Annotated in this window: 53 protein-coding genes and 1 tRNA gene; 22 read left to right on the top strand and 32 right to left on the bottom strand. The window is 72.0% G+C overall.

Annotated elements, in window-relative coordinates; genetic code table 11:
* Together ACFW22_RS28990 and ACFW22_RS28985 are read right to left on the bottom strand one after the other, a co-directional pair.
* A partial coding sequence (locus ACFW22_RS28990; RefSeq protein ID WP_386409993.1) for a hypothetical protein occupies positions 1 to 467 on the bottom strand: 467 nt, incomplete at its 3' end.
* Between the two features lie 99 nt (positions 468 to 566).
* The gene (locus tag ACFW22_RS28985; RefSeq protein WP_386409991.1) at positions 567 to 1049 is read right to left on the bottom strand and encodes an Appr-1-p processing protein; all 483 of its coding nucleotides are present in this window, start codon (positions 1047 to 1049) and stop codon (positions 567 to 569) included.
* 123 nt (positions 1050 to 1172) lie between these two features.
* Here ACFW22_RS28985 and ACFW22_RS28980 point away from each other — a divergent pair, with 123 nt between their 5' ends.
* On the top strand, positions 1173 to 1910 hold the full coding sequence (locus ACFW22_RS28980) for a MerR family transcriptional regulator (RefSeq protein WP_386409989.1): 738 nt from the start codon (positions 1173 to 1175) through the stop codon (positions 1908 to 1910).
* A 3-nt stretch (positions 1911 to 1913) separates the two neighbouring features.
* Here the strand turns inward: ACFW22_RS28980 and ACFW22_RS28975 are convergent, their stop codons facing one another.
* The 4 genes from ACFW22_RS28975 to ACFW22_RS28960 are packed head-to-tail and all read right to left on the bottom strand — an operon-like array spanning position 1914 to position 7665.
* Positions 1914 to 4085 carry a 3-hydroxyacyl-CoA dehydrogenase NAD-binding domain-containing protein gene (locus tag ACFW22_RS28975; RefSeq protein WP_386409987.1) on the bottom strand — a complete coding sequence of 724 codons (2172 nt, stop codon included), beginning with the start codon at positions 4083 to 4085 and terminating at the stop codon, positions 1914 to 1916.
* A 34-nt stretch (positions 4086 to 4119) separates the two neighbouring features.
* On the bottom strand, positions 4120 to 5334 hold the full coding sequence (locus ACFW22_RS28970; RefSeq protein ID WP_386409985.1) for an acetyl-CoA C-acetyltransferase: 1215 nt from the start codon (positions 5332 to 5334) through the stop codon (positions 4120 to 4122).
* A 46-nt stretch (positions 5335 to 5380) separates the two neighbouring features.
* Positions 5381 to 6523: an acyl-CoA dehydrogenase family protein gene (locus ACFW22_RS28965; RefSeq protein WP_386409983.1), complete on the bottom strand. Its 1143-nt coding sequence runs from the start codon at positions 6521 to 6523 to the stop codon at positions 5381 to 5383.
* Positions 6520 to 7665 carry a CaiB/BaiF CoA transferase family protein gene (locus ACFW22_RS28960; RefSeq protein WP_386409981.1) on the bottom strand — a complete coding sequence of 382 codons (1146 nt, stop codon included), beginning with the start codon at positions 7663 to 7665 and terminating at the stop codon, positions 6520 to 6522. Before ACFW22_RS28960 ends, ACFW22_RS28965 begins: the two co-directional genes overlap by 4 nt.
* Positions 7666 to 7846: 181 nt before the next feature.
* On the opposite strand from ACFW22_RS28960, the gene ACFW22_RS28955 reads away from it, so the two are divergent.
* Positions 7847 to 9052: a saccharopine dehydrogenase family protein gene (locus ACFW22_RS28955; RefSeq protein ID WP_386409979.1), complete on the top strand. Its 1206-nt coding sequence runs from the start codon at positions 7847 to 7849 to the stop codon at positions 9050 to 9052.
* Positions 9053 to 9103: 51 nt separating this feature from the next.
* Here the strand turns inward: ACFW22_RS28955 and ACFW22_RS28950 are convergent, their stop codons facing one another.
* The 3 genes from ACFW22_RS28950 to ACFW22_RS28940 form a co-directional block, all read right to left on the bottom strand.
* The gene (locus tag ACFW22_RS28950) at positions 9104 to 9469 is read right to left on the bottom strand and encodes a VOC family protein (protein WP_386409977.1); all 366 of its coding nucleotides are present in this window, start codon (positions 9467 to 9469) and stop codon (positions 9104 to 9106) included.
* On the bottom strand, positions 9466 to 9594 hold the full coding sequence (locus tag ACFW22_RS28945; RefSeq protein ID WP_386409975.1) for a hypothetical protein: 129 nt from the start codon (positions 9592 to 9594) through the stop codon (positions 9466 to 9468). The genes ACFW22_RS28950 and ACFW22_RS28945 overlap by 4 nt, the downstream gene beginning before the upstream one ends.
* A 202-nt stretch (positions 9595 to 9796) precedes the next feature.
* A complete protein-coding gene (locus ACFW22_RS28940; protein WP_386409973.1) occupies positions 9797 to 10492 on the bottom strand; it encodes an endonuclease V in 696 nt (231 codons plus the stop codon).
* A 90-nt stretch (positions 10493 to 10582) separates the two neighbouring features.
* Here ACFW22_RS28940 and ACFW22_RS28935 point away from each other — a divergent pair, with 90 nt between their 5' ends.
* Positions 10583 to 10882 (top strand): YciI family protein, encoded by a 300-nt coding sequence (locus ACFW22_RS28935; RefSeq protein WP_386409971.1) that lies wholly within the window; start codon positions 10583 to 10585, stop codon positions 10880 to 10882.
* A gap of 41 nt (positions 10883 to 10923) precedes the next feature.
* On the opposite strand, the gene ACFW22_RS28930 is transcribed toward ACFW22_RS28935, so the two are convergent.
* Complete coding sequence (locus ACFW22_RS28930) at positions 10924 to 12015, bottom strand: WD40/YVTN/BNR-like repeat-containing protein (RefSeq protein WP_386410002.1); 1092 nt, start codon at positions 12013 to 12015, stop codon at positions 10924 to 10926.
* Between the two features lie 84 nt (positions 12016 to 12099).
* Between ACFW22_RS28930 and ACFW22_RS28925 the strand changes: the two genes are divergently transcribed.
* The 4 genes from ACFW22_RS28925 to ACFW22_RS28910 all read left to right on the top strand — a co-directional run bounded on the left by ACFW22_RS28925 (position 12100) and on the right by ACFW22_RS28910 (position 16678).
* Positions 12100 to 12609 (top strand): (4Fe-4S)-binding protein, encoded by a 510-nt coding sequence (locus tag ACFW22_RS28925; RefSeq protein ID WP_386409969.1) that lies wholly within the window; start codon positions 12100 to 12102, stop codon positions 12607 to 12609.
* A gap of 264 nt (positions 12610 to 12873) precedes the next feature.
* Positions 12874 to 13290, top strand: coding sequence for an SsgA family sporulation/cell division regulator (locus tag ACFW22_RS28920; protein WP_386409967.1), 417 nt, complete (start codon positions 12874 to 12876; stop codon positions 13288 to 13290).
* Between the two features lie 249 nt (positions 13291 to 13539).
* Positions 13540 to 15213 (top strand): ABC-F family ATP-binding cassette domain-containing protein, encoded by a 1674-nt coding sequence (locus ACFW22_RS28915; protein ID WP_386409965.1) that lies wholly within the window; start codon positions 13540 to 13542, stop codon positions 15211 to 15213.
* A 490-nt stretch (positions 15214 to 15703) separates the two neighbouring features.
* A complete protein-coding gene (locus tag ACFW22_RS28910; protein ID WP_386409963.1) occupies positions 15704 to 16678 on the top strand; it encodes an acyl-ACP desaturase in 975 nt (324 codons plus the stop codon).
* A 75-nt stretch (positions 16679 to 16753) separates the two neighbouring features.
* Here ACFW22_RS28910 and ACFW22_RS28905 read toward each other — a convergent pair whose 3' ends face one another.
* Positions 16754 to 17005, bottom strand: coding sequence for a WhiB family transcriptional regulator (locus tag ACFW22_RS28905; protein ID WP_386409961.1), 252 nt, complete (start codon positions 17003 to 17005; stop codon positions 16754 to 16756).
* A gap of 140 nt (positions 17006 to 17145) precedes the next feature.
* Between ACFW22_RS28905 and ACFW22_RS28900 the strand changes: the two genes are divergently transcribed.
* On the top strand, positions 17146 to 17808 hold the full coding sequence (locus ACFW22_RS28900; RefSeq protein WP_386409959.1) for a TetR/AcrR family transcriptional regulator: 663 nt from the start codon (positions 17146 to 17148) through the stop codon (positions 17806 to 17808).
* A gap of 233 nt (positions 17809 to 18041) precedes the next feature.
* Here ACFW22_RS28900 and ACFW22_RS28895 read toward each other — a convergent pair whose 3' ends face one another.
* From ACFW22_RS28895 to ACFW22_RS28880, 4 genes are all read right to left on the bottom strand, one after another.
* Entirely contained in the window at positions 18042 to 18953 is a 912-nt protein-coding gene (locus tag ACFW22_RS28895; protein ID WP_386409957.1) for an alpha/beta hydrolase, read from the bottom strand.
* Positions 18954 to 19076: 123 nt separating this feature from the next.
* Positions 19077 to 20099 carry a non-homologous end-joining DNA ligase gene (gene ligD / locus ACFW22_RS28890; protein ID WP_386409955.1) on the bottom strand — a complete coding sequence of 341 codons (1023 nt, stop codon included), beginning with the start codon at positions 20097 to 20099 and terminating at the stop codon, positions 19077 to 19079.
* Positions 20100 to 20120: 21 nt separating this feature from the next.
* Positions 20121 to 21254: an IS630 family transposase gene (locus ACFW22_RS28885; protein ID WP_386409953.1), complete on the bottom strand. Its 1134-nt coding sequence runs from the start codon at positions 21252 to 21254 to the stop codon at positions 20121 to 20123.
* A 71-nt stretch (positions 21255 to 21325) separates the two neighbouring features.
* Complete coding sequence (locus ACFW22_RS28880; RefSeq protein ID WP_386409951.1) at positions 21326 to 21838, bottom strand: PadR family transcriptional regulator; 513 nt, start codon at positions 21836 to 21838, stop codon at positions 21326 to 21328.
* Positions 21839 to 21893: 55 nt separating this feature from the next.
* Between ACFW22_RS28880 and ACFW22_RS28875 the strand changes: the two genes are divergently transcribed.
* The 3 genes from ACFW22_RS28875 (at position 21894) to ACFW22_RS28865 (ending at position 25651) form a co-directional block, all read left to right on the top strand.
* Entirely contained in the window at positions 21894 to 22583 is a 690-nt protein-coding gene (locus ACFW22_RS28875) for a cysteine hydrolase family protein (protein WP_386409949.1), read from the top strand.
* Between the two features lie 692 nt (positions 22584 to 23275).
* On the top strand, positions 23276 to 23470 hold the full coding sequence (locus ACFW22_RS28870) for a hypothetical protein (protein ID WP_221518607.1): 195 nt from the start codon (positions 23276 to 23278) through the stop codon (positions 23468 to 23470).
* Positions 23471 to 23653: 183 nt separating this feature from the next.
* Positions 23654 to 25651: an MDR family MFS transporter gene (locus tag ACFW22_RS28865; protein ID WP_386409999.1), complete on the top strand. Its 1998-nt coding sequence runs from the start codon at positions 23654 to 23656 to the stop codon at positions 25649 to 25651.
* A gap of 25 nt (positions 25652 to 25676) precedes the next feature.
* Here the strand turns inward: ACFW22_RS28865 and ACFW22_RS28860 are convergent, their stop codons facing one another.
* Entirely contained in the window at positions 25677 to 26123 is a 447-nt protein-coding gene (locus tag ACFW22_RS28860; protein WP_386409947.1) for a YchJ family protein, read from the bottom strand.
* 146 nt (positions 26124 to 26269) lie between these two features.
* On the opposite strand from ACFW22_RS28860, the gene ACFW22_RS28855 reads away from it, so the two are divergent.
* Positions 26270 to 27613, top strand: a complete 1344-nt coding sequence (locus ACFW22_RS28855) for a 6-phospho-beta-glucosidase (RefSeq protein WP_386409945.1) — start codon at positions 26270 to 26272, stop codon at positions 27611 to 27613.
* A gap of 73 nt (positions 27614 to 27686) precedes the next feature.
* On the top strand, positions 27687 to 29594 hold the full coding sequence (locus tag ACFW22_RS28850; RefSeq protein ID WP_386409943.1) for a M64 family metallopeptidase: 1908 nt from the start codon (positions 27687 to 27689) through the stop codon (positions 29592 to 29594).
* Between the two features lie 60 nt (positions 29595 to 29654).
* Here the strand turns inward: ACFW22_RS28850 and ACFW22_RS28845 are convergent, their stop codons facing one another.
* From ACFW22_RS28845 to ACFW22_RS28835, 3 genes are read right to left on the bottom strand one after another with little or no spacing between them, the layout of a single operon-like run.
* Complete coding sequence (locus ACFW22_RS28845; protein ID WP_386409941.1) at positions 29655 to 30461, bottom strand: SAM-dependent methyltransferase; 807 nt, start codon at positions 30459 to 30461, stop codon at positions 29655 to 29657.
* Between the two features lie 46 nt (positions 30462 to 30507).
* Entirely contained in the window at positions 30508 to 30774 is a 267-nt protein-coding gene (locus ACFW22_RS28840) for a DUF397 domain-containing protein (protein WP_386409939.1), read from the bottom strand.
* Positions 30775 to 31650 (bottom strand): helix-turn-helix transcriptional regulator, encoded by an 876-nt coding sequence (locus ACFW22_RS28835; RefSeq protein WP_386409937.1) that lies wholly within the window; start codon positions 31648 to 31650, stop codon positions 30775 to 30777.
* A 262-nt stretch (positions 31651 to 31912) separates the two neighbouring features.
* On the opposite strand from ACFW22_RS28835, the gene ACFW22_RS28830 reads away from it, so the two are divergent.
* Genes ACFW22_RS28830 through ACFW22_RS28820 form a run of 3 tightly spaced genes read left to right on the top strand, consistent with a single transcriptional unit; the run spans position 31913 to position 33580 of the window.
* The gene (locus tag ACFW22_RS28830) at positions 31913 to 32344 is read left to right on the top strand and encodes an ATP-binding protein (protein ID WP_384880978.1); all 432 of its coding nucleotides are present in this window, start codon (positions 31913 to 31915) and stop codon (positions 32342 to 32344) included.
* Between the two features lie 11 nt (positions 32345 to 32355).
* On the top strand, positions 32356 to 32835 hold the full coding sequence (locus ACFW22_RS28825) for a hypothetical protein (RefSeq protein ID WP_386409997.1): 480 nt from the start codon (positions 32356 to 32358) through the stop codon (positions 32833 to 32835).
* A 34-nt stretch (positions 32836 to 32869) separates the two neighbouring features.
* Entirely contained in the window at positions 32870 to 33580 is a 711-nt protein-coding gene (locus ACFW22_RS28820; RefSeq protein WP_386409935.1) for a class I SAM-dependent methyltransferase, read from the top strand.
* Positions 33581 to 33797: 217 nt separating this feature from the next.
* On the opposite strand, the gene ACFW22_RS28815 is transcribed toward ACFW22_RS28820, so the two are convergent.
* The 5 genes from ACFW22_RS28815 to ACFW22_RS28795 all read right to left on the bottom strand — a co-directional run bounded on the left by ACFW22_RS28815 (position 33798) and on the right by ACFW22_RS28795 (position 36997).
* Positions 33798 to 34154 carry a zinc ribbon domain-containing protein YjdM gene (locus ACFW22_RS28815; protein WP_386409933.1) on the bottom strand — a complete coding sequence of 119 codons (357 nt, stop codon included), beginning with the start codon at positions 34152 to 34154 and terminating at the stop codon, positions 33798 to 33800.
* A gap of 103 nt (positions 34155 to 34257) precedes the next feature.
* Positions 34258 to 34345 (bottom strand) — tRNA-Leu (locus ACFW22_RS28810).
* 180 nt (positions 34346 to 34525) lie between these two features.
* Complete coding sequence (locus ACFW22_RS28805; protein ID WP_386409931.1) at positions 34526 to 35194, bottom strand: class F sortase; 669 nt, start codon at positions 35192 to 35194, stop codon at positions 34526 to 34528.
* 155 nt (positions 35195 to 35349) lie between these two features.
* Positions 35350 to 35895, bottom strand: a complete 546-nt coding sequence (locus tag ACFW22_RS28800; protein WP_386409929.1) for a hypothetical protein — start codon at positions 35893 to 35895, stop codon at positions 35350 to 35352.
* A gap of 157 nt (positions 35896 to 36052) precedes the next feature.
* Positions 36053 to 36997 (bottom strand): beta-ketoacyl-ACP synthase III, encoded by a 945-nt coding sequence (locus ACFW22_RS28795; protein WP_386409927.1) that lies wholly within the window; start codon positions 36995 to 36997, stop codon positions 36053 to 36055.
* A gap of 228 nt (positions 36998 to 37225) precedes the next feature.
* On the opposite strand from ACFW22_RS28795, the gene fdhD reads away from it, so the two are divergent.
* Complete coding sequence (gene fdhD / locus ACFW22_RS28790; protein WP_386409925.1) at positions 37226 to 38053, top strand: formate dehydrogenase accessory sulfurtransferase FdhD; 828 nt, start codon at positions 37226 to 37228, stop codon at positions 38051 to 38053.
* Positions 38054 to 38070: 17 nt separating this feature from the next.
* On the opposite strand, the gene ACFW22_RS28785 is transcribed toward fdhD, so the two are convergent.
* The 3 genes from ACFW22_RS28785 to ACFW22_RS28775 all read right to left on the bottom strand — a co-directional run bounded on the left by ACFW22_RS28785 (position 38071) and on the right by ACFW22_RS28775 (position 39753).
* On the bottom strand, positions 38071 to 38454 hold the full coding sequence (locus tag ACFW22_RS28785; protein WP_386409923.1) for a (2Fe-2S) ferredoxin domain-containing protein: 384 nt from the start codon (positions 38452 to 38454) through the stop codon (positions 38071 to 38073).
* Positions 38451 to 38609: a hypothetical protein gene (locus ACFW22_RS28780; protein WP_386409921.1), complete on the bottom strand. Its 159-nt coding sequence runs from the start codon at positions 38607 to 38609 to the stop codon at positions 38451 to 38453. The genes ACFW22_RS28785 and ACFW22_RS28780 overlap by 4 nt, the downstream gene beginning before the upstream one ends.
* Positions 38610 to 38685: 76 nt before the next feature.
* Complete coding sequence (locus ACFW22_RS28775; protein ID WP_386409919.1) at positions 38686 to 39753, bottom strand: bile acid:sodium symporter family protein; 1068 nt, start codon at positions 39751 to 39753, stop codon at positions 38686 to 38688.
* A gap of 125 nt (positions 39754 to 39878) precedes the next feature.
* Between ACFW22_RS28775 and ACFW22_RS28770 the strand changes: the two genes are divergently transcribed.
* From ACFW22_RS28770 to ACFW22_RS28760, 3 genes are all read left to right on the top strand, one after another.
* The gene (locus ACFW22_RS28770) at positions 39879 to 40793 is read left to right on the top strand and encodes a LysR substrate-binding domain-containing protein (protein ID WP_386409917.1); all 915 of its coding nucleotides are present in this window, start codon (positions 39879 to 39881) and stop codon (positions 40791 to 40793) included.
* Between the two features lie 389 nt (positions 40794 to 41182).
* Positions 41183 to 43006, top strand: coding sequence for an AMP-dependent synthetase/ligase (locus ACFW22_RS28765; protein WP_386409915.1), 1824 nt, complete (start codon positions 41183 to 41185; stop codon positions 43004 to 43006).
* Between the two features lie 175 nt (positions 43007 to 43181).
* Entirely contained in the window at positions 43182 to 43976 is a 795-nt protein-coding gene (locus ACFW22_RS28760) for an aldo/keto reductase (protein ID WP_386409995.1), read from the top strand.
* Positions 43977 to 44021: 45 nt separating this feature from the next.
* Here the strand turns inward: ACFW22_RS28760 and ACFW22_RS28755 are convergent, their stop codons facing one another.
* The 3 genes from ACFW22_RS28755 to ACFW22_RS28745 all read right to left on the bottom strand — a co-directional run bounded on the left by ACFW22_RS28755 (position 44022) and on the right by ACFW22_RS28745 (position 46277).
* Complete coding sequence (locus ACFW22_RS28755) at positions 44022 to 44948, bottom strand: class I SAM-dependent methyltransferase (RefSeq protein ID WP_386409913.1); 927 nt, start codon at positions 44946 to 44948, stop codon at positions 44022 to 44024.
* Between the two features lie 256 nt (positions 44949 to 45204).
* Positions 45205 to 45975: a methyltransferase domain-containing protein gene (locus tag ACFW22_RS28750; RefSeq protein ID WP_386409911.1), complete on the bottom strand. Its 771-nt coding sequence runs from the start codon at positions 45973 to 45975 to the stop codon at positions 45205 to 45207.
* Positions 45972 to 46277, bottom strand: a complete 306-nt coding sequence (locus tag ACFW22_RS28745; protein WP_386409909.1) for a 4a-hydroxytetrahydrobiopterin dehydratase — start codon at positions 46275 to 46277, stop codon at positions 45972 to 45974. Before ACFW22_RS28745 ends, ACFW22_RS28750 begins: the two co-directional genes overlap by 4 nt.
* Before the next feature lie 98 nt (positions 46278 to 46375).
* On the opposite strand from ACFW22_RS28745, the gene ACFW22_RS28740 reads away from it, so the two are divergent.
* Positions 46376 to 47179 carry a helix-turn-helix domain-containing protein gene (locus ACFW22_RS28740; protein WP_386409907.1) on the top strand — a complete coding sequence of 268 codons (804 nt, stop codon included), beginning with the start codon at positions 46376 to 46378 and terminating at the stop codon, positions 47177 to 47179.
* A gap of 575 nt (positions 47180 to 47754) precedes the next feature.
* Entirely contained in the window at positions 47755 to 49779 is a 2025-nt protein-coding gene (locus ACFW22_RS28735; protein ID WP_386409905.1) for a TerD family protein, read from the top strand.
* A 152-nt stretch (positions 49780 to 49931) separates the two neighbouring features.
* Here ACFW22_RS28735 and ACFW22_RS28730 read toward each other — a convergent pair whose 3' ends face one another.
* Both ACFW22_RS28730 and ACFW22_RS28725 read right to left on the bottom strand, forming a co-directional pair.
* The gene (locus ACFW22_RS28730; protein WP_386409903.1) at positions 49932 to 50102 is read right to left on the bottom strand and encodes a hypothetical protein; all 171 of its coding nucleotides are present in this window, start codon (positions 50100 to 50102) and stop codon (positions 49932 to 49934) included.
* Positions 50103 to 50157: 55 nt separating this feature from the next.
* Complete coding sequence (locus ACFW22_RS28725; RefSeq protein ID WP_386409901.1) at positions 50158 to 50538, bottom strand: hypothetical protein; 381 nt, start codon at positions 50536 to 50538, stop codon at positions 50158 to 50160.
* Between the last annotated feature and the right edge of the window lie 146 nt (positions 50539 to 50684).

The raw sequence follows: 50684 nt of genomic DNA, 5'->3' as shown, positions 1-50684 counted from the left end.
CTCTGCGTTTGTTCTCTGCGACTGCCCACACCGCCCCCGGCCCGCGGCGGCCGCCCTCCCGGCCGGCGGCGCGGGGCCGGGGGGCCGGGGGCCGCGGGGGCCGGCCCCTCCCGTCTCGCCGGCTTCTCCCGCCCTCGGTCCCTTCCGGCGCGCGACGGACCGGGCACGGGCTCGGCCGCCGCGGCGACTTCGGCGAGCAGGCGCCGGCAGACCGCGGCGAGCTCCGGCGTCCCCGCGGTCAGGTCGACGACCGTCTCCGTACGGGCCGGGGCGGTCGTCCCCCCGTCGAGGATGCGTCCGGCCCGCAGCAGCGCCCGGTCCTTCCCCCCGGTCGGCGCCAGGCTGATCCAGCGGCGCACGTGCTCACCCCTGATCACCACACCGCCGCCCCGCTCCCGGTACACCGTGTGCTCCCGCCACAGCACCCTGGCCAACTCGTCCGCCGTCTCCCTGAGCTGCACGTACATCGTCTTCCCCCACGCTCGTCATCGTTCCCCCGGTCCGGCCAGCCGCCGACTCTAGTGCGCGCCGTCGCCCCCGCACGCGACACCCCACGCGCACGCCCCTTACCCGCCGAAGTCGTACACCGTGACCGCTATCTCCCGCTCCGCGAGCCGGCGCAGGACCAGGGGTTCGACCTTGCTCCAGGAGCCGCCGGCGAGCCCACAACCGATCCGCGGCATGTGCACGGACGCCCCGAGCCCGAGCGCCTTCTCCGCAAGCAGCGCGAGGGCCGCGTCGATCGCCTCGTACCGCACGGGAACGCCACGGCTCCGAACCGTCCGCATCCCCCGCTGGCCCACCAGATTGGCCACCCAGACGGACGGCTCTACCCGGACGAACTGGGCCGCGCCGAGCCCGAAGTCGTTCCCCGCCCGCTCGCGGTGCCACCGGCGATAGGCCGCTTCCGGCTCCGGCCAGCGGCGGGACACCGTCCGGACGAAGCCCTTGCCCCAACCGCCCAGGTCATTGCAGACGTGCGCGAGGATCCTGATGCCCTCGCCGTGCGGCGCGGTCGCGTCCCCCCGGACATACGTGATCTCCTTCATGACGATCACGCTACGGCTCGCCACTGACAGCGACGCGGGTCTTTTACACGAGTGGTGCGACAGCAATACTGTTCAAGCGATCCGGACTGGCGGGTCGGTGGTGCGGGAAGCGAGGCGGCTCGGATGGGCGTCGGGAGTGGCGGGGAGGGCGGGCCGAGCTACACCGTGGACGAACTGGCCGCGCGGGCCGGGGTGACGGTGCGGACGGTTCGCTTCTACGGAACCCGGGGATTGCTGCCGCCGCCCGTCATCGGCGCGCGTCGGGTCGGGCACTACGGACAGGACCACCTGTCGCGGCTCGCGCTCATCGAGGAGCTGCAGCGACAGGGCATGACGCTGGCGGCGATCGAGCGCTACCTGGAGCAACTGCCGTCCGACCTCAGTGCGCAGGACCTGGCGATCCACCGGGCCCTGGTGGCGTCGTGGGCGCCCGAGTCCGCGGAGACGATCACCCGGCGCGAGTTGGACCGGCGGGCCGGGCGGGCGCTGACCGAACGCGACGTGGACCGGCTGGCCGCCATGGGCGTCCTCGACCGCACCGAGGACGACGACGCCTACCGGCTCGACGGGGCGCTGCTCCGGCTCGGGGTGGAGCTCCTGGAGGTGCCGATCGAACACGAGACGATCCTCGCTTCCCGGACCGTGCTGCTGGAGCACGCGCGGGCGGCGGCCCAGGAGCTTTCCCGGCTCTTCCGGGACGAGGTGTGGAGCCCGTACCGGGAGAGCGGGGAGGACCCGGACCACCTGAGCGCGATGAAGTCGCTCTCGGCCCACATGCAGCCGATGGTGGTCCAGGCCCTCCTCACGGCGTTCCAGCGGTCGTTGAGCGAGGAGCTCCGGACCGCGTTCCGCGGTCCGTGAGCGCTAGTCGGCGAAGACCTCGCCCCGCTCGGCCTTCTCCACCAGGAGGGCCGGCGGGGCGAACCGCTCGCCGTACGCCTCCGCCAGTTCGCGCGCGCGGGCCACGAAGCCGGCCACCCCGCCCTCGTAGCCGTTGACGTACTGGAGGATGCCACCGGTCCAGGCCGGGAAGCCGATGCCCATGATGGAGCCGATGTTGGCGTCGGCGACCGAGGTCAGGACGCCTTCCTCCAGGAGCCGGACGGTGTCCAGGGCCTCGGCGAAGAGCATCCGCTCCTGCATGTCGCGGAAGGGAATCTCGTACCCGGGCTTCGTGAAGTGCTCGCGCAGCCCCGGCCACAGCTTCCCGCGGCTCCCGTCCTCGCCGTACTCGTAGAAGCCCGCACCACCGCTGCGGCCGGGGCGGCCGAACTCGTCGACCATGCGGTCGATGACGACCTCGCCCGGATGGGTGGCCCAGGTGCCGCCGGCCTCCTCGACCGCGCGCTTGGTCTCGTTGCGGATCTTGCGGGGCAGGGTGAGGGTCAGCTCGTCCATGAGGGAGAGGACCTTCGCCGGGTAGCCGGCCTGGGCGGCGGCCTGCTCGATCGAGGCGGGCTCGATGCCCTCGCCGACCATCGCGACGCCCTCGTTGATGAAGTGGCCGATCACCCGGGAGGTGAAGAAGCCGCGCGAGTCGTTGACGACGATCGGCGTCTTGTTGATCTGCCGGACCAGGTCGAAGGCGCGGGCGAGGGCCTCGTCGCCGGTGCGCTCGCCCTTGATGATCTCGACGAGGGGCATCTTGTCGACCGGCGAGAAGAAGTGCAGGCCGATGAAGTCGCCCTGGCGCTCGACCCCCTCGGCGAGGACGGTGATCGGCAGGGTGGAGGTGTTGGAGCAGAGCAGCGCGTCGGGCTCGACGACGTGCTGGATCTCCTGGAAGACCTTGTGCTTGAGGGCCGTGTCCTCGAAGACCGCCTCGATGACCGCGTCGCAGCCGGCCAGATCCGCCGCGTCGGCCGTGGGCGTGATGCGGGCGAGGAGCGCGTCGGCCTTCTCCTGGGTGGTGCGGCCACGGGCGACGGCCTTGGCGCAGAGCTTCTCGGAGTAGCCCTTGCCCTTGGCCGCGGACTCGGCGGAGACGTCCTTCAGGACGACCTCGATGCCGGCACGGGCACAGGAGTACGCGATGCCGGCGCCCATCATGCCGGCGCCGAGGACGGCGACCTTGCGGACCCGGCGGCGCTCGATGCCCCGGGGCCGGCTGGCACCGGAATTGACGGCCTGGAGGTCGAAGAAGAACGCCTGGATCATGTTCTTCGCGGTCTGGCCGGTGACCAGCTCGGTGAAGTAGCGGGACTCGATGGTGCTGGCGGTCTCGAAGTCGACCTGGGAGCCCTCGACCGCGGCGGCCATGATGGCACGGGGCGCCGGATAGGGAGCGCCGTTCAGCTGCTTGCGCAGGTTGGCCGGGAAGGCCGGCAGGTTGGCGGCGAACTTCGGGTTCGACGGGGTGCCGCCGGGGATCCGGTAGCCGGGGACGTCCCAGGGCTGCCGGGACTCGGGGTGGGCGTCGATGAAGGCGATGGCCTTCGCCATCATCTCCTCGGGGGTGGCGGCGAGCTCGTGGACGAGTCCGCTGTCCAGGGCGCGCCGGGGGGTGTACTGGGTGCCCTGGAGGAGCACCTTCAGGAGGGCGTCGGTGATGCCCATGAGGCGCACGGTGCGGGTGACTCCGCCGCCGCCGGGCAGCAGGCCGAGGGTGACCTCCGGCAGGCCGATCTTGGAGCCGGACGCTTCGAGGGCCACGCGGTGGTGGGAGGCGAGGGCGATCTCGTAGCCGCCGCCGAGGGCCGCGCCGTTGATGGCGGCGACGACGGGCTTGCCGAGCGTCTCGATGCGGCGCAGTGCGCCCTTCATCTCAAGGGCGGCCTCGAAGATGTCCCGGGCGTGCTCGGGACCTGCCTGGATCATGTCCTTGAGGTCGCCGCCCGCGAAGAAGGTCTTCTTCGCGGAGGTGTAGATGATGCCGCGGACGGAGTCCTTCTCGGCCTCCAGACGGTCGGCGGTCGCGGTGATCGAGGCCCGGAAGGCCTGGTTCATGGTGTTGGCGGACTGGTCGGGGTCGTCGAGGACGAGGGTGACGATCCCGGTCTCGTCCTGCTCCCAGCGGATGGTGGTGCTTTCGGTCATCGGGTTCTCTCCGTAAGGGGTTCGGACGGGACGGTCAGACGCGCTCGACGACGGTGGCGATGCCCATGCCGCCGCCCACGCAGAGGGTGGCGAGGCCGTAGCGCTTGTCCTGGCGCTCCAGTTCGTCGACGAGGGTGCCGAGGATCATCGCGCCCGTGGCGCCGAGCGGGTGGCCGAGCGCGATGGCGCCGCCGTTGACGTTGACCTTGTCCAGTGAGGTGCCCATGTCCTTGACGAAGCGCAGGACGACGGCCGCGAAGGCCTCGTTGATCTCGATCAGGTCGATGTCGTCGATGGTGAGGCCGGCCTTGGCGAGGGCCTTGCGGGTCGCCGGGGCGGGGCCGGTGAGCATGATGGTGGGCTCGGAGCCGGAGACGGCCGCCGAAACGATCCGGGCGCGCGGAGTGAGCCCGTACCGCTCGCCGACCTCCTTGGAACCGATGGCGACGAGGGAGGCCCCGTCGACGATGCCGGAGGAGTTGCCCGCGTGGTGGACGTGGTCGATCTCCTCGACCCAGTGGTACTTCTGCAGGGCGACGGCGTCGAAGCCGCCGAGCTCGCCGATGTCGGCGAAGGAGGGCTTGAGGCGGGCGAGGGAGTCGGCGGTGGTGCCGGGCCGGAGGTGCTCGTCGTGGTCCAGGACGGTGAGACCGGCGCGGTCCTTGACGGGGACGACGGAACGGGCGAAGCGGCCGTCCTTCCAGGCCGCGGCGGCGCGCTCCTGGGAGAGGGCGGCGTACTCGTCGACGTCGCGGCGGGTGAAGCCCTCGATGGTGGCGATGAGGTCGGCGCCAATACCCTGGGGGACGAAGTTGGTCTCCAGGTTGGTCATGGGGTCGGCGAACCAGGCACCGCCGTCGGAGGCCATCGGGACGCGGGACATGGACTCGACGCCACCCGCGAGGACCAGGTCCTCCCAGCCGGAGCGGACCTTCATGGCGGCCATGTTGACGGCTTCGAGGCCGGAGGCGCAGAAGCGGTTCTCCTGGACGCCGGCGACGGTGTCGGGGAGGCCCGCGGCGATGGCGGCGATCCGGGCGATGTCGGAGCCCTGGTCGCCGACCGGGCCGACGACGCCGAGGACGATGTCGTCGATGGCGGCCGGGTCGAGTCCGGGGTGGCGGGCCTGGATCTCGCGGATGAGGCCGACGACCAGGTCGATGGGCTTGGTGCCGTGCAGGGAGCCATTGGCCTTGCCGCGTCCGCGCGGGGTGCGGATCGCGTCGTACACGTACGCTTCGGTGCTCACGGAAAGCCTTTCGCGATGAGGGTGTGAGGAGACGGGCGGCGGGAGGTCAGCCGAGGAGGGAACGGCCGATGATCTCCTTCATGATCTCGGTGGTACCGCCGTAAATGGTCTGGATGCGGCCGTCGGTGAAGGCGCGGGCGACCGGGAATTCGCTCATGTAGCCGTATCCGCCGTGCAGTTGCAGACAGCGGTCGGCGACCCGCTTCTGGAGTTCGGTCGCCCACCACTTGGCCATGGAGGCGTGGACGGCGTCGAGCCCTCCGTCGTTGTGCTCCTCGATGCACCGGTCGACGAAGGTCCGGGTGACGGCGCACTCGGTGGCCATCTCGGCGATCTCGAAGCGGATGTGCTGCAGCCGGGAGAGCGGGCGGCCGAACGCCTCCCTCTCCTTGACGTACCGGGTGGTGACCTCCAGGAGGTGCTCGGCCCCCGCGATGCCGGCGACGGCGATGGCGAGGCGCTCCTGGGCCAGATTGGTCATGAGGTGGATGAAGGCGCCGTTCAGCTCGCCGAGCAGGTTCTCCTTGGGGACGCGGACGTCGGTGAAGAAGAGTTCCGCGGTGTCCTGGGACTTCTGGCCGATCTTGTCCAGGTTCCGGCCGCGCTCGAAGCCCTCCGCCCCCCGCTCGACGACGAGCAGGGAGAGGCCGTGGGCACCGCCCTCGGGGGTGGTCCGGGCGACGACGACGACCAGGTCGGCGAGGACGCCGTTGGAGATGAAGGTCTTGGAGCCGTTGAGGACCCAGTGGTCCCCGCGGTCCTCGGCGGTGGTGCGGATCCCCTGGAGGTCGGAGCCGGCACCGGGTTCCGTCATGGCGATGGCGGTGATGATCTCACCGGAGCAGAAGCCGGGCAGCCAACGTCGCTTCTGCTCCTCGGTGCCGAGCGAGGTGAGGTACGGGCCGATGATGTCGTTGTGCAGGCCGATGGCGAGGCCGGGCGCCCCGGCCCGGGTGAACTCCTCGGCGAGGACGGCGCCGTAGCGGAAGTCGGGGTTGCCGCCGCCGCCGTGCTCCTCGTCGACGGCGAGCCCGAGGAGCCCCTGGCGGCCTGCGGCGAGCCAGGCCTCGCGGGAGACGATGCCGTCCTTCTCCCACTGTGCGTAGTGGGGCAGCACCTCCTTCTCCAGGAAGGTGCGCACGGTCGTGCGGAACGCCTCGTGGTCCTCGGTGTAGAGCTGACGCTTCATGCTTCGGGCTCCAGGGTCTTGAGGGTGGGGACGGCCCAGTCGTGGGCGACGCCGGCGGTGTCGGCACCGGGCAGGGCGGGCCCCCTGCGGAGGGTGCCGGGGGTGACGGAGAATCGGGGTGCGGGGGCCGGCTGGGCGGTCCCGCCCTGCTCGACGAAGGTGGCCCGGGCGGCCAGATGGGGGTGGGACGGGGCTTCGCGCAGGGAGAGCACGGGGGCGACGCAGGCGTCGGATCCGTCGAACACGGCGGCCCACTCCTCACGGGTGCGGCTCCGGAAGCGGTCCGCGACGGCCCCACGCAGTTCGGACCAGCGGGCGAGGTCGTGGCGGGGCGGAACGACGTCCGCGACCCCGAGCAGACGGACGAACTCGGCGTAGAACCGCTCTTCCAGGGCGCCGACCGCCATGTGGCCGCCGTCGGAGGTCTCGTACACGCCGTAGAAGGGGCAGCCGCCGTCGAGCAGGTTGACCCCCCTGCGGTCCTGCCAGCTGCCGGCCGCGAGCATGCCGTGGATCATGGTGGTGAGGTGGGCGGCGCCGTCGACGATGGCGGCGTCCACGACCTGGCCCTCGCCGTGCGCCCGGGCGTGCTGGAGGGCCGCGAGGACGCCGATGACGAGGTACAGGGAGCCGCCCGCGTAGTCGCCCAGGAGGTTGGCGGGGATCGTGGGCGGCCCGTCGGGGTCGGGGCCGATCATGCCGAGGGTTCCGGTGATCGCGATGTAGCCGACGTCGTGTCCGGCGGTCGCGGCGAGCGGGCCTTCCTGGCCCCAGCCGGTCATCCGTCCGTAGACGAGGCGCGGGTTGCGGGCGAGGCAGGGCTCCGGGCCGACGCCGAGGCGCTCGGCGACGCCGGGCCGATAGCCCTCGATCAGGACGTCGGCCCGCTCGACGAGGTCGAGCACGACGGCGGCGCCGTCCTCGGCCTTGAGGTCGACGAGGACGGAGCGCTTGTTGCGGTTGGTGAGGTCCTGGGCGGGGTCGATGCCGAGGCCGGCACCTCCGGGGCGGTCGACGCGCACCACGTCGGCACCGAGGTCGGCCAGGAGCATGGCGGCGAAGGGGCCGGGTCCGATCCCGGCGAGTTCGACCACCCGCACCCCCGAGAGGGGACCGTTCCGAGCCGTGTGCGTCGTGCTCATCGAGCCCCCAGAAGTGTGTGACACCAATGATGTAACACCAGAGATGCTAGGAACGTGTTCCACTCGGCACAAGCCCCCCGGCCGAGCAAGCGCTTGGAAAATGCGGAGTCCGGGACTTCCGCTATCCTCCGCCGACGACAACCGCGCTCGGCGGCGCGGTACGGCCGAAACGAGGGGCTTGATGGAGACAGGGGCGGGCGTGGGGCGCGAGACCGGCGCGAGACCGTATGACGTGGTGCTCTTCGGGGCGACCGGCTTCGTGGGCGAGCTCACCGCGGAGTACCTGGCCGAGCAGGCCCCGCCGGAGTGCCGCTGGGCACTCGCCGGGCGCAGCATCGGCAAGCTGGAGGCCTTGCGGGACCGGCTCGCCGCCGGGCGCCCGCACCTCGCCGCCCTGCCCCTGCTCCTCGCGGACTCGGCCGACCCGGACTCGCTGCGCGCCCTGGCCGAGTCCGCCCGGGTGGTGGCGACCACCGTCGGCCCCTACGTCTGGTACGGCGAAGGGCTGGTCGCCGCCTGCGCGGAGGCCGGCACGGACTACCTGGACCTGACCGGCGAGACCGAGTTCGTGGACCGCGTGTTCGTCCGGTACGACGGACGGGCCCGGGAGACCGGCGCGCGGATCGTGCACGCCTGCGGCTTCGACTCCGTCCCGCACGACCTGGGCGTGCACTTCACCGTCCACCAGCTGCCGGAGGGCGTGCCGCTGCGCATCGACGGCTTCGTCCGGGTCGGTGCCGCCTTCTCCGGCGGTACCTTCGCGTCCGCCCTGACCGTACTCGGCCGGGGCCGGGAAGTGCTGCGGGCCGCACGCGAACGGCGCCTGCACGAGCCGCGGTTGGTGGGTCGCCGGGCCCGGGCGCCGCTGGGCGGACCGAGGTTCAGCCGGGAGACGGGCACCTGGGCGCTGCCGCTCCCGACGCTCGACCCCCGGGTCGTGGCCCGTTCGGCCGCGTCACTCGAACGGTACGGGCCGGACTTCCGCTATCGCCACTACGCCTCCGTGAAGACGCTTCCGATGGCCCTCGGGGGCGCCGCAGTCGCCGGCGCGACCGCAGCGGTCGCGCAGCTCGCCCCGGTCCGCTCGTGGTTGACGGAGCGCTACGCCGCGGGGCAGGGACCCTCGGCCGAGCGGCGCGCCCGCAGCTGGTTCTCCGTGCGGTTCGTGGGGGAGGGCGGCGGACGGCGGGTCTTCACGGAGGTGTCGGGCGGCGACCCCGGCTACGACGAGACGGCCAGGATGCTCGCCGAGTCGGCCCTCTGCCTGGCCTTCGACCCGCTCCCGAAGACGGCCGGTCAAGTGACGACGGCGACGGCCATGGGCGATGCGCTGATCGACAGGCTGCGGGCGGCGGGCATCCGCTTCCGGGTGGCACACCGGGGATAGCCCGCCCCGACCGCCGGTCCCCCGTCGCCGGAGCCGCGAGGGACCGAGCCCTCAGGGCCGCACGAGGCGGAAGGGGTGGCCCGCCGGGTCCGCGTAGACGCGCGCCCCGCCGCCCCCGCCGTCGAGCGGTACGGCCCCGAGGGCGAGGACGGCCTCGTGGGCGGCGGCCAGGTCGTCGACCCGCACGTCGAGGTGGAACTGCTGCTCCGGGGCGCCCCAGACGGGTGGGCTGTGATCGGCGACGCCCTGGAAGACGAGGACCGGTCCGCTGGCGCCGCGCAGGACCACCGACCCTCCGCCGACGGCCCACCGGGGATCGCTCTCCTCCACCTCACCGCCAATCAACCCTCGGTAGAAGCGGGCGAGTTCAGGGGCGTCGGGGCAGTCGAGGACGATGCCGCGCAGTCGCCCGATCACCCGGTGGCCCCGGTGCCGAGGACGTACGGGAGGGCACGGAACCGGGCCGGGTCGAACGGTCCGGAGACGCTCGGGTCCGGGCCTCGGTCGTGGCCGTGCGGCCGGACGGGAAGGGGTGCTGTCATGCACCCCACCCTGCCCGCCCCGGGCTGCGGACCGGTATCCGTACGGGTACTCAACTCGCCCCGTGCGAACTGGGCATCCGAACGGATCGTGCCCGGTGGGGCCCGTCCGTCGCGCGACCTGGCCGCGGCGGCACGCTTCCGGGGCGAAGGGCCCGGGCCGAGCGTGCCGTTCCGGGTGGACACGTCCGTCCTGCGGCTCCGTTCAGAGCTCCCCCGACGCTTCCTTGAGGGCGCGGCGGCAGAGGGAATCCGCCCGCCGGGTGGTCTCCGGGATCCGGTAGCGGGGAGTGAGACGGAGGGTGTGGGCACAGGCGCGGGCGAGGGAGACCCGGTGGCCCACCGACACGAACACGGGCTTCACCCCGGTCCGGGTGCGCAGGGCCCGGCCGACCTCCTCGCCCTCGGCCAGCAGCGGGGCGGCGTCACCGCGCTCGGGGCCGGGCTGGGCGTGGGTGAAGGCGAAGGGATTCTTGGCGACGCCGATCGAGGGCCGCCCGGTGAGCACCCCGAGATGGCTGGCGAGCCCGAAGCGGCGGGGGTGCGCGAGGCCGTAGCCGTCGCAGACCAGCAGGCCCGGATCGGCGGCCAGGGCGTCGAGCGCGGCGAGCAGGGTGGGGATCTCCCGGAAGGCGAGGAGCCCGGGGACGTAGGGGAAGGAGACCCGGCCGACCGCCGTGGCCTCCTCCACCACGTCCAGGGTCCGGGCGTCGAGCACGACGGCCGCGGCGGCAACGAGGTCCCGCTCGTCGTCATAGGCCACGTCGAGGCCCGTGACGTGACCCTCGCCGACCGTCGGCCCCTCCTCGTCGCGCACGAGCCGCCCGCGCAGCTCCTCCTGGACGGCGCGGGCTGCGCCCTCGTCTGCGGGCCAGCCCGCCGGAATCTCGATGATCGCCATGGTGCGGATCACCCTACGACCGGTCGGACGTCCTTCCCAAGGGCCGGAACGCCGCCCCGGGCCGGAGGTGCGACGGGTAGCCTGGCGATCATGTTCGTACTGGAATTGACCTACACCGCCCCCGTCGAGCGGGTGGACGCGCTGCTCGACGCGCACGTCGCGTGGCTGGACGCGCAGTACGCCGCCGGCGTGTTCCTGGCGTCGGGGCGGAAGAACCCGCGGGACGGCGGGGTCATCCTGGCCGCCGGGGTCGACCGCGCGGAGATCGAGAAGATCGCGGCGGCCGACCCGTTCAGCGTCGAGGGCGTGTGTGGCTACCGGATCACGGAGTTCTACGCGACCAAGACGGTCGACGAGATCTCCGCGTACCGGGACCAGCTGCCCGCCTAGGGATCGCGCGGGCCTCCCGCACGGCCTGCGGGCGGACCGGGCTACTTCCCGAACGCCCCCCAGGGTCGTGCCAGCCGGGCGATCCGGCCCTTCTCCCCCGAGGCCCAGCAGGAGCCGTCCGGCGTGCAGTCGACCGTGTCGTAGGAGCCGGTGTCGACGGTGCGCCAGGTGCGGCCCCCGTCCGTGGTGAGGTCGGTGCCGGTGGGGCCGACGGCGAGCGCCGCGCTGCCGCGGTGCGGGAGCCAGGCGACGCCGGAGCGGTAGGCGGGCGGCGGGGTGGCGGAAGCGGCCCAGGTGCGGCCCGCGTCACCCGTCACTGCGGCGGCCCTGGGCGAGGGCTGGTCCTTGCGGTAGTCACCGCCGACGGCGATGCCGTGCCGACGGTCCCGGAAGGCGAGCGCGAACACGCCCTTGGCCCCTTCCCCCGCGGGGATCGTGGTCTCGGTGGCCGTCCAGTTCAGCCCTCGGTCCGCGGAGTGCAGCACGCGCCCGGTCGCCCCTCCTCCGGTCGCCAGCCACACGTCCTTCGGCCCCGATGACACCAGGCACTGCCCGCTCGCCGCGAAGCCGGCCTCGCCGGGCAGTGCGTCCGGCATTCCGGCGTTCGGGAGGACCTGCCAGGACCTGCCGCCGTCGCGGGTGGAGAGGATGCGGTACTTCCCGTCCACCGGATCGCTCATCGCGAGCCCGTGCCGGTGGTCGAAGAAGGTCATGCAGTCGTAGAAGGCCCGGGCGTCGGCGTTGCGGAAGGTTTCCGTCCAAGTCGCACCGCCGTCCTCGGTCCGCAGCACCCGGGACGCCTCGCCCTCTCCGATGGCGAGGACGACGGCCCGGCGGGCGTCGAAGGCCTCGACGTCACGGAACTCCAGCTCGCCCGCGCCCGGCGGAGAGACGTCGCGCCAGCTCCGGCCGCCGTCCGTGGTGCGCAGCACCGTGCCCTTCGAACCCGCGGCCCACGCGGTCCTGCGGTCGACCGGCGCGAGCCCGCGGAAGCGGGCGTCGGTGTCGGTCGACGTCAGCTGCCAGCCGGTCGCGGCCGTGGGGGTCTCCCCGGCCCGCGCCGGAGCTGCCAGGGTCAGCGCCAGCGCCGCCCCGATCAGCCCCACCGACATCGTTCGTCTCGTCTTCCCCATGGACGTCATGGCGCCGGAAGCTAGCGTCCCGAGCGGCTCCCGTCCAGGGTGCGTCCGTGGCCCGGCCTTCCTAGGCTGGAACGCATGACGGACCGTACGGGCGAGCGCGAGCGGGTGACCACCGGGCGTCCCGGACCCGGGGAGCACGTGGACCCCGAGCTGCCCGGAATCAAGGAGTACGAGGGCGAGGGCATCACCGTCACGTTCGAGCCGCGCCGCTGTCTGCACGCCGCCGCGTGCGTCCACGGCCTGCCGGAGGTCTTCGACCTGTCCCGGCGTCCCTGGGTGCTGCCCGATGCCACCGTGCCCGAGCGGGTGGCAGAGGTGGTCCGCCGCTGCCCGTCCGGGGCGCTCCAGTACCGCGACCGCACGGAGGAGGCGTCGCCCGAGCCACCGGACTCCCCCACCAGGGTGCGGCGCACGCCCTCCGGCCAGCTGGTGGTCCGGGGCGATCTGATCGTCACGGGGGCGCACGGGGACCGGCACGAGACACGGGTGGTGCTCTGCGCCTGCGGAGCCTCCGGAAACCAGCCGTACTGCGACCGTTCCGGCCCGTGCGGCAAGGCGGACGATGACGTTCCCGAGGAGCGCTGATCCGACGGGTCCCTGCCGACACCACCTCCGCGAGGGCCGTGCGCGCCCCCGCCCCGCCCGCCTCCGGGCCGGCGGACGCGCTGCCCGGAGCACCCCGGCTCCCGGCCCCGGCTGCCGCTCCGGACATCCTCGAAATCCCCGGTGACACAGCTCACGTGGGGCTCCAATGCACGTTCCGCTTGTCTTGCTCGTCTTCACTGGTGTCAGGGGGCCTGGTGTCGGGGAGACGCCCAGGATCCGAAGCCCGTGTGAGAGGAGCCGGCCTTGTCCGCCGTCATCGAGCAGGCCGTTGAAGCCCGTCTGGTCGCGTCCGCTCCCCGGATGGAGACCGTCCCGGCCACCCTGCGGTACGACCGTGAGGATCCGTACGCCGTGAGCATGGCCTTTCCGCCGCCGGCGACCCTGGAGGGCGTGGAGGTCTCCTGGGCCTTCGCGCGCGACCTCCTCGTCCAGGGGGTCGAACGTCCGGCCGGCGTCGGGGACGTGCGCCTGCGCCCGTACGGGTACGACCGCACGGTGGTCGAGTTCCACGCCCCGGAAGGGGTCGCGATGGTCCACGTCAGGACCTCGGAACTGCGCCGCTTCTTGGAGCGCTCCCAGCACCTGGTACCGGCCGGCCGGGAGCACCAGTACCTGGACTGGGACCAGGACCTGCTGGAACTGCTCCGCGGCCAGTCGTAGCAGGACCCCGGCCGAGGTTAATTCGTTTGCCGTTCCCCGGACCGGACCGTACGGTCGGTCCTGACCTTGTCGTCACCCGATCGGAGAAGGACGTTGCTCGTCTGAGGTTGCGAGACACCGAGCCGCGCGTGCCCCTCGTGCCGCGTGTGCCGTTCTCGACCTCGGCGTACGAGCCGTTCTCCCTGCTGCCCGCGCCCCGGTGTCTCCCGCGTTGCCCTCTTCTGCACCCACGCGATCCGGGAGGCCTCCATGGCACATCACCCCACGTTCATCACCTGCTCCTCGCTCTCCTTCTCCTGGCCGGACGGCACCCAGGTGTTCGACGACTTCCGACTCTCGGTCGGCCCCGGCCGCACCGGGATCGTCGGACTGAACGGCTCCGGCAAGTCCACCCTCCTGAAGCTGATCGCCGGCGAGTCGACCCCCGCGGCCGGCACGGTCCGGGTCACCGGAGAGCTCGGCTACCTGCCCCAGGATCTGGTCCTGGACACCTCACGACGGGTCGACGAGATCCTCGGCATCGCCGCCAAGCGGACCGCCCTGCACGCGATCGAGGCGGGCGACGCCTCCGAGGAGCACTTCACGGCCCTCGCCGACGACTGGGACGTGGAGGAGCGGGCCCGGGCCGCGCTCGACCGGCTCGGGCTCGACTCCATCGGCCTGGACCGGACCGTCGGCGAGGTCTCGGGCGGCGAATCGGTGCTGTTGCGCCTCGCCGCACTGCTGCTCGCGCGGCCCGACGTACTGCTGCTCGACGAGCCGACCAACAACCTGGACCTGCACGCCCGTGCCCGCCTGTACGAGGCGGTGGAGGACTGGTCCGGAGTGCTGCTCGTGGTCAGCCACGACCGCGAACTCCTCGAACGGGTCGACCAGATCGCCGACCTGCGGGACGGGACGGTCGCCTGGTACGGCGGCAACTGGTCCGCGTACGAGGCGGCGCTCGCCGCCGAACAGGAGGCGGCAGAAAGGATGGTGCGGGTCGCCGAGGCCGATGTGCAGCGACAGAAGCGCGAGTTGGCCGACACGCAGGTGAGGTCGGCGCGTCGCAAGCGGTACGGCCAGAAGAGCTTCGAGAACAAGGTCGCCTCCAAGATCGTGGCGAACGGGCGGAAGCGCGACGCGCAGGTCACGGCGGGCAAGCAGCGCACGCTGCACACGGAGCGCCTCTCGGAGGCGAAGGAGCGGCTCGACGCGGCCGTGGAAGCGGTGCGGGACGACGACGAGGTGCGGATCGAGCTGCCCCGCACCTCGGTTCCGCCGGGGCGCGAGGTCCTCTACCTGAAGGACCTGGAGCTGCGGCACGGAGCTCGGGTGGGCGGCGCGTTCGAGCTGCGCGGCCCGGAACGGATCGCCCTGGTGGGGCGGAACGGGGCCGGGAAGACGACGCTGCTCCGAACCGTCGCCGGCGAGCTGGAACCGCTGTCGGGCGAGGTGACGGCCCGGGTTCCGCTCCGCTTCCTGCCCCAGCGGCTCGACGTGCTCGACGACGGACTGAGCATCGTGGAGAACGTGGCCCGCTTCGCGCCCGCGGCGACGGGCAACGCGATCAGGGCACGGCTGGCACGGTTCCTCTTCCGGGGCGCCCGGGCGGACCGACCCGTCGGCACCCTGTCCGGCGGGGAGCGGTTCCGGGCCACGCTCGCCGCCCTGCTGCTCGCAGAGCCGGCGCCACAGCTGCTGATGCTGGACGAACCGACGAACAACCTCGACATGGCGTCGGTGCGCAAGCTGGCGGCGGCCCTCGACGCCTATGAAGGCGCCTTGGTCGTGGCGAGCCACGACGTGGCCTTCCTGGAGTCCCTGGGGATGACCCGCTGGTTGCTGCTCGACGGCGAGCTGCGGCCGACGACTCCGGAAGAGGTGCGGGAAATGACCGCGGACCCGCGCCGGAGCGAGGCTTCGGAGTTGCCGGTGGCCTGACGCCGGCGCCTCGCCGGAGACGCCCGACGCCCGACGCCCGACGCCCCTCAACGGTGCGGCACGGAAGGGAGAGGTGCCGCACCGGTCGGGAGCGGGGGCGAGCGGCCCGCTTCGCGCCCACGGCGACGGGCGCGGCGACGGGGACGGGGATCAGCGCACGGCCGGCACGGGACCCGGCCCCCGGCGGGTGCACCACCGCTCCGACGGGGGCGCCGCGAGCGCCGCTCACGTCAGCGGAGACGGCGCCTCCGATCACCTGCTCCGAACAGCGGGAGATCTGCGCTGCGTAGTCGACCGCACCCCCTTCGACGGCCGCCCCGGACGTGACCTGGGTCTCCTGCCACACCCCGGAGCAGCGAACATAACGGAACGTAATCGGACATCACCAAGGCGGGCTTGGTCGACGCCTTATGGGGCCTTAACCTACGGTCTCGTAACCTACGAATCCGTAGGTACGCCCGTATGCCCCTCTCCGTCCCCAGGAGTTCCCGTGACGCTCACCTCTCCCTCCCTCGGCAGCTCGACAGGGTGGACCGACGCACGGCTGCTCTACGCACTCGAAGAGGTCGTGGAGAAGGAGCTCAACCGGCACCTGAAGGTCACCAAGGACTGGATGCCGCACGAGTACGTGCCCTGGTCCGACGCCCGGAACTTCCCCGGCCTCTTCGAGGACGGCGAGGCCTGGGAGCCGTCGCAGTCCAAGGTCACCGACATCGGCAAGATCGCCCTCGTGGTCAACCTGCTCACCGAGGACAACCTCCCGAGCTACCACCACGAGATCGCCAGCCTCTTCGGCCGCGACGGCGCCTGGGGGACCTGGGTGCACCGGTGGACCGCCGAGGAGGGGCGGCACGGCATCGTGATGCGCGACTACCTGCTCGCCTCGCGCGCCGTCGACCCGGACAAGCTGGAGCAGTTCCGGATGGCGCACATGAGCGAGGGCTTCGAGTCGGACAACCGGCACTCGATGCTGCACTCCGTGGCGTACGTCTCGTTCCAGGAGCTCGCCACCCGCATCTCACACCGCAACACCGGCCACCAGTCGGGGGACCCGGTCTGCGACCGGATGCTCAGCCGCATCGCACTCGACGAGAACCTGCACATGATCTTCTACCGCAACCTCCTGGGCGCGGCCTTCGAGATCGCCCCCGACCTGACCATGCAGGCCGTGCGGGACGTCGTGGTCAACTTCCGGATGCCCGGGCACGGGATGCCGGGCTTCGAGCGGGCCGCCGCCCAGATGGCGATCGGCGAGATCTACAACCTGCGCATCCACCACGACGACGTCCTCGAGCCCGTACTGCGCTTCCTCAAGGTGCTCCAGATCGAGGGCCTCGGCCCGGACGGTCTGCGCGCACAGGAGGAGTTGGGGCTGTACATGAACGGACTGGACAGCGAGGCGAGCAAGTTCGACGAGAAGCTCGCCGCCCGCAAGGCACGCATGGCCGCCCGCGCGGCCGGCTGAGCCGCTCCGGGACGACGCCTTCACCGCCCTCCGCCCTCCGCCCCCAACGGGGCCGCGGGCGGAGGGCGGACCGGCTCAACCGCTCCGCCGCCTGAGCCTCCCCCGCTCCTTCTCGGACAGACCGCCCCACACCCCGAACCTCTCGTCGTGGGCCAGCGCGTATTCCAGGCACGCCACGCGCCCTTCACACGCCCCGCACAACTGTTTCGCCTCCCGCGTCGACGAGCCGGGGGCCGGGAAGAAGAACTCCGGACCGGCCTGGGCGCACAGGGCGTTCTCACGCCAGGAGAGGTCGGGGGCGGTCAGCACGTCGATGTCCGTCTGCATGACCGACAGCCTGCCGAAGCGTCGTAAACGCGCCATCAACGTTCGATCAATGACGGACACCTCCGGGTCGCGGCCCGGACGGGAGCGCCCACTCCCCCGCGAAGATGTCCGCACGGCCGTTCGTTCAGTACGATGGGGTCATGAGCGGAAGCAGCACCGGGACCAAGACCGACGGACGGGTGGAGCGGGGCAACCAGACGCGGCGCCTCGTCCTGGGTCGAACGATGGACATCGCCTCGGTGGAAGGGCTCGAAGGGCTGTCCCTGGGACGGATCTCAACCGAGTTGGAGCTGAGCAAGAGCGGGGTCTTCGCCCTGTTCGGCTCCAAGGAGGAACTCCAACTCGCCACCGTCCGGGCCGCCGTCGCCGTCTTCGCCGACCGCGTCGTCGCCCCCTTGAAGGAACTTCCGCCGGGTGCACGGCGCGTGCGCGCACTGTGCCGGAACTGGCTGGCGTACTCCTCGGAGCGGGTCTTCTCGGGAGGGTGCTTCTTCTACGCGGTGTCGGCCGAGTTCGACGCCCGCACGGGTCCGGTCCACGACGCCGTGGCACAGGCCCGCCGCGATTGGATCGCCTACGTGGAGGACGCCTTGACGGAGGCGCGCTCCGTCGGCGAACTCGACGAGGACCTCGACGTGGAGCAGTTCGCGTTCGAGGTGATCGCCCTCATGGAGGCGGCCAACGCACAGTCCGTGCTGTTCGGCGACCCCGGCGCTTACGAGCGGGCCGAGCGGGGCATTGCGGCCCGGCTGCTCTCCTCGGCCACGGAACGGGGTCGAGGAGAGCTGGACGACCCGGCCTGAGGGCCAGCGGTTCCGGCCTCCCCTTTCCGCGGCGGGGTCGGAAGTCGGGGCCCAGCGCCTCGGGGTAGGGCCCCGGCCCCGTCCGCCCGGCCGGCGCACGTCGGGCCCCGGCCCGTCTCCCGTGCGACCCGGTCGGACCGTCCGCGACTCCGCCGGGGCAGCGGCGGAGGACCTCCGTCACGAGCGCACCCCCACGGCCGGCGGTCCACCGGTCCGCACGGGACGCGCTCCGCTCACCGTCCCGCCGGGCCGAGGACTCCCCCGGCGACCTCGTTCTCGGGCTCCGCCACGGAGCCGGAAGCGGACGTCACGAACTCCACGGCCTCGGCGATGACCTCGGGGTCCGTGAGGATGCGGCGGTGGCCGAGGCCCCGGGTCACGACGAGCCGGGCCCGGTCGCCATGGGCCCGCGCGAGGAACCGCGCCTGGGCCGGGGGAACCATGTCGTCGCCCTCGTCGTGGAACAGCAGGACGGGCGCGCCCAGTTCCTCCGGTGCACGGTCCGCGCCGAAGCGGTCCCAGACCCCCGGCTCGTCGGGGGCGAGCACCTCCTCCACATGGGCACGCATCCGCCCGACGACCCGATCGTCCACGCCGAGGCCGGCCTGGAAGCCCGCGAGGAGCATCTCGAAGGAGCCGACGCCACCGAGCCCGACGAAGCGGTTCGTCCGGACGCCCTCGCGGAGGGCGAAGAGGGAGGCGAGGACCCCGAAGGAATGGGCGACGACCGCCTCGAAGTCGCCGTGCCGGGCGTGCAGTTCCCGGATGATCCGACGGTATTCGAGGATGTTACTGGCCCGGCCGGTGGAGTCACCGTGCCCGGGGGCGTCGAAGGCGACCGGGCTGTAGCCGCGGCGGAGGAGTTCCTCCGCGAAGGCCCCGAGGCGCGAGGCCCGCGAGGACCAGCCGTGGACGAGGAGGACGGGGCGCCGGCCGTCGCCCCAGGCATAGGTGACCACTTCCTTCTCGCCGACCCGGAGGACGTCGGTGCGGGCCGCGTCGTGGAGCGCCCGCTCCCCGGGCTTCAGCCGGGCCCGACCCAGGGGACGGACGAAGAGCTGGAAGGCCCAGCGGCCGGCCGGGCCGGGGACGATGCGGGCGGCGACGTTCAGGGCGGGGCGAATGAGCGGTGCCATGGGGTACATGCCGGATCTCCTCGGTCGTCCTGGGCTTGAAAAAATGCTAGCACGATCGTTCGTGTTGTTTCAGTTCGCCGACAGGAGGGCGGAAGCCTCCGGCCGGAGACGCCCCGCCCCCTCCCGGGGCCGTCACCCCCGCGGCGGCGTCCGCTTCGCCCGACTCGGCTGCACCCGCTTCGGCTCGCCCGGCATCTTCGGATACTCCGGCGGATACGGCAGGTCCCCCAGGCCACGGTCCCTCTCGTCCCGTCGGGCCAGGTCGAGCAGCGACTCCAGACCGAACCGCTCGCCCTCCATGTCCGCATGGACGTCCCCGACCTCCGCGTACCGGACCGGCATCGTCTTGATGTCGAAGTCGCGCGGCACCACGTCGTCGACCTCTTCCCACCGCAGCGGAGCCGACACGGGTGCACGGGGACGGGAACGCACCGAGTAGGCGCAGGCGATCGTGCGGTCCCTGGCGGCCTGGTTGTAGTCGACGAAGATCCGCTTCCCGCGCTCCTCCTTCCACCACGCGACGGTGACCCGCTCCGGCATCCGCCGCTCCAGCTCCCGACCACAGGCGATCACGGCTCGCCTGACCTCGGTGAACGTCCAGCCGGGGACGATCGGAACGAAGACGTGGAGCCCCCTGCCGCCCGAGGTCTTCGGCCAGCCGCGCAATCCGTGCTCGTCGAGGACCGCGCGGAGCTCATGGGCGGCGCGGACCGCGTCGGCGTAGTCCGTGCCGGGCTGCGGGTCGAGGTCGATGCGGAGTTCATCGGGGTGGTCGGTGTCGTCGCGGCGCACCGGCCAGGGATGGAAGGTGACGGCTCCGAGGTTCACCGCCCACAGCACCGCGGCGATTTCGGTGGGGCAGATCTCGTCGGCCGACCTGCCGCTGGGGAAGGTGACGCGGGCCGTGGGGATCCAGTCCGGCAGGTGTTTCGGAGCGTGTTTCTGGAAGAAGGACTCGCCGCCGATCCCGTCGGGATGGCGCTCCAGGGTGGTGGGACGGTTCCCGAGGGCCCGGGTGATCCCCTCCCCCACCGCCAGGTAGTACTGGACCAGGTCCAGCTTGGTGTAGCCGGGTTCGGGAAAGTACAGCTTGTCCGGGTGCGAAACCCGTACGGTCCGATCACCGACCCGCAGCTCCACCACCTCGCCCGCCATGGCGGTCAGCCTAGTGCCGCATCAGGCAACGTTCGCCCTGTCGACCACAGCTCGTAGCCGTTGATCGTCAACGTGACGGTTTCGCCAGATGATGTAGCGACGGATCATGCTGCCCTGCTCCTTGTGGCTGGCGTGGTCGGTGCCGTCGAGGGTGAAGTAGCGCAGGGCGGTGAACTGGGCCTCGATGCGGTTCAGCCACGAGCTGTTGGTCGGCGTGTAGGCGAGTTCCACGTTGTTGGCTGCGGCCCAGTCGCCGACCCGGCTGTCCTTCTTCGTGGTCAGGTGCGGGGAGAAGTTGTCGAGCACGATCGCGATGCGGATCTTCGGCGGGTAGAGGCTGCGCAGGTAGCGGCAGAACTCCAGGAATCTCGTCCGGTTCTTCTTCGGCTTGATGTGGCCGTAGAGCCTGTCCTTGCCGAGGTCGTAGGCGGCGAACAGATGCCGGACCCCGTGTGGGCGGGTGTAGGTCGCCCGTCGGCGGGGCCTCGGCTCGCGGTCGGGGTTCTTGTGCTTCCCGCCGCGCTCGGCCCACTGCCGCCCAGGGTGAGGCTGGAGGTTGAGCGGGCCGAACTCGTCTAGGCATAAGACGACTTCGGGCTCGCCGTCCTCGGGTATGACCTCGCCGTCCGCGATTGCGTAGAGGTGCTCGACGCGGGCCTTCTTGGCGGCGTAGTCCGGGTCACGGGAGGTCTTCCAGGTCTTTACGCGTTGAAAGGAGACGCCCTCCTGGCGGAGCAGGACCCGCAGGCCCTCGTGGCTGATGTCGTCGACCACCCCCTCGGCGACCAGGAACTCTGCCAGCTTAGCCAGGCTCCACGTCGAGAACGGCAGGCCGTGCTCGGTCGGCTTGGACTTGGCGATCTTCTTGATCTCACGACGCTTGGGCAGCGTGAAAGTCCTCGGTCGGCCACCCTTGTACTTGGGGTAGAGGGAGCCGAAGCCGTCGGCGTTGAAGTTGTGGATCACGTCCCGGACCCGGTCGTCGCTGGTGAAGGTCACCTCGGCGATCTTCGCCACGGGCATGCCCTGCGCGGACAGCAGCACCACCTGGGCCCGCCGCCAGGTCACCACCGAGCCGGTGCCCCGGCGGATGATCCGCAGCAGGCGCTGCCCCTCGTCGTCATCGATCTCGCGGACCCGTACTGGCTCTGCCACCCGCACAGTCTCTCGGGAAGTGGAGGCGTCCGGGTTGAGAACGGGAGAGGTGCCTGCTGGTGGTGCCCGTGTCAGGCCAACACTTCCCGAAGCCAGGACCTTTCCGCGCGGCTGGTGGCACGGGCGATTGTGAGCATGCCGCGCCGGTAGGGGTCGTCAGTGTCGTCGGCACCCAGTGGGCGGTCACCGTCGTGGAAGAAGCTCGCCGGCTGTTCGAGGAACTCCAGTCGGCGGCGCAGTACCGCGTGCTGGTCAGCGGTGTCGGGCAGGTGGGAGAGGAAGGCCAGGACGGTGAAGTAGCGGGTACTGTCGGTGATGTCCAGGCCGTTGGCATCCCGCAGCCGGCGCAGCAGCTCGCAGCGGCCGGCGTCGGTCAGGCTCAGGGTGTGCCGCCGAGCGGCCGAAGCGCCCGGTTCGGTCTGCCGAGCGAGCAGTCCGGCGTTGACCAGCCGATTGATCGCCGGGTAAAGGCTGCCGTCGCTGACCGGCCGAGCGTGACCAGACAACTGAGCTATGCGGTGGCGTAGTTGATAGCCGTGCAACGGCTTCTCGGCCAGGAATCCCAGGATCGCGAGTTCGAGCATGCTGCTACTCTCGCACATCGAAACGAGGTACCTCGAATCGATGCAGGAGGCGAGAATGACGTACACCGAGGAATGGGTGACCATGCGAGCGCGTGACGCCTACGAGCGCGGCCGGGCATCGTTCGGCGTACGGCCCGAACGGACAGCGCTGCTGGTCATCGACATGCAGGATGAGTTCGTCCGGCCCGGCTGGAGTCCCTACTGGGTGCCCGCGGCCACTCGGATGGCGCCACGGCTGCAGCAACTGGTCGAAGAATGCCGGGGCGCCTCGGTTCCGGTGATCTGGACCATCTTCGATGACACCCATCTCGGTCTGGACCGGCCACACGCCCTGCAGTTCCTCCCGCACGCCGACACCGAGTGGCGCCGACCAGGCCCTGCCGAGGTGTGGGCCCCGATGGGCCGCCGCCTCGACGAGGCCGTGATCCGCAAGCCCTCCTACGGGGCGTTCTACGACACCCCGCTCGACACAATGCTGCGCAATCTCGGCCGCGACACGGTCATCGTCACCGGAACGCTCACCAACTACTGCTGTGGCACCACGGCCCGGCAGGCATACGAACGCGGCTACAAGGTCGTCTTCGGATCCGACGTCACAGCCACCGACGACGAGTCCCGGCACGAACCCGAACTCGCCGTCCTGCGCAAGGGCTTCGCGCTCGTTCTGACCGCCGAAGAGGTTACCAACCGACTGACCGCAGCCGCACCTGCATCACAGGACGAGGCGCGGGCGAACGTTACCTGATGCGGCACTAGGTCGCGCCGCCATCCCCCGCACACCGAACGGCGCGGCTTCCGGGCGCCCCGAGCCACTGGTCGAGCAGGCAAGGCCCCCTCCCTGATCGCCCTCCGCCCGGAGCGGGCCTGCGAGGTCGGCTACGACCACAGACAAGGGGACCGCTTCCGCCGTGCCGCACGCTTCGAACGGTGGCGACCGGACCGGACGCCGGAGTCCTGCGGTGACGGACCGGTGGACGAGCCCGTCCCGTACGACCCGACGGAGGTCTTCCGCCAGAGGGGCACCGGTCTCCGGTGACACCGAAGCCTCGGGCGCCACAACGTGAGATGCCGCACATTCCGCGACGCCCGCTCCCGGCCGCGAAGCACAGAAGCGGCAAGGCATCGCTCGAACCCTTGGACGATTCGGGGTGGCGGCGTGCTCCACGGGCACGACCGGCCACCCCTCGCACCTGCGCGAACGTCCCCGCACCCGGTCGGCGGCACCGTGCGGTGCGCCCCTCCGCGGCCGGTGCGGGCGACCGGCCGAGCGGTCCGCCGTTGCCCGACCGCGACACCGCCGTACCGGAACCCGCACCGCCATCCGGTACGTATGGAGACGAACCCCTTCCGTAACCTCTCCGGACCGACTAGGACTGACCCGTGATCACCTCGCCCTCGCGCCTCGTTCCCGTCCCGATCCCCGACAGCGTGGCCGCGATGATCGGCGCCTGCCTGCCCCTGCACGTCCTCCAGGCCGAGGTCGACGCGGACTGTGCGGCGCGCGAGGTGTACCGCTTCCGGGGGCCGCTGTGCGCCGAGGACCGGGCGGACCGCGAACACGCACTCGCCGCGCTCGCACGGGCCAACAAGATCCTCGCCAAGCACCACCCCCGCCTGCCCGTCACCCCCTGACCGGTCGGGCCCTCCTCCGGGCCGCCGGGTACACCTGTCCGGCCGTCCCCGCATGCAGGAGGACAGGGGCGGTGTGACGCTGCGAGAGTGACCTTGACCAGCGACGCAGCACCCAAGCCCTCGGCCGCGCCCGAGCCGCCCGTGCTCGACGGCCGACGCCGCAACATCATCTTCGGCACGATCATGCTGGGCGTCCTCCTCGCCGCTCTCGACCAGACGATCGTCGGCACCGCCCTGCCCACGATCGTCTCGGACCTCGGCGGCGCCGCCCACATGTCGTGGGTGGTCACCGCCTACCTGCTCGCCGAAACGGTCGCGACCGTCCTCGTCGGCAAGTTCGGCGACCTCTTCGGCCGCAAACTGATCTTCCAGATCTCCGCGGTCGTCTTCATCACCGGCTCGTTCCTGTGCGGACTGGCCACCAACATGACGCTGCTGATCGTCTGGCGCGGCCTCCAGGGCATCGGTGCCGGTGGGCTGATGGTCACTTCGATGGCGCTCATCGCCGATGTGATCCCACTGCGCGAACGCGGCAAGTACCAGGGCGCGATCGGTGCGGTGTTCGGCGTCTCGACCGTCATCGGACCGCTCCTCGGCGGCCTGTTCACCGACCACCTCAGTTGGCGCTGGGCGTTCTACGTCAACGTCCCCATCGCGATCCTGGTCGTCATCGCCGCCGCCCGCACGATCCCCTCCGTGCGCTCCGCCGGCCGCCCGGTCATCGACTACACCGGCATCGCGCTCGTCGCGGCCGGGTCCAGTGCCCTGATCCTGGCGACCAGTTGGGGCGGGAACGAGTACGCCTGGGGCTCCGGCGTCATCATCGGCCTCTTCCTCGGCGGCCTCCTCGCCCTGGCCCTGTTCTGCTGGGTGGAGACCCGGGCGCCGGAACCCATGCTGCCCATGCGGCTGTTCCGCAATCCCGTCTTCACGGTCTGCTCGGTGCTGAGCTTCGTGGTCGGCTTCGCCATGCTCGGCGCGATGACCTTCCTGCCGACCTACCTGCAGTACGTCGACGGGGACTCGGCCACCGTGTCCGGCTTCCGTACCCTCCCCATGGTCGTCGGCCTGCTCATCGCGTCCGTCTTCAGCGGCAACGTCGTCAGCAAGACCGGCCGGTACCGGGTCTTCCCGATCGTGGGCTGCCTGGTGATGGGCGCCGGACTGTTCCTGCTCTCCCTGATGGGGCCGGAGACCAGCACCTGGCTGGAGTCGCTGTACATGTTCGTCCTCGGCGTCGGCATCGGCCTGTGCATGCAGGTCCTGACCATCGCCGTGCAGAACACCGTCGACTACGCCGACCTCGGCACGGCCACCTCGGGCGTCACCTTCTTCCGCACCCTCGGCAGTTCCTTCGGCACGGCGGTCTTCGGAACGATCTACACCAACTCGCTCGGGCCCAACCTGACGAGGGGCGTCAGCGAGGCCGCCGCCGTCGCCGACGGCCTGGGCATCGACCCCCGTGGGATCGCGAAGGCCGCGCAGAGCCCGACGGGAGTGCACCAACTCCCGGAGGGGGTCGCGCAACCGATCGTGCAGGCCTATGCGGACACCCTCCACACCGTCTTCCTCTGGACCGTGCCGGTCGCCGCGGTCGGTTTCGTCGTCGCCCTCTTCCTCAAGCAGGTGACGCTCCGCGACTCGGCGCGGGCCGCCGCTCCCGACATGGGCGAGGGCTTCGGCTCCCCCACGGCGACCGGCGACTCGGAGCAGCTCCTCGAACTGTCCGTCGGCCGGATCCTGCGCCGCACCGACCTGGCCACGATCCGGCGCATCGTCGCCGCGTCCGACACCCGGCTGGACACTGCGGGGGCCTGGGCGGTGATGCAGGTCGAACTCTTCACCCGGACCGTCGGGCACGCCAGCCTCGGCCTGATCTCGGCCGGGCGGCGGGTGCCGCCGGAGGTGCTCCTGCCGGTCTTCGACCGGATGGTCGACGAGGGCTTCCTCACCCGCGACGGCAATCTGCTCTCCCACACGGCCGCGGGCAAGCGTGAGGCCGAGGTCATCACCCGTGCCTGGGGCGCCTGGCTCTCCGACGTCATCGCCCAGGAGCGCGGCCGGCCCAGCGGACCGGAGCTGCGGGTGGCGACGGACGCCATTGCCAAGAAGATCGTCGCCGAGGACCTCGCGAACGGCCTCCCGGCGACCCGGGCGACGGCGGGGGCCGGCGCGCGCTGAGCCGACGCGCCCGCGGGGCGCACCGCTAGGCGATGAAGTCACCGTCCACGTACACCCAAGCGTCCTCGTGACGGGCGAAGCGGCTCCGCTCGTGCAGGGAGCCCGGTTCGCCGCCGTGGACGTAGCGGGCCGTGAAGGTGACGGTGCCGTGCTGGTGGAAAGGGGTTCCCTCGGTGGTCTCCTCGATCTCCAGGCCGGCCCAGCGCAGCCCCGGGTCGAAGTCGACCTCCCCCGGCCGCGTCCCGGGCGCCCAGGTCCGCAGGAGGTACGCCTCGTCCCGCACGACGAAGGCGCTGTAGCGGGAGCGCATGAGGAGCTCCGCGGTCGGAGCCGCCCCACCGCCCCCCGTGTGGAACCGGCCGCAGCACGCGCCGTAGGCGGCGTCGAGGCCGCAGGGGCAGGGCGAGGTCGCGGTGACGGCGGGCGGAACGGCGACCGGGGACGTACGGGGGCGGGTCTTGCGTCGGGACATGGCGCCATTGTCCCCCACCGAAGACCCCCGACGGGGCTCCCCGCACGCGGCCGCACACCGGGAACCGTGCCCGGAATGTGGACGCCCGGACGGACGGCGGCACGGAATCCCGCTGTTCGGGAGCCGCTCCCGAGTAACGTACGGGCATGCGACTGACGATTCTCGGAGGCGGCGGATTCCGGGTGCCGCTGGTGTACGGCGCACTCCTCGGCGACCGCGCCGAGGGGCGGGTCACCCACGTCACCCTGCACGATCTCGACGGGGGGCGACTCTCGGCCATCGCCCGGGTCCTCGCGGACCAGGCGGAGGGGGTGCCGGACGCACCGGCGGTGACCGCGACGACCGACCTGGACGAGGCCTTGCGCGGGGCGGACTTCGTGTTCTCCGCGATCCGGGTCGGCGGACTCGACGGAAGGGCGGCCGACGAGCGGATCGCGCTGGCCGAAGGCGTGCTCGGACAGGAGACGGTGGGGGCGGGCGGCATCGCCTACGGCCTGCGGACCGTGCCCGTCGCACTGCACGTCGCCCGGAGGATCGCCGAACTCGCCCCGGAGTCCTGGGTCATCAACTTCACCAACCCGGCCGGTCTGGTCACCGAAGCGATGTCCCGGGTGCTCGGCGACCGGGTGATCGGCATCTGTGACTCCCCCGTGGGCCTCGGGCGCCGGGTCGCCCGCCTCCTGGACGCGGACCCGGACGAGGCCTGGATCGACTACGTGGGCCTCAACCACCTCGGCTGGCTGCGGGGCCTACGGGTCGACGGCAAGGACCGGCTGCCGGAGCTGCTCGCCGACGAGGAGGCCCTGGGCTCCTTCGAGGAGGGCCGGCTCTTCGGCCCGGAGTGGCTGCGCTCGCTGGGCGCGGTCCCCAACGAGTACCTGCACTACTACTACTTCAACCGGGAGGCCGTCCACGCCTACCGATCGGCCGAACGGACCCGGGGCGCCTATCTGCGCGACCAGCAGGGTTCCTTCTACCGGGACATGGGCAAACCCGACACTCCGGCCCTGACCGCCTGGCGGCGCACGCTCGCCGACCGGGAGGCGACCTACATGGCCGCCAACCGGGAAGCGGCCGGGACGGGAGAGCGCGACGAGCAGGACCTGGAATCGGGCGGCTACGAGAAGGTGGCGCTCGCACTGATGCGGGCGGTCTCCCGGGACGAGCGGACCACGCTGATCCTCAACGTGCGCAACGGCTCGACGCTCTCCGTGCTCGACGCGGACGCCGTGATCGAGGTGCCGTGCCTCGTGGACGCGAACGGCGCCCACCCGGTGTCGACGGCTCCGCTGCCCCAGCACGCCGTCGGTCTGGTGACCGCCGTGAAGGCGGTCGAGCGGGAGGTGCTGGCCGCGGTGGACAGCGGTTCCCGGGCAACGGCCGTCAAGGCCTTCGCGCTGCACCCCCTGGTGGACTCGGTGGCGGTGGCCCGCCGGCTCGTCGAGGGCTACGCGGCCGTTCACCCGGGACTGGACTGGTTGCGAAGCTGAGATGACCGACGGACGAACACACGGCTGACGAACGACTTTACGAGGCGGGAAGTGCGACCTAGGCTCGCCCCCCATGACCTCACAGCGCACGCGGGTCCGACGTGCGGTGACCCGCCTCGCCGTGCTCTGCCTGCTGGCTGCCGGCCTGGTGGGAACCGTGCCGGCCGCCGCCGAGACGCCCACGACCGCCGACGGTCCGGCCGTCGTGGCCGTGCAGACCACCGGACCGGCCGATCGGCGGTTCAACCTGGTCTTCATGGGCGACGGCTACACCGCTGCCGAGATGCCCGCCTTCCGGGCCGACCTGGCACGGCACCTGAGCACCCTGTGGAGCGTCGAACCCTTCGCCTCGTACCGCTCCTACGTCAACGTGTGGGCGGTGGAGGTCCCTTCGGCCGAATCGGGCGTGGACTGCGACCCCGGGCTCACCTCTCCCGCCCGCGACACCGCCCTCGACATGGCCTTCTGGGGCGGTTGCAACCCCAACGGCGTGCAGCGGCTCCTGACCGTCGACGGCCGCAAGGCGGCCGCGCTCGCCGACCTCGTTCCGGGCACGAGCCGCGCCAACCGCCAGATCGTGGCCCTCGCCCACAGCTCCACCTACGGCGGCGCGGGCGGGAGCTACGCCACGGCCTCCGGCGGCAACGCGCTCTCCTCGCTCATCACCCCCCATGAGATAGGGCATTCCCTCGGCGGCCTCCAGGACGAGTACGACTACTACGCCCGCGGTGTCCCCGGAGAGGCGTACGAAGGCCCCGAGCCCTCCTCCGCGCACCACACGCTGCTGAGCGAGGAGCAGCTGCGGGAGCAACGCGCCAAGTGGTGGCGCTGGCTCGGCGAGGAGAGCGAATCGGGCGGGACCATCGGCCGCCACGAGGGCGGTCTGTACAGCACGGAGGGCGTGTGGCGTCCGAGCCGTCACTCCCTCATGAAGACCCTCGGCTACGCCTTCGACCAGGTGGAGCGCGAGGTGATGGTCCGGGCGGTGGCGGCGAAGGTGGACCTGGTGCAGGACCACGCCCCGAATGCGGTGCCGATCGGGGCGGACCGCACGGTGTGGGTGGACACCCTGCACCCGGTGGGCGGCGCACTGGACGTGACCTGGCGCCTCGACGGACGGGTCCTGGACACCCGCGGGGCGCGCACGGTCGACCTGCGGGGGCTGCGGATCGCTCCCGGCGAGCACACCCTGACGGCGACGGTCGTCGATCCGACGCCCTTCGTCCGCGACCCGGCGGTGCGCGCATCGGCGGCGCTGACCCGAACGGTCCGTTGGACGGTGGACCCCTCGTTGACCACGCCCCGGAAGCGCACCGGAACGCCGGGGCCGACCGGGGCCGCGTTCACCGGCCACACCCCGCTCGGCCGGCCCGTCGGCGCCCGGAGCGTCGTCCACGCGGACACCACCCACACCGTGGACGCCACCCCCGCCGTGCAGTGGCTCCTGGACGGGCGTCCCGTGCCGACGCACGGCCGCAACGATCGCGATCTGGACCTTCGTTCACTGCGGATCACACCGGGGACCCACCTGCTCACGGCCCGTCTGGCGGGCGCGGACGAGGAGTTGACGTGGACCGTGGACGCCCGCCCCGCCACGGTCAGGTACGAGTTGTCCGAGCCGCTGCGCACGGTGCGGCGTCCCGGACGGCCGGTGGAGTACGTCTACGACGGGGCGTTCACGATGCGGCTGGCGGCGCAGGACGACCAAGGGGGCGTGGTGGTCAGCCAGTTCCGGGTGGACGGTGACGGTTGGTACACCTACTACGGCTGGCCGACGGACGCCGGGGCGCCGTTCCGCTTCTCTCCGGGAGGGACCGTGATCGACGGTCTCGTGTACGGGAAGCTGGGCCGGAGCCGGGCGGTGCCGTGGGACGACGCGACACCGGAGTACGGCACCCACACCATCGAGTACCGCACGGTCGACGCCGCCGGCAACGTGAGCGGGGCGCACCGCTTCCTGGTGACGCTGGTGGAGCCGTAGACGCGGACGGGGCCCACCCCCGAGGGGCGGGCCCCGTCCGTGCGGGCGGTACGGAGCGGGTCAGGGCTTGCGGGCCACCGCGGCCCACCCCGGGATGGGGTCGTCGCCCTGGACCGGGACGGGCTCGCCCAGCTCCGGATGCCATTCGGCCGTGAGCGAGACCCCGGGCTCGACGAACTCCAGGCCGTCGAAGAACGCGGCCAGTTCGTCGCGCGAGCGGGGTCGCAGGGTCAGCCCGCGCGCCTTGTACATGGCGCTCGCCTTCGCCGCGCCCTCGGGGTCGAAGTCCCCGGTGACGTGGGAGAGGACGAGGTAGCTGCCCGGCGCGAGCTTTTCGACGATCTTGGAGACCAGGTCGTAGGCACCGTCCTCGTCCCCCACGAAGTGCAGCAGGGCGAGCATCGAAAGGGCGATGGGCTGGTCGAAATCAAGGACCTTTCCGGCCCTTTCGAGGATGACCTCGGGCTCACGGGCGTCCGCCTGGATGTACTCGGTGGCCCCTTCCGGGGTCGAGCGCAGCAGGGCCGCCGCGTGCGCGAGCACGATCGGGTCGTTGTCGCAGTAGACGATGCGGGAGTCCGGCGCGGCCTGCTGCGCGATCTGGTGCAGGTTGGGCTCGGTCGGGATGCCCGTGCCGATGTCGAGGTACTGCCGGACGCCGTGGGCGCTGAGCCAGCGGATGGCCCGGTGCATGAAGGCCCGGTTGACGCGGGCCATGTCCCGGCCCCGCGCGTCGACGGTGAGCAGCTGGCGGGCCATCTCCTCGTCGACCGGATAGTTGTCCTTGCCACCCAGGAACCAGTCGTACATCCGCGCCGGATGCGGCTTGCTGGTGTCGATCCGGACTGATGCGGGTTCCTGGGGCATCGGCTCTCTCCTGGTCGGGGTTGAACGGGTGGTGCTACAGCAAGAGTTACGCGACGTTGGGGGCTGGGTGGAAGGGGCCGGTGAGGAGAAAGTCGGCCTGACCGGATTTCGCTCCCTGGATGAAAGCGGCGATCTCCCCGAGGGTGTAGATGAGCGCTGGTCCTTCAGGGTCTGCGGACTGTCGCACGGCGACCCTGCCGTCGGCCAGTTTCATGGCCTCCACGCAGTTGCCCCCGTTCCCGCCGCTCCACGGCTTGTGCCAACCCTCGGCACCGAGCTCAGCGGCGGGCATGCCGTTGTATATGCGATCCATTCACAGCTCCTTGCGGAGGTCCCGGAGGATCTCCTTCGTGCGTTGTGCAGTCGCGGCCTGCGCCGCCATGCGGTCCATGACCTCCAGGTGGGAAGCCACCTCGGGACGCGCGTCGAGGTAGACGGCGCCGGTCAGGTACTCGCTGTAAACCATGTCCGGGAGTTCGGGCATGGCGAAGCGGAAGAGGACGAACGGTCCGTAGGTGCCGGGGTGGTGGCCGGACGCGAACTCCGCGATCTGCAGGGTGACGTTCGGCAACTCGGACGCTTCGAGCAGCCGGTCGAGCTGGTCGCGCATCACCTCGGGCCCGGCGCCGACCGGTCGGCGGAACACCGTCTCGTCCATGATCACCCAGAACTTCGGAGCATCGTCCCTGGTCAGCAGGGACTGGCGCTCCATCCGCAGGGCCACATGGCGCTCGGTGTCCTCGTCCTTGACGGCGTCGCTGCCGCCACCGACCGCCCCGCTGCGCAGAATGGCGCGGGCGTACTCCTCGGTCTGGAGCAGACCGGGGACGAACTGGGGCTCGTACGCCCGGATGAGGCTGGCCGCCCCCTCCAGACTGACGTACATGGAGAACCAGCCGGGCAGCACGTCGTGGAACCGCTGCCACCAGCCGGGGAGGTTGGCCTCTTCCGCAAGGGCGATGAAGCCCTCCGCCTCGGAGTCCGTGATCCCGTACTCCTTCAACAGGAGTTGCACGTAAGGGATCTTCAGCGCCACCTCGGCGGTCTCCATCCGCCGAACGGTGGCCGGAGCCACCCGCAGGACCTTGGCCGCCTCTTCCCTCTTCATGCCGGCCCGCTCGCGCAGGTCCTGCAGACGCCTTCCGAGGACGACCTGTCCCACCGTCGGGGCGGACCGCGGCTCGCTCACTCTCAGACCTCCCCGACGCACCGTTTCGACGAGTGTGCCACGAAGCCGCTCCAGAGAGAACAAGGCACTCTGCAATTTTCAGAGTGCCACTTGCCAAGTGTCCGAGTCAGGAGGACAGTGTTCCGGTGAACCAGTACACGCTGCCGCCGTGCGCTCCCGCGCCACGGCGACAGCGCCGTACGGCAGTCCTGCCCACTGTTGTGAGGAACCGGTCGTGGCCTCTGGTAACGCGCAGCCTTCAGGTCTCATGAGCCCCCGAGTCATGGCTCAGCGCTCGCAGCCGCAGACCGATCCCGTCCGCCGCTTCGCCTTCGAGCTCCCGGCCCTCACCTCGTCCGTCGCACGGGCCCGGCGGCTCTCGGAGGAACGGCTCATCCTCTGGGGCTGCGGCCCCGAGATACGCGAGACGGTCGCCCTCGTCGTCTCCGAGCTCGTCACCAACGCCGTCGTGCACACCGCGAGCGACCGCTTCGTCTGCGAACTCCGCGAGGACGAGGACACCCTGCGCATAGCCGTGCGCGACGAGGGCGGCCCCGCGGGCCCTCGGATACGGGACTGCGGCGAGGAGGAACGCGGTCGCGGGCTCCTCATCGTGGACGCGCTCTGCACCGCCTGGGGCGCCGACCGCACCGGCCACGGCACGGCACAGATCGTCTGGGCGGAGCTTGCCCACGGCACGGGGGAAACGTGCTGAAGGCGATCCGCATGGTCTCGCGGGCCCGCAAGCATTCCGAAGCCGGCCCCGTTCCGGCCCCCCGCCGCACGCCCGAATCGCTCCTCGGTCCGGACCCCCGCACCCCCGACCCCACGACGGCCCGCGAGCCGGGCGCCACCCGATTGGCCGTGCCCGTCGGACTGCACACCGGACTCGGCTGCGACGCCGTCGGCGTGCCCGCCCGCTTCGGCTTCAAGATCCTCTCCCGCCTCCCCGCCAAGGGCTGCGTGTACGCCGACAGCGCCTGGTGGTGGTGGCTCGTCCCCGCCGGCTCCGACCTCGACCTCGTCTGGCCCCTGCCCGCCTGCTACGCACCCGGCGCCGAGATCCCGGACCGCGGCCCCCGACTCATCCACCGCCCCGACGGCACCTCCCCCTACACGCCTCCGATCCCGCTCTACCTCCTGGCGTGCCAGCTGACGGGCACCGCTCCGGCCTGGCCGGCGCCACCGGTGCGCAGCGCGCTCTGACGCGCGCAGCCCGCGACGACCTAGGCTCGGTGCCATGTTCACCCCGCAGGGCCCCAGCCTCCGCGAGCTGACCGTCCAGGCCCTCTCCTCGGTCGAGCACGGCTACGACCTGCTCGCGGACACGTTCGACGCGACCCCCTTCCGCACCTCCGACCGGCTCCTGACCGCGGTCACCCGCACCCTGCAGGCCCTCGGCCCCTTCGACTCGGGGCTCGACGTCTGCTGCGGCACCGGGGCCGGACTCGACGTCCTCCGCTCCGTCTGCGGGGGCCGGATCGCCGGAGTCGACTTCAGCACGGGCATGCTGGACCGGGCCCGGGAGGCCCACCCGGCCGCCGACCTCGTCCGCGCCGACGCCCTGGCCCTCCCCTTCGCCCCCGTCTTCGACCTGGCGGTCAGCTTCGGCGCCTTCGGCCACTTCCTCCCGGCCGAGCAGCGCAGGCTCTTCTCCCAGGTGCACGCCGCGCTGCGCCCCGGCGGCACCTTCGCCTTCCCCCTCGCGGCTCCGCCGCCCGTCGGCTCCCGCCCCTACTGGGCCCTGTGGGGCTTCGACGCGGCGATGCGGATCAGGAACGCCGTCTGGCGCCCGCCGTTCGTCATGTACTACCGCACCTTCCGGCTCGTGGACGTCCGCGAGCGGCTGGAGGGGGCGGGCTTCCGGGTCTCCCACACCCCGGTCGAAGGCCTGGGGCGCCGGGACGACGGGAGTCCGCGCTGCCGACTGGTGGTCGCGCGGAAGGCTTAGGACGGCCGGACCACGGGGTCCTGCCGCTCCGGGAGGAGCGGTGGCCGGAGCGGACGCCCGCCCGGGCATCACGCCCGGGAGGACGGTTCGGACGGAGGGAGGGAGTCGGGGGAGGGACGGCCGCCCGGCGGGCGGGCGTGGAGGATGCGGCCCCGCTCCGGCACGGCGGACGGCTGCGGGGCCCCGGGGCGGCGGACCGTCACCGGGGCAGGCGGGTTCAGGCCTTCTTGACCACGCTGGACTTGAGCTGCATGGCGCCGAAGCCGTCGATGCGGCAGTCGATGTCGTGTCCGTCGACGCCGTCGACCAGACGGATGTTGCGGACCTTCGTGCCGGCCTTGATGCCGGAGGGGTTGCCCTTGACCTTGAGCGCCTTCACGACGGTCACCGTGTCGCCGTCGCTCAGCACGTTGCCGACGGCGTCCTTGACCACGCGGGTCCCGGGGTCGTCGGCGGAGGCCTCCTCCTCGGCGGGAACCCACTCGTGGCCGCACTCGGGGCACACCACCAGGTCGTTCATCTCATAGGTGTACTCGCCCGAGCACCGGGGACAGGGGGGAATGTTCTCGTTCACGTGCCCAGAATAGTTCCGCCCCGGGGTCGCGCCCCCGACGGACGAATCCGTCCCGTGCGCATGCAAAATGCCGGTCGACGAAAAGTCGACCGGCATTTCGATGTGGTGTCCGAGGGGGGACTTGAACCCCCACGCCCGATAAAGGGCACTAGCACCTCAAGCTAGCGCGTCTGCCATTCCGCCACCCGGACCGGGTGTTTGTCGTCCCGGGCTCTCCCCGCGGCGACAGGAACAACTCTACCAGGGGTTCGAGCTGCCTTTCACCAACGTTTCCCGTGGTCAGTCGGCCGACGCCATCGGAAGGGACACGGTCGGGCACCGCCCCGTCCGGCCCCTTTTCCGGGTGCGGTGCACACGGAGCGGAAGAACGGTCAACGGACCTCGACCAGCCGGGCCGAGACCACGACGTTGCCCGCGTACCCGTTCTCCTCGGTGAAGGTGCCTCCGCAGGTGATCAACCGCAGTTCGGGGCCGCCCGCATCACCGTAGACCCGCTCTGCGGGAAAGCCCTCCTTGGGAACGACCTCGGCCCCGTACACGGCGAAGACGGCCGTCCTGCCGTCGGCGCGGACGACCTCCACCCGGTTTCCCCTGTCGAGGGCACCGAGGTCGTAGAAGACGGCGCGGCCGCTCGGGGTGTCCACGTGGCCGACGACGACGGCGGTACCGCGCTCACCGGGGGTGACCGCCCCGGTGAACCAGCCCGCGAGCCGGTCGTCCTCGGGCGGCGGGGCTTCGATCCAGCCCTCCGCGTCGAGCCCGACCCCGGTGACCGGTGCGTCGACGCGGACGGCCGGGATCCGGACCCGGAGCGGTGGTGAAGGGGGTAGTGGAGCGGGGACGGACACCGGAGGGGAAGGGGGCGTCCGCCCGTCGTCCGCCGCGGCTGCGGCCAGGGGCTGGGGCGGACCGGCGACCCGGAGCTCCGCGACGCCGCCGCGCAGGAGGTGCACTCCGATGAGGAGGACGACGGCGACGAGACCCCAGGAGCCGCGACGTCCGACTCCTTCCACGCCCGTCGTCCCGTCCGAACGCCCCACGTGCGACTTCCTCCTTGTGCCCCTGCGGGCCGCATGACCTCGATGCCCCTCCGCGCGAACGGATCTCCGCGCCCGCGCCACGGGGGTGGCGCCCCTCCTCCCCGGTCCTCGTCACACCGGGGCGGAGGGGCCGTCTGGGGGCTCCCGGCCCGCCCTCAGGAGCGGTCGTCGATCCCGCGGCGGCGGGTGAGCACGACGGCCGCGCCGAGCGCACCGACGATGAGCAGGGCACCGGTGACCAGCTGGGTGGCACCGAGGCCGTCGGAGTGGTCACCGGAGGCGGCGGCGCTGCCGTAGCCGGCCTTCACTCCCTTGTGGACCTCGGTGCGCGCACCGGTGTCGTGTCCGGCGTCGCCGCCCGAAGCGATGGTGAGGTGGGTGGTGCCGCGCTCGCCCTTGCAGTCGAAGGTGATCGCGTACTGGGCCCCGGCCTTGGCGTCGAGGTCCACGGTGGCGGTGCCGGGGCGCCCCTCGTTGAGGGTCACGGTCTCGAACACCCCGGAGGTGACGGTCACGGACGGCACCTCGCAACCGTCGGAGGTGAGGGTGACGGTGCCACCGGGGGCGATCGTCGCGGGGGTGACGGAGAACCCGAACGAGGTGATGGGGTTGTCGCCCCCGTCGGCCAGGGCCGCGGGGGCGACCGGCAGGACGGCGAGGGCGCCGAGCAGGGCGGCGGAAACGGCACCTATCGCACGCATGCGGTCCTCCTGGTCACGGGGGGCTCGGACGGGCGGCGACACCGCGTCCGGGAAGGGGACGACCCCACCGCGATCGAAGCTAGGTCCGGCCGGGCCGCGCCGCCACCCGGCCCCGCCGAACGGGGCACGGCGGCGCGGAGCACCCGGGACAGAACAGCTAGGGAACCCGGACGACCTGGCCGGCGTACGAGAGGTTGCCGCCGAAGCCGAAGAGCAGGACGGGGGCGCCGGAGGGCAGTTCCCCGCGTTCGACCAGCTTGGCGAGGGCCAGCGGGATCGAGGCGGCCGAGGTGTTGCCGGAATCGACGACGTCGCGGGCGACGACCGCGTTGACGGCGCCGATCTTGGCGGCGAGCGGTTCGATGATCCGCAGGTTGGCCTGGTGCAGGACGACGCCGGCGAGGTCCTCGGGTGCGACGCCGGAGCGCTCGCACGCCTGTCGGGCCAGCGCGGGCAGCTGCTGGGTGGCCCAGCGGTAGACGGACTGGCCCTCCTGGGCGAAGCGGGGCGGGGTGCCCTCGATGCGGACGGCGTGCCCCATCTCGGGAACGGAGCCCCACAGCACGGGACCGATCGCGCCGGTGTCCGCCTCGACCGCCTCGACGACCGCGGCGCCCGCACCGTCACCGACGAGGACGCAGGTGGTGCGGTCGGTCCAGTCGGTGATGTCGGTCATCTTGTCCGCGCCGATGACCAGGGCACGGCGGGCCGCCCCGGCCCGTACGGCGTGGTCCGCGGTGGCCAGGGCGTGCGTGAAGCCGGCACAGACCACGTTGAGGTCCATGGTGGCGGGCGAGACCATGCCGAGGCGCGCGGCAACGCGGGCGGCCGTGTTGGGCGAGCGGTCGATCGCGGTGGAGGTGGCGACGAGGACGAGGTCGATGTCGCCCGCGGTGAGGCCGGCGGCGGCCAGGGCCTTGCCGGCGGCCTGGGCGGCGAGCTCGTCGACGGGCTCTTCGGGCCCGGCGACGTGCCGGGTGCGGATGCCGACCCGGCTGGTGATCCACGCGTCGTCGGTGTCGACGAGCGCGGCCAGGTCGTGGTTGGTCAGCACCTTGGCGGGCTGGTAGTGACCGAGTGCGGCGATGCGAGTGCCCGTCATACTCGGGACCCCCTAGGTGGTTGGTTCGTCCAGCAGGACCCCCCAGTCTTGCCAGCGACTGATCGGTAACGGGTGACGTAAACCACCAACATTCGCCCGGATCGCTTGGTCGACCGTGACAAGGCGCCGGGAACGGGCGTGGTGTGCCGGTACCGGGGGGAGGTGTCGCAGAATGGGGCGGTCAGGGCCTCCCGGCCTTCCCTGCGGAGAGAATCGAGTGCGGTCACGATGGGACGGGTCACCGAGCGACGGCGTGTCCTGCGGATCCGGGACGGTGCGGTCACCATCCGGCCCGACACCCTGGTGGCCGAGGAACCGCTGGAGATCCGGCTGAACGGGCGCCCGATCGCGATCACGATGCGCACGCCGGGCGACGACTTCGCGCTCGCGACCGGCTTCCTGGTGAGCGAGGGGGTCCTGGCGGCGGCGACCGACGTGCGGAACGTCGTGTACTGCGCGGGTGCCACGGAGGACGGCCGGAACACGTACAACGTGGTGGACGTGCAGCTCGCCCCGGGCGTACGGGTCCCGGACATCACCCTGGAACGGAACGTCTACACGACGTCCTCGTGCGGACTGTGCGGCAAGGCCAGTCTGGACGCGGTGCGCACCACGGCGCGCTTCCCGATCGCCGACGCCCCGCCGCTGCGCGTCTCCCCGGCGCTGCTGTCCCTGCTCCCGGAGCGGCTCCGGGCGGCGCAACGGGTCTTCGACACCACCGGCGGGTTGCACGCGGCAGCGCTCTTCTCGGAGGAGGGCGAACTGCTCGACGTACGGGAGGACGTGGGTCGGCACAACGCGGTGGACAAGCTCGTCGGGCGAGCGCTGCGGGAGGGGGCGTTGCCGCTGGCCCGGGCGGTGCTGCTCGTGTCGGGGCGCGCCTCGTTCGAGCTCGCGCAGAAGGCCGTGATGGCCGGGATCCCGGTGCTCGCCGCGGTGTCCGCTCCGTCCTCGCTCGCCGTGGACCTGGCCTCCGAGACGGGGCTGACGCTGGTCGGCTTCCTGCGCGGACCGAACATGAACGTGTACGCGGGCGAGCACCGGATCGCGCTCTGACGGCCCGTCCCGCGGGGTCAGTTCTTCGGTGGGTCGATCATCTGGAGGACGAGGGTGTCCGGGGGCGGGGCGATGCCGGGGCCGCCGGCGGCCGTCCAGGCGAGGATGTCGTCCAGGCAGTCCTCGTCGAGGGTGAAGCCGACCCAGGCCGCCCGGCCGCCGCGCCTCCGTCCCTCGGTGGAGGGCTGGACGACGACGACGTTGGCCTGGGCACAGGGGCCGAGACAATCACTGGTGCGGACGGCGAGCCGCCCTCCGGAGGCCGCCGCGGCTTCGCGCAGGCGGGCGAGCTGGCCGGCGTGGTCGGTGCCGGGGTTCTTGCGGGCGTCGCCGCAGCAGCAACCGCGGCAGACGACCAGGGAGCAGGGGCGGGCCCCGTAGCGTATGGGGACCGGGCTCATCGGGGACCCTCCACGGTGATCGCGGAGGCCGGGGCGACCGTGCCGGGGCGCGGGAAGTCGAGGTCGGCGGAGGCGCGGTGCTCGTCGCCGGTGGGCGCCGTCATGGCGCCCGCTGCGGGGACGGGCGCGGTGCTGCCGGGATCGTGTGCGGGCATGGGAGCACCGTAGCGGGCCGGATGATCATCGCGGGTCGGCGAGGGGTGTGATCCGGCCGACGGAGGAGCTGCGGGGTCACCCGTCCGCGGCCGGGGCCGCGGGGACGGGCACACCGGGACGGCCGGTCCCCCGGTCCTGCGCGGCCTCCGGGTCGTGGGACCGGCGTCGTGCGATCACCGCGCAGACCATCAGTTGCATCTGGTGGAAGAGCATCAGCGGGAGGACGGCGAGGGATGCCTGGGGGCCGAAGAGGACGCTCGCCATCGGCAGTCCGGCCGCCAGGCTCTTCTTGGAACCGGCGAACTGGATCGTGATCCGGTCGGCCCGGTCGAAGCCGAGGCGCCGGGCGCCGTATCCGGTCAGGGCCAGCATGGCGGCGAGGAGGACGGCCTCGACGACGAGCAGCAGGCCGAGTCGGGCGGGGGTGACCAGGTGCCAGGTGCCGGCGGTGACGCCCTGGCTGAAGGCGGTGTAGACGACCAGCAGGATGGCTGCCCGGTCGACGCGCCCGAGGACCTTCTGGTGGCGGAGGAGGAAGCCGCCGATTCGGCGGCGCAGGAGCTGTCCGGCGAGGAAGGGCGCCAGCAGTTGGAGCACGATCTGCAGCAGCGCCGCGGCGGACGGGCCGCCCGTGCCGTTGCCGAGGAGCAGCGCGGTGAGCAGCGGGGTGAGGACCATGCCCGCGAGCGAGGAGAAGGAGCCGGCGCAGATGGCGGCTGGAACGTTTCCCCGGGCGATCGAGGTGAAGGCGATGGAGGACTGGACGGTGGACGGCACCAGGCAGAGGAAGAGGAGACCGCCGTAGAGCTCGGGGGTGAGGACGACGGGTACGAGGCCGCGGGCGGCGAGCCCGAGCAGGGGGAAGAGCAGGAAGGTGGCGCCCAGGACGGTGAGGTGGAGTCGCCAGTGCCGGAGGCCGTCGAGGGCTTCGCGGGTGGAGAGCCGGGCCCCGTAGAGGAAGAAGAGCAGGGAGACCGCGGTGGTCGAGGCGCCCTCCGTGAGGCCGGCCGCGGCCCCGGAGGCGGGCAGGAGCGCGGCGAGGGCGACCGTGCCGAGCAGCGCGAGGACGTAACCGTCGACGGGCAGCCAGGACGGCGGGCGGAGGGGACGGCGCGGGGGTCGGGCGGGGGTCGGGCGGGTCATGGGCTCCACTGCTCCGTGCACGGCGTTCGGCGGGTCGCGCCGGTCCATGGTGCGTCAGGGACCGGTCATCGGGAATCCCGTACAGCACTCTGACTGTCATCGCGTTTTGCGATAGCGTCGGAGGCGTGTACGAGCCCACCCAGTTGCGCACCTTCCTGGCCGTGGCCCAGACGCTCAGCTTCACCCGGGCCGCGGACCGGCTCGGGGTGCGGCAGTCGACCGTCAGCCAGCACGTGCGGCGCCTGGAGGAGGCGACGGGCCGTCCGCTGTTCGCCCGGGACACGCACCGCGTGGAGCTGACCGAGGACGGCGAGGCGATGCTCGGCTTCGCCCGGACGATCCTCCAGGCCCACGAGCGGGCGGCGGCCTTCTTCGGCGGGAGGCGGTTGCACGGGCGGCTGCGGTTCGGCGCGTCGGAGGACTTCGTGACGACCCGGCTGCCGGAGATCCTGGAGTCCTTCCGGCGCGAGCACCCCGAGGTCGACCTGGAACTCACGGTGGAGCTGTCCGGGACGCTCCAGGAGCGGCTCGCGGCCGGCCGCCTCGATCTGATCCTGGCCAAGCGGCGGGGGGCGGAGGACGGGGGGCGGCTGGTCTGGGAGGACGCGCTCGTCTGGATCGGGGCACCGGGGCTGCGGCTCGCACCGGACCGGCCGGTACCGCTGATCCTGTACCCGCCGCCGGGCATCACCCGGGCGCGAGCGCTGGAGGCCCTGGAGGCGCAGGGCAGGGCCTGGCGGATCGCGTGCACGAGTTCCAGCCTGAGCGCCAATGTGGCGGCGGCCCGCGCCGGGCTCGGCGTGATGGCGCACACGCGGGGCCTGGTGCCGCCGGGGCTCGTCCCGGTACCGGCCCGTGCGGGCCTTCCCGAGCTCGGTGACGTCGGCTTCGTCCTGCGCAGGGGGCACCGGGGCGGGGAGGTCCAGGAGGCGGCGGACGCGCTGGCGGAGGCGATCCTGGCGGGCGGCGACCGCCTGCACCGGCCGCACCGCACGGATCGTGCCCCCCAGGGGGCGGGCGGATCGTGGTGGCCCTCGTGAGCGGGCGGTGCCCGGGGCACGGGCCGGCGGGCGGGGCTCGACCGGCCGGGCGCGGCCGGGGCGTCGGCGCCCTGACCGCGGGGGCGGCGGTTACCGGGGGGGCGGCGGTTACCGGGGGGCGAACGGCGAGAAGGCGCCAGGCTGACGCACCGGAGGGCGGGGAGTGAGCGGCCGGTACAGATTCCGTGGAGATTCGCCCCCGACCGATCGCCCACGGCACGGCGGACTCGCCCACCCGCCGTTCTCACCCAGCCTGACCTGTGAGAACACGGAACGTTCCGGCTTGGTGAAGGAACTCCCACCAGCCGGTCCCGTGGGGTACCGTCACCCGCGCCGTACGGAGCGCAACAGAGGGCTTTCCAGCCACCTAGCCGTCGAGGAGCAGGTCAGTGCGCGAGTTCACCGTGCCGCCCGTCGAGGCGGCGCCTCAGGTAGGCGGTCTGGCGGACGCCGTGTTCGACCATGCCCTCGCCGAGCCGGACAGGGTCGCCTTCGGTCGGAAGGACCCCGGAGGGGAGTGGCGCGACGTGACGGCCGCGCGGTTCCGGGATGAGGTCCTGGGCCTCGCGAAGGGTCTGCTCGCGGAGGGCGTGCGCTTCGGCGACCGGGTCGCGATCATGGCCAGGACGCGGTACGAGTGGACGCTCTTCGACTTCGCGCTGTGGGCTCTCGGTGCGCAGCCCGTGCCGGTCTACCCGACCTCCTCCGCCGAGCAGGTCTTCTGGATGCTGCACGATGCCGGGGTCACCGCGTGCGTGGTGGAGCACGAGGACCACGCGATGACGGTCGGTTCCGTCATCGACCGGCTGCCCCGGCTCCAACGGCTGTGGCAGTTGGACGCGGACGCGGTGGGCGAGCTGACGGCGGCGGGCAGGGAGGTCGACGAGGAGGTCGTGCACCGGCACCGGCGGGCGGTGACCCCGGAGACGATCGCGACGGTCATCTACACCTCGGGAACGACCGGTCCCCCGAAGGGCTGTGTGATCACCCACGCCAATCTGATGTTCGAGACGGACACGCTGATGGGGCGTTGGGAACCGGTGTTCCGCTCGCGGTCCGGGGAGCGGTCCTCGACGCTGCTGTTCCTGCCGCTCGCGCACGTCTTCGGACGGATGGTGGAGGTCGCGGCCGTCCGGGGCGGGGTGAAGTTGGGGCACCAGCCGGTGATGGCCGCGGCCGAACTGCTCCCGGACCTGGCGGCCTTCCGCCCGAGCTTCGTCCTGGCCGTTCCCTACGTCTTCGAGAAGCTCTTCCGCGCGGCCCGCCGCACGGCGGAGGCCGAGGGGAAGGCGGGCCCCTTCGACAAGGCCGTGGAGGTGGCGGTCGCCTACGCGGAGGCACTGGAGCACAAGGCCTTCGGCACCGGCCCGGGTCCGTCGGCGGCGCTGCGCGTGCAGCACCAGTTCTTCGAGAAGACGGTGTACGGGAAGGTGCGCGCCGCCCTGGGAGGGCGCGTGCGGCACGCGATGTCGGGCGGTTCCGCCATGGACCGCAGACAAGGGCTGTTCTTCGCGGGCGCCGGGGTCACGATCTTCGAGGGGTACGGACTGACCGAGTCCTCGGCGGCGGCCACGGCGAATCCGCCCGGACGGGTCAAGTACGGCACGGTGGGACAGCCGGTGCCGGGGACGACGGTGCACATCGCGGAGGACGGCGAGGTGTGGCTGCACGGCGGACAGGTCTTCTCGGGCTACCTCAACTCCCCGGAGGCCACCGCCGCCGTCCTCAGCGACGGCTGGCTGGCGACCGGGGACCTCGGTTCCCTCGACGCCGACGGCTATCTGACGATCACCGGGCGCAAGAAGGAGATCCTGGTGACCTCCGGCGGCAAGAGCGTCTCCCCCACGGCCCTGGAGGAGCGGGTGCGGGCGCATCCGCTGATCGCCCAGTGCCTCGTGGTCGGCAACGACCGGCCGTACGTCGCCGCGCTCGTGACGCTGGACCAGGAGGCGGTGGAGCACTGGTTGGCGATGCAGGGACGGGCGCCGCTCGCCCCCGCCGAGCTGGTGCGCGACCCGGACCTGGAGACGGAGATCCGGCGCGGAGTGGTGGCGGCGAACACGCTGGTCTCCCAGGCGGAGTCGATCCGGACGTTCCGGATCCTCGCCCATCCGTTCAGCGAGGAGCACGGGCTGCTCACCCCCTCGCTGAAGCTGAAGCGGAAGGCCATCGAGCGGGCGTACGCGGTCGAGGTCGAGGCGCTGTACGGCTGACCGCCGGGGCACCGCACGGCTGCCGCCCGATGGAATGCGGGACGGCCGTTGATCGTTGACGCTGTGAGCAGAGGAGTGCCCGTACGCACCGTACGGGCCGCGACGACGTAAGGACCCCTCCCCCGTGAGCACGGACAGCAGCGTTCCCCCGGTCATCCTGAACAACGGCGTGCACATGCCGCAGCTGGGCTTCGGCGTCTGGCAGGTGCCGGACGCGGAGGCGACGGCCGCCGTGACGACGGCCCTGGAGGCCGGCTACCGGTCGGTCGACACCGCCGCCGTCTACGAGAACGAGCGGGGCACCGGCCGGGCCCTCACCGAATCCGGCATCGCCCGGGAAGAACTCTTCGTCACCACGAAGCTGTGGAACGGCGAGCAGGGCTACGACTCGACCCTGCGCGCCTTCGACGCCTCCCTCGACAAGCTGGGGCTCGACTACGTCGACCTGTACCTGATCCACTGGCCGGTGCCGGCGAAGGACGCCTACGTCGACACGTACCGCGCGTTCGAGAAGATCCACGCGGACGGGCGCGCCAAGGCGATCGGCGTCTCGAACTTCCTCCCCGAGCACCTGGAGCGGCTGATCGGCGAGACCTCGATCGTGCCCGCCGTCAATCAGATCGAGCTGCACCCGCAGCTCGCCCAGCCGGAGGCCCGCGAGGCGCACGCCCGGTACGGCATCGCGACCGAGGCGTGGTCCCCGCTGGGCCAGGGCAAGGGGCTCCTGGAGGTCCCCGCCATCGTCGCCATCGGCCAGAAGCACGGTCGGACGCCGGCCCAGGTGGTGCTGCGCTGGCACCTCCAGCTGGGGAACGTGGTCATCCCGAAGTCGGTGACCCCCTCGCGGATCCGCGAGAACATCGACGTCTTCGACTTCGAGCTGGACGCCGAGGACCTGGCGGCCGTCGCCGCCCTGGACGAGGGCCGGCGGATCGGCCCGAACCCGGCGGAGTTCAACGTCGGCGCCTGACGGTCCCGGGACCGGCACCCCGGGACCGGCGTCCGGGTCCGGGGCTCAGCCCTTGCGGGCGGTGTGGACGGTGTGGGCGGCCAGGTGGAAGACGTCCGTGCGGTGGTGCAGGGACAGTGCGTCGGCGGGGTCGAGGAGGCGGTCGAGCGTCTCCTTGTCGTCCGCGTCGAGGCGGGCCCCGAGGCCGTCCCGCAGCCGCCCGTAGTGGGCGAGGACCAGCTCCCGGACGGCCGGAGGCACCGGGGCGGGGGCGTCGACGAGGAAGGTGCGGGTGCCGGCGGGGGTGAGACCCGCAGCGGCGAGCAGGGCCCGCCAGTCGTCCGTCTCCGCCTTGGAGTCCGGGAGGTCGGCGCGCATCTCGGCGAACCAGTCGGCGCTGAGGGCATCGAGCCGGGCTTCCAGGCCGGGACGTCCGATGCCGATGTGCCGGGGCAGGTGGCGCGGGGCCAGGCCGCCCTCGACCAGGGCGATGAGGCCGCCGGGGTTCAGGTGGTCGGCGAACGCGGTGAGCGCGGCCCCCTGGTCACCGATGTGGTGCAGGGAGTTGCCCATCCAGATGAGGTCGGCCTGCCCCAGCGCGCCGATCCCTTCCGGGAGTTCGGCGTGGAGGGTGGAGACCCGGGCGCCGATGCCCCTGGCATCGGCACGGTCCCGGGCCCGGGCGAGGAGCTCGGGAGAGCCGTCGACGGCGACGGACTCGGCGGCCGGGAAGGCCTCGGCGAGCAGCCCGGTCACGACGCCGGGCCCGCTGCCGATGTCGAGGATCCGACGGACGCCCTGCACCGGGACCAGGCTGCCCAGCCAGGCGGCGGCCTCGGCGTAGACGGGGAGCGTGATCTCGGCCTGCCGCTCCAGGAGCGGGGCCATCTCGCCCCAGTCGAGGTCGGTGTCGTGGTGGTGACCGTGGCCGGACTGGTGGACGTGGCCCCCGCCGTGCGGGTGGTCCGGGTGGGAAGCGCGGTGCTGACTCATGGCTCCAGAGTGCGCGGACCGAGTGGAAAGCGCGAGGAATGTTGCCGTTCCGGCAATGCGAAACAGGCGCCGGAAGTCAGCAGCCCCGCCCCGCTCCGCTCCGCCCGGACGGGGCGCCGGACCGAAGGGCAGACGCACGGGCTGCCGGGCTGGACGGCCGACGGACCGCGGGCACGTTCGGCGGGTGAACGCGCGGGGGTGCGCGCCGGACGGCGGCGGGCCCGTCGCCCCCGGAGGGGACGCCCCGGCGCGGCCCTCAGCCCCGCCTGACGTACCGGGCCAGCCGGTAGTCGGGATCGGCACGCGGACGGTCCTGGTCCGGTAGGACGGCCAGCGCTTCGACGAGCCGCTCGACGGTGGCCGCGTCACCGCGGAACCAGGAGGCGTAGTGGCCGCGACGCACCTTGGCAGCGACGCCCTGCGGAGTGTTGCCCTGGCCGTGGCCGGTGAACCGGGTGCCGGAGGAGGGGGCGAGACCGTGGGCCACCGCGTACCGGTCGACGGAGTCGGCACGGTCCGATGCCGCCCCGGGCGACCGGTGGGGACGCAGGACGGCGTCGATGTCGCTGCCGACGTCGTGCGCGGCGTCCTTGTCCACGGTGACGACGAGGACCCCGCCGGGGCGCAGCACTCGGGCCGCTTCGGCGACGACCTCCTCGGCGAAGGGCACGAGGTGGAGCAGCCACACGGCGCTCACCGCGTCCAGGGAGGCGTCGGGGAACGGAAGCCGCCGGGCGTCGGCGCACACCACCCGTCCGGGAAGGCGCCCGCCTGCCACCCGGAGCATGGCACGGGCCGCATCGACGCCCTGGACCCGCAGACCGGGCCGCCTGAGCCGCTCGGTGACGAGACCGGTGCCGCAGGCGAGGTCGAGCAGGGTGCGGGCACCGGGCGGCACGAGCCGCAGCACCGCCTCGGCCGCGGCACCGGCACGGGGCACACCACCGCGGGTCTCGTCGTAGTGCTCCGCCTCGGCCTCGTAGTCGAGGAGGGTCCCGGCCGCGCTCGCCCTCTCCGTGCCGGTCAACTCGCGCCGTGGCCGGGCGCGATCCGCTCGACGCGGTCGGCGAGTTCGAAGTCCTTCTCGGTGACGGCACCACCGGCGGAGTGGGTGTTCACGGCCAGGGCGACCGTGTTGTAACCGAGGGTCAGGTCGGAGTGGTGGTCCAACTCCTGCTGGATCCGGGCGACGTGGACGACGAGGGCGGTCGCGGCGAAGTGGTCGCCGAGCCGGTACGTCCGCATGAGCCGGTCGCCCTCGACGGACCATCCGGGGAGCTCCCTCAGGCGGTCCTCGATCTCCTTCTGCGACAGGGGCTGTGTGGGCACGGCAGTGCTCCCTCCGGTCGAATGCTGCGGGTGGCACGGGGACGGACGGACCCCGGGAGAAAGGTACCCGCGGTCCCCCTCTGGGATACCGTCTGCCCATGGCGACTGTCGTGAGCGACACGGGAGTGGGTCCGCTGCTGCGCGGATGGCGCGAACAGCGGCGGCTGAGCCAGTGGGAGCTCGCGCTGCGGGCCGACTCCTCGGCACGCCACATCTCGTTCGTCGAGACGGGGCGCTCCCGGCCGAGCGAGGAGATGGTGCTGAGGCTGGCCGAGCACCTGGAGGTGCCGGTGCGGGAGCGGAACGCACTGCTGCTCGCCGCCGGGTACGCGCCCCGGTACCCGGAGTCGCCGCTCGACGCCCCGCGTCTGGAGACGCTCCGGGAGGGCATCGAGCGGCTGTTGCAGGGGTACGACCCGTATCCGGCGCTCGTGGTGGACGGCTCGTACACGGTGCTGGCGGCCAACCGGGGCGCCGGGCTGCTGCTCGCCGGACTGCCCGAGCACCTCCTCGCACCACCGCTGAACGCGATGCGGCTGACCCTGCACCCGGAGGGGTTGGCGCCCCGGATCCGGAACCTGCGGGAGTGGCGGGGGCACCTGCTCGCCCAGATGGAACGCCAGATGGGTCTGATGCGCTCGGAGGCGCTGCGCGAGCTCCACGCGGAGGTGGCGGCGTATCCGCTTCCGCCGAACGGCGAAGCGGACGAGCCGCCGGCGGAGGGAACGGATCCGTACATCGCGCTGCCGCTGCGGATCGAACACGACGGGCGGGTGCTGTCGTTCGTTTCGTCGATCTCGACGTTCAACGCCCCGATGGACGTGACCGTCGCCGAACTGGCCGTCGAGGCGTTCCTCCCGGCCGACCCGGAGACGGCCGCGTACGTGCGGTCGCTCGGTTAGCGAAGGACGCGGCCCGCAGCGCCGTCCGCTGGAGCACGGCGAAGCCGGCGACGACGGCGAGGAATCGGCGCACTGCGGACCGGGGCGGGGGTGCCGGCGAGACCGGCGAGCGGGGTCCGAGACATGACGGATCACCCTCCTTGGGGCCGTGCGTGCGGATGGCGGTCCCGGGTCCCGGACGGAGTGCGCCACCCGGGATCCGGTGGCCATGAGCATGCCAGGCGGGTGGCGAGGGGTCGATGACGCCGGAGGTAAGGGAAGCCCCGGGGAAGCCCCGGGGAAGCCCCCTCGGAGACGGTGCCTCGGGTCCGGAACCGCCCCTCGCCCGCTTTGACGGCCCCGGACGCCCACCCACGGCAGGACACGGCGGAGTCCGTGCAGTGGGCGCGACCGGTACATGCGCCTGCTTTCGACGACCGCCCCCGCCTTCTTTCCGGAGATCCCCATGGGCCTCTCCCCCGAACACTAAGGTCTTCCGTTGTGCCGTACGTCACATGGGGACGGCATGGGGTGGGTGGCTTGGGGTGAGGCAACCGAGTGCCCGAGTGACGAGATCTGGGGGCTTTGTGCACGAGATGACCAAGGGCTCGAACGTGGCGCTGGCGGCGCTGAGCGAGAACACCGGCTCGGTGATCGTGAGTCTGAGTTGGATCAGCCAGACCGGTGAAGGCGATGCGGACGTGTCCGTCCTGCTGCTGGACGCGAACGGCAAGGTCCGCGGTGACAAGGACTTCTACTTCTACAACAACCCTGTTGCCGCTGACGGAAGCGTGCAGCTCCTGGGGAAGACGCCGACGGGGAGCGGCGACGAGGACCGGATCGGCTTCGACCTGACCGCAGTCCCGTCCGACGTCGACCGGATCGTCGTGGCAGCGAGCCGTTACGGAGGAGCCGCCTTCGGGGAGTTGGAGGACCTCAAGCTGACATTGGCCGACGGCGGCGGCGAAGGCCTGCTCGGATTCACCATCGATGACGCCGGCGCGGTGAGCGCGATCATCTTCGGCGAGCTGTACCGACGTGGGGAGGAATGGAAGTTCCGTGCCGTCGGGCAGGGCTACGACACCGGTCTGGCCGGTCTGGCAACGGACTTCGGCGTGGACATCGATGACGACACGGATGCGGAGAAAGCACCGGGCGACACCGGGACCGGCGAGTGGGCAGACCCGCCGTCCCCGGACATCGAGCAGGAACGGCACACCGCTCCGGGCTCGGTTCCGGCCCCCCGGCCGTCCGGTGACGAAGCGGAACCGAAGAAGGCAGCACGACCCCGTACGGCGAAGAAGAAGATCACAGTACCGAGGATGGCCAAGAAGTCCCTCGCCGAGAACGATTCCTGGAAGCAGGCCCGGCTCTTCCCGGTCTCGGTGCTCAAGAGCGACCGGGACAGGGAGACGCGCGCCACGTCGGTGCTGCTGTCCGTGATGGCCCAGGTGCCGGAGTTCGGCCGGAGGCTCACCGCGGCCTTCGGGGCGCCGTCGGGTCGTATGGAAACCTTCACCGAAGTCTCGCTGCCGCACGGCGACACCCCACGACGCCCCGACGGAGTGATCCGTGTCGAGCGTGCCGGCAAGCTGTGGACCGCGCTGGTGGAGACCAAGACCAACGGCAACGGCCTCAAGCCCGAGCAGGTGCAGGCGTACATGGACATTGCTGCCCGCCGCGGCTATGAGGCCGTGATCACTCTGTCGAACGACGTGGCGCTGGAGGGCAGCCCCCTCGTCGACGTCAAAGTCGACGGACGGCGTAAGCACAAGGTGGCCCTCTGGCACCTCTCGTGGGCCGAAGTCACCCATCAGGCACAAATGTTGATCCGGCACGAGGGCGTCGGGGACAAGGCTCACGCCTGGCTGCTCCAGGAACTGCTCCACTATTTGCGACACGAGAACTCCGGTTGCCACGGCTTCCAGAACATGGGTGCGGCCTGGGTGCCCGTACGCAACGGAATCGACGACGAGACCCTGTGCCAAGGCGACCCGCGCGCGCTGGAGGTGGTCGAGAACTGGGAACGGCTCATCCGTCAGATCTGCCTCAGCCTCGGCGGCGAACTCGGTCAGAAGGCATTGCCCGTTCAACGTGCCAAGCGTGGAGCCGACCCGGGAACCCGTCGCAGCCGTCTGGCCGATGACCTCTGCACCAACGGCAGGCTCCAGGCAGAACTCCGGATCGAGGGCGCACCCGGCATCCTGGCCGTCATTGCCGACCTGCGCACCGGAAAGCTCCGCACCTCCATCGAAATCCCCGCGCCCGAACAGGGCTACCCGCTGACCTGGGCCAAACGCCTCGTCCGGCGCCTGGCCGAGGCTCCGGCAGACCTTCACGTCGAAACCCTGCTCGAAGGAACGACCGGGGGGCCGCGCGGCACCTTGGAAAGGCTCCGCCCCGAACCGGCTGACATGCTCCCGAGGAACAACGCCGCCCAGCTCACGGGCTTCCGCCTGTCGCTGTTCAAAAGCATGGGAAGCAGCCGCGGGAACGCCGCATCCGGCTTCATCCGCAGTGTCGACGACGCGGTGCATCGCTTCCACAACAGCGTGGTGGTCCACTTGGACCGTCCGGCGCCCCGGCAGACGTCCGCGAAGGAACGCACCGGGACAGAGTGACCTCTCCTCATGGACTGCTGCACGCGAACCCGGGCGGTGCGAAGCGGGCCGCGGTCCGATGCCGCGAGAGCGGACGAGACACCGGTGGGGGTCGGTGTGCCGGGGACGTCCCCGCGGCCCCCGGAGGGTGCTCCGGGGGCCCGTCCGGGAGGTCAGTGCTGCGGGCCCTCCCGACGAGCGGAGCCCTCCTGAGCGGTGGCGGGCTCGGAGGTCGGTGCGGGTGCCGGGGTGCCGTGCTCGGGCGCGGTGCGCTCGGCGCGCCGGGCGCGGGAGGCCTCGGCACGCACCAGGGCCTGGAGGACGGCGTACGGGTCGACGGGCATGGTGGAGCTCCTCGTGGTGCGGAGACGGTGGAAGGGCTGCGGGGAGGCGGACCTCTCAGCAGCGCATCACCACGCACCTGGGCACGTCACCGAACGGGACGGGCACGGCGGCGGAAACCGGGATCCCCAAACGGGACGGGCCTCCGTGGGCGCGGGCTTCGGACGTGACGGGCCGCGGGCCCGCACCGTGCCGGCGCGCCCGGCCGGAGGGCCCGGCCTCGGTGGCGGCCGGGTCGTGGGTTTCCCCGCCGGGGTCAGCGGCCGGTGCCACGGCCGCGGACGCCTCGACGGTGGGCACGGTGGCCGCGGTCCCGGTGCCGAAGAGGGCGGCGAGGACGAGGAGGAGCACGATCCACCGCTGTCGGCCACGGTCCGGGCGTGCCGGGCCTCCCGCCGGGACGGCGGGCGCGGCGGACTGCTCGGGCGCGGTGCTCACGGAGATCCGTACTGCCCCGCCGGGATCCCGGCCCGGCGCACCCGGGCCGAGATCCGCCCGAGCGGCCTACGCGGGGGACACCGGATTCACCGCCCCGGCGGTCATGCCCACCCGCACGGGCGCCCGCCGGGATCCCGCCGGGCGCC

The sequence above is a fragment of the Streptomyces sp. NPDC058872 genome (genome assembly GCF_042743065.1).
Classification (GTDB): domain Bacteria; phylum Actinomycetota; class Actinomycetes; order Streptomycetales; family Streptomycetaceae; genus Streptomyces.
Note: the sequence above shows the minus strand (reverse complement) of the source record. Positions and strands in the feature narration are given on the sequence as shown.

Excerpts from the sequence above, each read along its gene's own strand:
- ACFW22_RS28985 (WP_386409991.1), bottom strand. The coding sequence starts at position 1,049 with ATGAAGGAGATCACGTATGTCCGGGGGGACGCGACCGCGCCGCACGGC.
- ACFW22_RS28980 (WP_386409989.1), top strand. The coding sequence starts at position 1,173 with ATGGGCGTCGGGAGTGGCGGGGAGGGCGGGCCGAGCTACACCGTGGAC.
- ACFW22_RS28975 (WP_386409987.1), bottom strand. The coding sequence starts at position 4,085 with ATGACCGAAAGCACCACCATCCGCTGGGAGCAGGACGAGACCGGGATC.
- ACFW22_RS28965 (WP_386409983.1), bottom strand. The coding sequence starts at position 6,523 with ATGAAGCGTCAGCTCTACACCGAGGACCACGAGGCGTTCCGCACGACC.
- ACFW22_RS28960 (WP_386409981.1), bottom strand. The coding sequence starts at position 7,665 with ATGAGCACGACGCACACGGCTCGGAACGGTCCCCTCTCGGGGGTGCGG.
- ACFW22_RS28955 (WP_386409979.1), top strand. The coding sequence starts at position 7,847 with ATGGAGACAGGGGCGGGCGTGGGGCGCGAGACCGGCGCGAGACCGTAT.
- ACFW22_RS28945 (WP_386409975.1), bottom strand. The coding sequence starts at position 9,594 with ATGACAGCACCCCTTCCCGTCCGGCCGCACGGCCACGACCGAGGCCCG.
- ACFW22_RS28940 (WP_386409973.1), bottom strand. The coding sequence starts at position 10,492 with ATGGCGATCATCGAGATTCCGGCGGGCTGGCCCGCAGACGAGGGCGCA.
- ACFW22_RS28935 (WP_386409971.1), top strand. The coding sequence starts at position 10,583 with ATGTTCGTACTGGAATTGACCTACACCGCCCCCGTCGAGCGGGTGGAC.
- ACFW22_RS28930 (WP_386410002.1), bottom strand. The coding sequence starts at position 12,015 with ATGGGGAAGACGAGACGAACGATGTCGGTGGGGCTGATCGGGGCGGCG.
- ACFW22_RS28925 (WP_386409969.1), top strand. The coding sequence starts at position 12,100 with ATGACGGACCGTACGGGCGAGCGCGAGCGGGTGACCACCGGGCGTCCC.
- ACFW22_RS28915 (WP_386409965.1), top strand. The coding sequence starts at position 13,540 with ATGGCACATCACCCCACGTTCATCACCTGCTCCTCGCTCTCCTTCTCC.
- ACFW22_RS28905 (WP_386409961.1), bottom strand. The coding sequence starts at position 17,005 with ATGCAGACGGACATCGACGTGCTGACCGCCCCCGACCTCTCCTGGCGT.
- ACFW22_RS28900 (WP_386409959.1), top strand. The coding sequence starts at position 17,146 with ATGAGCGGAAGCAGCACCGGGACCAAGACCGACGGACGGGTGGAGCGG.
- ACFW22_RS28895 (WP_386409957.1), bottom strand. The coding sequence starts at position 18,953 with ATGTACCCCATGGCACCGCTCATTCGCCCCGCCCTGAACGTCGCCGCC.
- ligD (WP_386409955.1), bottom strand. The coding sequence starts at position 20,099 with ATGGCGGGCGAGGTGGTGGAGCTGCGGGTCGGTGATCGGACCGTACGG.
- ACFW22_RS28880 (WP_386409951.1), bottom strand. The coding sequence starts at position 21,838 with ATGCTCGAACTCGCGATCCTGGGATTCCTGGCCGAGAAGCCGTTGCAC.
- ACFW22_RS28875 (WP_386409949.1), top strand. The coding sequence starts at position 21,894 with ATGACGTACACCGAGGAATGGGTGACCATGCGAGCGCGTGACGCCTAC.
- ACFW22_RS28870 (WP_221518607.1), top strand. The coding sequence starts at position 23,276 with ATGATCGGCGCCTGCCTGCCCCTGCACGTCCTCCAGGCCGAGGTCGAC.
- ACFW22_RS28865 (WP_386409999.1), top strand. The coding sequence starts at position 23,654 with ATGCTGGGCGTCCTCCTCGCCGCTCTCGACCAGACGATCGTCGGCACC.
- ACFW22_RS28860 (WP_386409947.1), bottom strand. The coding sequence starts at position 26,123 with ATGTCCCGACGCAAGACCCGCCCCCGTACGTCCCCGGTCGCCGTTCCG.
- ACFW22_RS28855 (WP_386409945.1), top strand. The coding sequence starts at position 26,270 with ATGCGACTGACGATTCTCGGAGGCGGCGGATTCCGGGTGCCGCTGGTG.
- ACFW22_RS28850 (WP_386409943.1), top strand. The coding sequence starts at position 27,687 with ATGACCTCACAGCGCACGCGGGTCCGACGTGCGGTGACCCGCCTCGCC.
- ACFW22_RS28845 (WP_386409941.1), bottom strand. The coding sequence starts at position 30,461 with ATGCCCCAGGAACCCGCATCAGTCCGGATCGACACCAGCAAGCCGCAT.
- ACFW22_RS28840 (WP_386409939.1), bottom strand. The coding sequence starts at position 30,774 with ATGGATCGCATATACAACGGCATGCCCGCCGCTGAGCTCGGTGCCGAG.
- ACFW22_RS28830 (WP_384880978.1), top strand. The coding sequence starts at position 31,913 with ATGGCTCAGCGCTCGCAGCCGCAGACCGATCCCGTCCGCCGCTTCGCC.
- ACFW22_RS28825 (WP_386409997.1), top strand. The coding sequence starts at position 32,356 with ATGGTCTCGCGGGCCCGCAAGCATTCCGAAGCCGGCCCCGTTCCGGCC.
- ACFW22_RS28820 (WP_386409935.1), top strand. The coding sequence starts at position 32,870 with ATGTTCACCCCGCAGGGCCCCAGCCTCCGCGAGCTGACCGTCCAGGCC.
- ACFW22_RS28800 (WP_386409929.1), bottom strand. The coding sequence starts at position 35,895 with ATGCGTGCGATAGGTGCCGTTTCCGCCGCCCTGCTCGGCGCCCTCGCC.
- ACFW22_RS28795 (WP_386409927.1), bottom strand. The coding sequence starts at position 36,997 with ATGACGGGCACTCGCATCGCCGCACTCGGTCACTACCAGCCCGCCAAG.
- fdhD (WP_386409925.1), top strand. The coding sequence starts at position 37,226 with ATGGGACGGGTCACCGAGCGACGGCGTGTCCTGCGGATCCGGGACGGT.
- ACFW22_RS28785 (WP_386409923.1), bottom strand. The coding sequence starts at position 38,454 with ATGAGCCCGGTCCCCATACGCTACGGGGCCCGCCCCTGCTCCCTGGTC.
- ACFW22_RS28780 (WP_386409921.1), bottom strand. The coding sequence starts at position 38,609 with ATGCCCGCACACGATCCCGGCAGCACCGCGCCCGTCCCCGCAGCGGGC.
- ACFW22_RS28775 (WP_386409919.1), bottom strand. The coding sequence starts at position 39,753 with ATGACCCGCCCGACCCCCGCCCGACCCCCGCGCCGTCCCCTCCGCCCG.
- ACFW22_RS28760 (WP_386409995.1), top strand. The coding sequence starts at position 43,182 with ATGCCGCAGCTGGGCTTCGGCGTCTGGCAGGTGCCGGACGCGGAGGCG.
- ACFW22_RS28755 (WP_386409913.1), bottom strand. The coding sequence starts at position 44,948 with ATGAGTCAGCACCGCGCTTCCCACCCGGACCACCCGCACGGCGGGGGC.
- ACFW22_RS28740 (WP_386409907.1), top strand. The coding sequence starts at position 46,376 with ATGGCGACTGTCGTGAGCGACACGGGAGTGGGTCCGCTGCTGCGCGGA.
- ACFW22_RS28735 (WP_386409905.1), top strand. The coding sequence starts at position 47,755 with ATGACCAAGGGCTCGAACGTGGCGCTGGCGGCGCTGAGCGAGAACACC.
- ACFW22_RS28730 (WP_386409903.1), bottom strand. The coding sequence starts at position 50,102 with ATGCCCGTCGACCCGTACGCCGTCCTCCAGGCCCTGGTGCGTGCCGAG.